The sequence below is a fragment of the Curtobacterium sp. MCLR17_051 genome (genome assembly GCF_003234395.1).
Classification (GTDB): domain Bacteria; phylum Actinomycetota; class Actinomycetes; order Actinomycetales; family Microbacteriaceae; genus Curtobacterium; species Curtobacterium flaccumfaciens.
The window spans coordinates 1-57424 of the sequence record NZ_QKTA01000003.1 but is presented as its reverse complement, the minus strand read 5'-3'; the positions used below and the strand labels follow the sequence as shown (position 1 = coordinate 57424).

Below are 57424 nucleotides of genomic sequence, written 5' to 3'. Positions count from 1 at the left end.
CTCGGCGCGAGCGAGCAGAACATCAGGGCGGTCTTCGAGGCCGCACGCGCCGCGGCTCCATGCGTGGTGTTCTTCGACGAGGTCGACGCGCTCGGCCAGCGACGGAGCCAGACCCGCAGCTCGCACGTGCGCGGGATGGTGAACCAGCTGCTCACCGAACTCGACGGCGTCGACGGCGGGAACGAGGGCGTGTTCGTGCTGGCTGCGACGAACCAGCCGTGGGACGTCGACCCCGCGCTCCGTCGTCCGGGTCGGCTGGACCGGACGGTGCTCGTCCTGCCGCCGGACGCCCCGGCACGCGAAGCGATCTTCCGCGGGCACCTCCGCGACCGACCGGTCGAGGGCATCGACCCCGCAGCGCTCGCCAAGCGGACCGAGGGCTTCTCCGGTGCGGACATCGCCAACGTGTGCGAGGTCGCCGCCGAGCACGCACTCATGGACAGCATCACGACGGGCACTGCACGGCTCATCGGGATGCCGGATCTGCTCGCCGCCCTGAGTGAGGTCCGGCCCTCGACGAGCGCCTGGCTCGAGACGGCGCGGAGCGTCGTCCTGTTCGGCGAGGACGACGGGACGTACGCCGACCTGCGGGCGTACCTCAAGAAGTCCAAGCGCTGAGAGACGGACGGGAGGCCCGGTGCCAGCTGGCACCGGGCCTCCCGTCCGTCAGGTGGTCGCGATCGCGAGCCGCGTCAGCGACCCAGGAACTTCTGCAGCGACGCGAGCTCTTCCTCGGTCGGTGCCTTGCCGCCCTTGGCGCCGCCGAGGCCGAGGCCGGACCCCTGCGGGGCCTGCTGCGGCGCAGCCGCCGCGCCGGCCGCGAGGGCTGCGCGCTTGGCGGGGTTGCCCACCTTCGACTTCTTCTTGCCGCCCTGCTGCTTCTTGCCGCCGTGCATGCCCGGGATCGGACCCATGCCCGGCATCTGCGGCACACCACCGCGGGCGACGGTCTTCATCATCTTGGCGGCCTGCTCGAAGCGGTTGACCAGCGCGTTGACCTCGGTGACCGTCGATCCGGCACCGCGCGCGATGCGCAGACGGCGCGAACCGTTCAGGAGCTTCGGGAGCTCGCGCTCCTGGGGCGTCATCGACTGGATGATCGCCTCGGTGCGGACGATCTCGCGCTCGTCGAAGTTGTCGAGCGCCTCGCGCATGCCCTTCGCTCCCGGGAGCATGCCGAGCATGCCCTTGATGGAGCCGGCCTTGCGGAGCTGCTGCATCTGCTGCAGGAAGTCGTTCAGCGTGAAGTTGTCGGTCGCGATCTTGTCCGCGACCTTGCGCGCCTCTTCCTCGTCGAAGGCGCCCTGCGCCTGCTCGATGAGGGACAGGATGTCGCCGAGGTCGAGGATGCGGCTCGCCATGCGGTCCGGGTGGAACGGCTCGAAGTCGTCGAGCGACTCACCCGTCGACGCGAACATGATCGGACGGCCGGTCACACTGGCCACCGACAGGGCGGCACCACCGCGGGCGTCACCGTCGAGCTTCGAGAGCACGACACCGGTGAAGTCGACGCCTTCCTGGAACGCACGGGCCGTGTTGACGGCGTCCTGACCGATCATCGCGTCGATGACGAACAGGACCTCGTCCGGGTCGACGGCCTTGCGGATGTTCGCGGCCTGCTTCATCAGCTCGGCATCGACACCGAGTCGACCGGCGGTGTCGACGATGACGGTGTCGTACTGCTGGTCGATCGCGGCCTTGATGGCGTTCTTGGCGACCTTGACCGGGTCGCCGACACCGTTGCCGGGCTCGGGCGCGAAGACGTGCACGCCGGCCTGTTCGCCGACGACCTGCAGCTGCTGCACGGCGTTCGGACGCTGGAGGTCCGCCGCGACGAGCATCGGGGTGTGGCCGTCCTTCTTGAGCCACTTGCCGAGCTTGCCCGCGAGGGTGGTCTTACCGGCACCCTGCAGACCCGCGAGCATGATGACCGTCGGCGGCTTCTTCGCGAACTCGAGCCGTCGCTGCTGCCCGCCCAGGATGCCGACGAGTTCCTCGTTGACGATCTGGACGACCTGCTGCGCCGGGTTGAGCGCGCGGTTGACCTCGTCGGAGAGGGCACGCTCGCGCACCGATGCGGTGAACGCCTTGACGACCTCGAGCGCGACGTCGGCGTCGAGGAGCGCCCGCCGGATCTCGCGGACGGTGCCGTCGACGTCGGACGGAGTCAGCCGACCCTTGCTCCGCAGATTGCGGAAGGTCTCGGTCAGCCGATCGGAGAGTGAACCGAATTGCGCCATGATCCGTCGATTCTACAAGGCTCCCGCCGACGGCACCGGCCCGTTCACCGCAGGAGGACACCCTCGGTCAGTCCGACCGGTGCGTCGAGCCCCACGTCGATGACCACCGGCGCGCTCGACGGACTCCGGTCGCCGGTCGGGAACCAGCGCCGGTCGGGCGACACCAGGATCACGAGACCGTCCACGTCACCGACCGCCGCGAAGGACTCCCCCGGCGGGTTGGCGTACGGCTCGAGACCGGCGCGTCGCAGGGCCTCGACAGCGCCGAGGACGTCGGGGACGGGGACGCCGACCTCGCTGACGGAGACGAGCGGGACGACGGCGCCGGTGCCGGTGCCGGAACCGTCGCCGGCGCGCCGGGTGCCCGACTCCAGGTCCCGCCGCTCGATGAGCTCGAGGAGCTGCTGGTCGGGCCCCTCGAAGTAGACCGACCGCGAGTTCCAGTTCGGCGGCCCCTCGAACTCGTCCTGGTCGTCCGTGCCGAGCACCGTCGTCAGTCCGGCGATCCAGGCCTTGGCCGCGTCGAACGTCCCCGTGGGGATGGTCATCGCCAGGTGCAGGGCTCCGGTCATCTCGGGCAGTTCGCGGAACACGAGGAGCGACGACCCCACCACGATGCGCACCGTGGCGTCGACGATCTCGACCGGACACCCCAGTCGTTCGTAGAACCGGGCGGTGTCGGCGAGCGATCGGGTGGCGAGCTGTACCTGTCGGATGTCCATGTCCTCATCGGACCATCTCAACCATTGTTGACGTCAAGCACCCGGTTGTTGGACGCCGTCCAGAAACTGTCGTACGCTCGCCGCATGCCGGAACTCGAGATCGTCCGCCACCACGGCCTGCTCGACTACGCGGACGGCCTCGCCCTGCAGCGGGACCTGCACGCCGACGTCGTCGCCGGCCGTTCCCCCGGGGCCCTCGTCCTCTGCGAGCACCGGTCCGTGTACACCGCCGGACGCCGCACCGAACCGTCCGACCTGCCGACGAACGGCGCCCCGGTCGTCGACACCGACCGTGGTGGACGCATCACCTGGCACGGGCCGGGGCAACTGGTCGCATATCCGATCGTCCGGCTCGCCGAATCCCTCGACGTCGTCGCCTGGGTGCGCGACCTGGAGCAGGTCGTCATCGACGCCGCGGCCGCAGTCGGGGTGCACGCCGAACGGGTCGCGGGTCGCAGCGGCGCCTGGGTGCCGGGCACGGACGGGTCCCCCGCCGCCAAGGTCGGCGCGATCGGCCTGCACGTCGCCGAGGGCGTGACGAGCCACGGCATCGCGATCAACTGCGACAACGCCCTCGACGCCTACGCCGCGATCGTCCCGTGCGGCATCGCGGACGCCGGGGTCACGACGCTGAGCGCCGCGGCGGCGCACGTGGGGCTCGCTCCCGTGACCGTCGACGACCTCGCACCCCTGGTCGCGCACGGCGTCCAACAGGCCGTCGACGGCATGCACAGCGGCCACCGGATCAGCACGACGACCCCCAGCACCAGCACCAGCACCAGCACCAGCACCGCGTCCGCCCGACAGGAGACTCTCGTATGACCCTCGCCCCCGAAGGCCGCCGCATGCTCCGGGTCGAGGCCCGGAACGCCGAGACCCCGATCGAGACGAAGCCCGCGTGGATCAAGACCCGTGCCACGCAGGGTCCGGAGTTCCGCGAGCTGTCGAGCCTGGTGCGCGACAAGCAGCTGCACACCGTCTGCCAGGAGGCCGGCTGCCCGAACATCTTCGAGTGCTGGGAAGACCGCGAGGCCACCTTCCTGATCGGCGGCTCGCAGTGCACCCGTCGCTGCGACTTCTGCCAGATCGACACCGGCAAGCCGGAACCGCTCGACCGCGACGAGCCCCGCCGGGTCGCGGACTCCGTGGCGGAGATGGGGCTGCGGTACGCGACCGTGACCGGCGTCGCCCGCGACGACCTGCCCGACGGCGGCTCCTGGCTCTACGCCGAGACCATCCGGGCGATCCACGAACACTCCCCCGGCACCGGCGTCGAGATCCTGGTGCCGGACTTCAACGGGCGACCGGACCAGCTCGGCCCGGTGTTCGACGCCCGCCCCGAGGTCTTCGCCCACAACGTCGAGACCGTCCCGCGGATCTTCAAGCGGATCCGGCCAGCGTTCACGTTCGAACGCTCCCTCGACGTCATCACCCAGGGCCGCGACGCCGGACTGGTCACGAAGTCGAACCTGATCCTCGGCATGGGCGAAGAGCGCATCGAGATCGAGGACGCCCTGCAGCGCCTGTTCGACGCGGGCACGGACATCATCACGCTGACGCAGTACCTCCGCCCGTCGCCCCGGCACCTGCCGGTCGCGCGCTGGGTCAAGCCGGAGGAGTTCGTCGAGCTCCGCCAGGTCGCCGAGCAGATGGGCTTCGCCGGAGTGCTCGCCGGACCGCTGGTCCGGTCGTCGTACCGGGCGGGCCGGCTGTGGGCACGGGCGACGGTGGCCCGCGGCGGCTCGGTTCCCGAGCACCTGGCCCACCTGCTCGACGCGACCCCTGGTCGCCAGGCCGTCTGACGCTCCGGACGACACCCGGACAGACGGGAGGCGCGGTGCCAGCTGGCACCGCGCCTCCTGTCCGTCAGGTGGTGATGACTACTTCGCGTCGGCCTCGACCGACTCCTTCGGCTGGCCGGTCGGGGTGAGCCCGCGCTCCTGGCGGCGCTTCGAGACCACCAGCGACGCGGTCGTGGCGACGGCGATCGTCAGCGCGATGAAGCCCAGCGAGAACCAGATCGGGATCTCCGGCGCCCACTCGATGTGCTCGCCACCGTTGATGAAGGGCAGCTCGTTGACGTGCATGGCGTGGAAGACGAGCTTCACACCGATGAACGCCAGGATGACGGCCAGACCCTGACCCAGGTAGATGAGGCGCTCGAGCAGCCCGGCGATCAGGAAGTACAGCTGCCGGAGGCCGAGCAGCGAGAACGCGTTCGCCGTGAACACGATGAAGGCGTCCTGCGTCAGCCCGAAGATCGCGGGGATCGAGTCGAGCGCGAACAGCACGTCGGTCAGGCCGATGGCGACCATGACGAGCAGCATCGGGGTGAACAGCCGCTTGCCGTCGACGCGGGTGGTCAGGCGGTCGCCGTCGTAGTGGTCCGAGGTCGGGATGATGCGCTTGAGGATCCGGATGAGCCGGGATTCGCCCTCGCTGCCGTGGTCGTTGCCGCTGCGGGCCTGCGACCAGGCGAGCCAGAACAGCAGCGCACCGAACAGGTAGAAAACCCACGAGAAGTTCTCGATGATCGTGACGCCGAGGGCGATGAAGACACCGCGGGCGACGAGCGCGATCGCGACGCCGACCAGCAGGACCTTCTGCTGGAACTCCTTCGGCACGGCGAAGCTCGACATGATGATGAGGAAGACGAAGAGGTTGTCGACCGACAACGCCTTCTCGGTCAGCCAGCCGGCGAAGTACTCGCCACCGGCCTGCCCGCCGCCGAACACCAGGATCCCGATGCCGAACAGGATCGCCAGCCCGATGTAGAAGGCCGACCAGAACGCGGATTCGCGGATGTGGGGCACGTGCGGCGTGCGGACGTGCGAGTAGAAGTCGAACACCAGCAGCGCGAGGATGCCGGCGATCGTGATGAGCCAGACGAAGAGTGGGACGTCCACGGTTTCCTTCAGGTAGGGCGCGCCGCTGATGTGTGGGTACGCCGAGGCCTGAAGGTCTCTTCCGTCGTCCCGCACCGGAACCGGTGCCGCACGACCGGCGCCCCGGGGCCGGATCGTTCCGGACCGTACTGACGGGGTCACCGAGAGGGAATACTCCCCTTCGTGGTCCCGAGCATACCGGGCACAGCGGACATGTGCCGCGCTCTAAGCTGGGAGCATGGCGAGTTCTTGGTCACTGTCCACACGGCTGCGCGGCCTCTTCCAGCGCAAGACGATCGACGAGACCACGTGGGAGGACCTCGAGACCGCCCTCATCGGCGCCGACTTCGGGCCCGACATCTCCGAGGAGATCATCGAGGACCTGCACGCCCGCGTCGACCGGTACGGCACGACCGACCCCGCCGACCTGCAGCGCATGCTCCGCGAGGTCCTGGAGGAACGGCTCTCGAAGCTCGACACCACCCTGAAGCTCAGCGCGCGGCCCGCCGTGGTGCTCGTCGTCGGGGTGAACGGCGTCGGCAAGACCACGACGATCGGCAAGTTCGCCAAGTTCCTGAAGACCTACGACCGCACGGTCCTCGTCGGCGCGGCGGACACGTTCCGCGCCGCGGCGGTCGAGCAGGTCGCCACCTGGGCCCAGCGCGCCGGGGTCGACGTCGTCCGTCCGTCGCAGCCCGGGCAGGACCCGGCATCGGTGGCGTACCAGACCGTCGAGAAGGCGATCCGCGACCAGACCGAGATCGTCGTCATCGACACGGCCGGGCGGCTGCACACCAAGGCCGGCCTGATGGACGAACTCACCAAGATCAAGCGCGTGGTCGAGAAGCAGACCGAGATCAGCGAGGTCCTGCTCGTCCTCGACGCGACGACGGGCCAGAACGGCCTCGCACAGGCTCAGGCCTTCATCGAGGGTGCCGGTGTGACCGGCCTCGTCATCACGAAGCTCGACGGCTCGGCCAAGGCCGGGTTCGTGCTGAGCGTGCAGGAGAAGACCGGCATCCCGATCAAGCTCATCGGGCAGGGCGAGGGCATCAACGACCTCACGGGCTTCACCCCGCACGTGTTCGTGCAGAACCTCGTCGGCTGAGCGAAGGCGGCCACGTCGGCTGAGCGAACGCGTCGGCACGCCGAGGAGTAGCGTCCCTGACGGTCCGGGCATCTGCTCGGTCTCGTTCCAGGGATAGGAGACCCTCATGCCCGCACTGCTGATCATCGCGATCATCGTCGGCCTCGTCCTGCTCTTCAGCGGCATCTTCGTCGGTGCGCTGAAGTTCCTGCTCTGGGTGGGCATCGTGCTCATCCTGCTGGCGGTCATCGGCTGGCTGCTCCGGACGATCCGCGGTCGCGCGTAGCGACCCGGCGTCCTGTCCGGACGCACCTGACGCAACAGGAGGCGCGGTGCCAGCTGGCACCGCGCCTCCCGTCTGTCGTGGTCGCGACCAGGGCGCCTAGGCGACCGCGTCCGCCGGCTCGCGCTTCTGCACCCGCTGGCCGACGACGGCCGAGACGCCGTCCTGCCGCATCGACACCCCGTAGAGGGCGTCGGCGATCTCCATCGTGCGCTTCTGATGCGTGATGACGATGAGCTGGGACGACTCGCGGAGCCGCTCGAACACGGTCAGCAGGCGGCCGAGGTTGGCGTCGTCGAGTGCCGCCTCGACCTCGTCCATGATGTAGAACGGCGACGGTCGCGCGGTGAAGATCGCGACGAGGAGCGCCACCGCCGCCAGGGACCGCTCGCCGCCGGACAGCAGGGTCAGGCGGTCGATCTTCTTGCCGGCGGGCTTCACCTGCACGTCGATCCCGGTGCCGAGCAGGTCGGTCGGGTCGGTCAGGTTGATCGACCCCGAGCCGCCCGGGAACAGGATCGGGAAGATGACGTCGAACGCTTCCTTCGTGTCGTTGAACGCGGACTCGAAGATCGTCTGCATCTTCGTGTCGAGCTCGTCGATGATCGTCAGCAGGTCCGTCCGGGTCTTCTGCAGGTCCTCGAGCTGCTCGGCGAGGAACGCGTGCCGCTGCTCGAGCGCCTGGAACTCCTCGAGCGCGAGCGGGTTCACCTTGCCGAGCTGCCCGAGGTCGCGCTCGGCGGCCTTGAGTCGGCGCTCCTGCTCGGCACGGATGTAGGGCACGGTCTCGACGTCGGCGGGGTCGACCTCGTCGGTGGTGTCGAACTCGGGCAGGGCGGGGCCGCCGGGCAGCGTGGACTCCGCGTCGACGAGGGCCAGGTCGTCGGTTTCGGGGCCCGCGTCTGCCGCAGCTTCCTCCGGTTCGGTCACGCCCGCGGCTTCGGCCGCGGCGGCCGCCGCGGCGCGCTCCGCCTCGCGGTGCTTCCGCGCGCGCACCCGCGGGTCCACGAGCACGTCGACGGGCACTGGGATGTGCGGCCCGTACTCTGCCACCAGCACGGCCTCGGTCAGCCCGAGCTCGCTCTGCGCCCGGTCGAGGACACCGGACACGTGCAGCTTCTTCTCGTAGATCTCCATCTCGAGCGAGTGCACGCCGTCGGTGATGGTCTGCAGGCGGTCGCGGAGTTCGCGCTCCTCGTTGCGGATCGTCTGCAGCTCGGTGTTGCGCTTCGACCGCTCGGCTTCCTCCGTCGCCAGCTGCACCCGCGCTTCGGCCAGCGAACGGTCGACCGCACCGAGCACCCCGGGCAGGTCGGCGAGCACGGCTTCCGCGGTCCGGATCTGGCCGCGTCGGATGACGGCGAGCCGGGCGGCCTCCTCGGCGGCGGCGCGCTCCGCCTCGAGCTGGCGTTCGAGCTGGTCGGCGCGGTTCCGTTCGGCGCGCACCCGCTCGCGCACGGTCTCGACCTGGATCCGCTGCTCGACCTCGGCGGCACGTGCGGCTTCGAGCGCGTCCTGCAGCGCGGGACGCTCGGACGCGTCGACCACGGGACGCTCCTGCTCGGTGAAGGCCCGGTGCGCCGACTCGGCCTCGGCCAGCACCGCCTCGGCGGTCTCGACGGCGCCGTCGGTCTCGGCCAGCGCGGCACGCAGCCGTTCGACCTCGGCCGCGGCGTTCTCCGCCTTCGCCCGCGTCGACGCACTCGTGCGGTCGTACTCGGCCTTCGCCCGCGTGTACGCGCGGGAAGCTGCGTCGGCCTCGTCCGCACGGCGGCGTGCGTCCTCGACGGCACTGCGTGCGGCCTGGAGGCCCGTGGCCGCGTCCTCGGCGTCGGTCGCGATCCCGTCGCGGCGCGTCACGGCGTCGTCGCGCTCCGCGACGAGCTCGATGCGCGAGGTCACGCGCTCCCCGCCGCCGGTCACGCGGACCGCACGGACGAGGTCGCCGGACCGCGTGACCACCGTGGCGTGCGGGGCGGCGGTGAGCACCGCCTCCAGGTCGAGGTCGTCGGTCTCCGCGACCAGCGTGTCGCGCAGGATCGACGCGAGTGCCGGCGGTCCCTGCACCAGGTCCGTGGCACGGCGGACGCCGGCCGGCAGGGTCTCGGGCAGGGCGGTGGTGACGGACGCGGCGTCCGCGACGACGACGTCGATCCGGCCGAGGTCAGCAGCGCGGGCGTGGTCGACGGCGTCGAGCGCTGCACCGCGATCGTCGGCGAGGACGGCGTCGGCGAGTCCCTCGAGCGCGGTGGCGATCGCGGCCTCGAACCCGGGCGAGACCGTCAGGCTGTCGGCCAGGCGACCGACGATGCCCGCGCGACCGGCGTCGATCAGGGCCTGCGAACCGTCGCGGACCTCGATCGACATGCCGAGTGCGGAGACCCGGGCGTCGAGGGCGTCCCGCTCGCGTTCGAGGGTGTGGAGGCGGTCGCGCTGCTCGTCGCGCGTGGTCTGGGCCCGTTCGAGCTCGGCGCGCGCCTGCTCCAGGGTCTGCGCCAGCGCGGACTCGTCGACGCCCTCGGACGGGTCGACACCGAGTTCGGCGAGGGCCGCCGCGGCACGCTCGGCACGCTCCCCGGCCTCGGCCAGAGCCCGTTCCCGCCGCTCGCGGTCGGCGACGGCGGAACCGCGCTTCGACCGGGCGACGTCGACGGCACTGGCGAGCCGCTGCGCCTCGAGGTCGTGCTGGGAGACCCGGGCTGCCTGGGCGGCGATGCGTTCGTCGAGGGCGTCCAGCGCGGCGCGGGCGTCCTGCACCGCGCGGGCGGTCGTCGCCGAGCCGCCCTGCATCTCGTCGGCGCGGGCGGCGAGGCGGTCGGCCTCGGCACGGACCCCGGCGACCTGCTCCTGGGTGACGGTCGGGCCCTGCTGCGGGGCGTCGGCCTGCTGCGCGAGGAACATCAGGCGCTGGTTCGCCAGGCTCGACAGGCCGCGGAGGCGCTCCTGCACGCTCTCGAGCCGGTGCACGACGGTGCGGGCACGGTCGACGTCGTCGCCGACCATGCTCTGCTCGACGTGCTGCTGGCGCACCCGGGTCTGGTCGAGCCGCTCGGTCAGGACGATGCGCTCGGACTTGCGGCCCGCCTCGACCTCCTGGTGGTCGTGCAGCTCGCGGCGCAGGCGCACCACGTCGTCGGCCAGGATGCGGGCCTTGGCGTCGCGGAAGACCGCGGCGACCGACTGGGCCTTGCGCGCGACCTCGGCCTGCCGCCCGAGGGGCTTCAGCTGCCGCCGGATCTCACCGGCCAGGTCGGACAGGCGGGTCAGGTTCGTCTGCATCGCGTCGAGCTTGCGGAGGGTCTTCTCCTTGCGGCGACGGTGCTTCAGGATCCCCGCGGCCTCCTCGATGAAGCCGCGGCGGTCCTCCGGGGTGGCGTGCAGCACCTTGTCGAGCTGCCCCTGCCCGACGATCACGTGCATCTCACGGCCGAGGCCGGTGTCGCTCAGCAGCTCCTGCACGTCGAGCAGCCGGCAGTTCTCGCCGTTGATGGCGTACTCGCTGCCACCGTTGCGGAACAGCGTGCGCGCGATCGTCACCTCGGAGTACTCGATCGGCAGCAGGCCGTCGCTGTTGTCGATGGTCAGCAGCACCTGGGCACGACCGAGCGGACCGCGGGTCGAGGTGCCGGCGAAGATGACGTCCTCCATCTTGCCGCCGCGCAGGGTCTTCGCCCCCTGCTCCCCCATCACCCAGGCCAGGGCGTCCACCACGTTCGACTTGCCGGAGCCGTTCGGGCCGACGATGCACGTCACGCCCGGCTCGAACGCGAACGTCGTCGGCTGCGCGAAGGACTTGAACCCCTTGATGGTCAGGCTCTTCAAGTACATGCGGTCTCCGGATGCTCTGGTTGGCGTCAGGCTAACGCGTGCGGGCGCGGGGACGGGGTTGGCACACGGGGCAGATGTGGCTCGACCGGTTCATGAAGGCCTCGCGCACGATCGTCGTGCCGCAGCGTGGGCACGGCTTCCCCTGCTGCCCGTAGACGTTCAGGCGCTGCGAGAAGTACCCGGACTGCCCGTTGACGTTGACGTACTGGGCGTCGAAGCTCGTGCCGCCGTCCTCGAGCGCCCGGCGCAGGATGGCGCGGACCTCGTCGAGCAGCCGACGCAGGTCGGCACGGGTGAGGCGGTCGGCGGCGCGGTCGTAGTGCAGCTTCGCGGCCCAGAGCGACTCGTCGGCGTAGATGTTGCCGATGCCGCTCACGACGCCCTGGTCGAGCAGCACCCGCTTGATGCCGCTCGAACGCTTCCGGGCCATCGCGGTGAACCGGTCGTCGTCGAACGCGGGGTCGAGCGGGTCACGGGCGATGTGCGACACCTGCCCGGGCACCCACCGACGCCACACGGCATCGGGGTCGATCGCGTCGACCTGCCCGCCGAACCCGGCCGGAGCACCGTCGATCGTCGGCACCATCGCGTCGATCGCCATCGAGCCGAACGTGCGCTGGTCGACGAACTCGAGTTCCACCGGGGGCTCCGCCGCACCCGAGCGGTCGGTGCCCGCGGGCTGCACGTCGATGAGGATCCGCCGGTGCTTGGCTGCCGGTCGACCACGGCCGAGCAGGATCTGCCCGCTCATGCCGAGGTGGGCGACGAGTGCCTCGGGGCGGTCCCCGTCGTGCTCGGGCTGCAGCGGCATCCAGAGGAACTTGCCCCGGCGGACGGCGGCGGCGATCGTGCGACCGGTCAGTCGGTCGGCGAAGTCCTCGGCAGGGCCGTCGTGCCGGGTGAGGGCACGGTCGTCGACCACGTCGACGTGCAGGACCCGCGAGCCGCTGACGGCGGGTTCGAGGCCGGCGCGGACGACCTCGACCTCGGGGAGTTCGGGCACGCGGTCAGGCCGCTCGGCCGGACAGCCGGGTCCAGGCGTCGAGCGCGGCGGCCATCTCGGCGGCCTTCTTGCTCGACCCGGTGCCGGTGGCGATGTCCTCGCCCTGCAGGACGACCGTCGCCATGAAGGTCTTGTCGTGGTCCGGGCCGGTCTCGGTGACGCGGTACGCCGGGTTGCCGAGCGAACGACTCGAGGCGAGCTCCTGCAGGCTCGTCTTCGGGTCCATCGCGGCGCCGAAGCGGTCCGGGTCGATCATGAGCGGTTCGACCAGGCGGAGCACGAGTTCGGTGGCCGGGTCGGGGCCGGCCGACAGGTACGTCGCGCCGATGACGGCTTCGACGGTGTCGGCCAGGATCGACGACTTGTCGCGCCCGCCGGTCTGTTCCTCGCCCTTGCCGAGGCGCAGGTAGCGGCCGAGCCCGATCATCCGGGCGATCTCGGCCAGCGCCACGGTCGACACCAGGCTCGCCCGTCGCTTGGCGAGGTCACCCTCGTCGAGGTCGGGGAACGACCGGTAGAGCTTCACGGTCACGGCCTGGCCGAGGATCGAGTCCCCGAGGAACTCGAGGCGCTCGTTGTGCTTGATGCCCCCGTGCTCGTAGGCGTAGGAGCGGTGCGTCAGGGCGAGCTGGAGCAGCTCGAGGTCGATGTCGGCCCCGAGGATGCCCTGCAGACGAACGACGTCCGGCCCCGCGGGGCGAGACCCCGCAGCGCCGGACGTTGTCGTCATGCGTTCGGTCCGATCAGACGTCGGCGACCTTGCGGCCCTTGTACTCCATGTACAGGGGCGTGCCGGCCGAGTCCTCGACGACCTTCGCGCGGTGCGGGAGGCTGTAGGTGACCTGACCGTTCTCGATCGTCTTCACGAGCTGGATCGGCGTGGCCTTCCACTGCGAACGACGGGCGTGCGTGTTCGCACGGGACTGCTTGCGCTTGGGAACGGCCATGGTGAATCTCTTTCGGTTGGTCGGTGGTCGGTACGGGGGCTGGCGGTGTCGGGACCTACTCGGTCTCGGCCCGCTCCTCGCCCTCGGTGGTCTTCGGTGCGGTGGTGTCACCGTCGGTGCTGTCGTCGAGCTCGATCGCGCTGAGCGCTGCCCAGCGGGGATCCAGCACCTGACGAGCGGGCTGCTCGCCGAGGTCGGCCAGACGCTCGCCCGTCACCGGGTCGAGTCCTGGGCAGTCCGGTCGGCAGACCGGCTGGAACGGCAGCGACAGCACCACCGCATCTCGAACGACCTGTTCGGTGTCCACGTGGTCATCGCGAACGAAGAAGTCGAAATCCTCCGAGGCATCATACGCGAACAGCTCGGCGAAATCGACCTCGATCGGTTCGCTGATGTCGATGAGGCAGCGCGAGCACTCCCCCGTGGCGTCGGCCGAAGCGTGTCCGGACACGAGGACGCCCTCGTGCAGGCCTTCGAGTTTGACGTCGATGTGCAGTTCGGCACCCTGTCGGACGCCGATCAGACCGGCCCCCATCGCGTCGGGCACCTCGATGTCGAGCGAGTGCTCGCGCATCTCACCCGGCCGGTGCGCGAGGTCGCGCACGCGCAGGGCGTAGGGGCTGTTCACGGGGGAAGACACGATCGACAAGCCTAGCGCGATCCAGGCCGAGAGTCGAGGTGGCGACAGGCGTGTCCGGACGCGGTGCCGCCCCGGGGACGCTCAGCGGGCCGCGAGCGCGTCGGCGACCGTCTTCGGCACGTAGGGCGTGACGTCACCGCCGAGGGACGACACCTGGCGGATCAGCGAGCTCGACACGTGCGCCCGCGACGCCTCGGGCAGCAGGAACACCGTCTCGACGTCGGCCAGGTGGCGGTTCATGATGGCCATCGGAGTCTCGTACGCGACGTCCTCGCCGGACCGCACGCCCTTCACCAGGACCTTCGCCCCGACCTGCCGGCAGTAGTCGACCAGCAGCCCGGACGTCCACTCGCCCACCGTGACCGTCGCAGGCGCGCCGACCTCGACCAGCGAGTCCTTGATGAGCCGCACCCGGTCGACGGCCTCGAACATCGCCGGCTTCTTGTCGGGGTTGTGCACCACGAGGACGTGCACCTCGTCGAAGAGCCCGGCCGCGCGGCCGATGACGTCGAGGTGCCCGAGGGTGACGGGGTCGAAGGAACCGGGGACCACCGCGATCTGCGCCATGGCAGCGACGATACCGCCCGCGACGCTGTGCCCCCGGGTCAGTTCTTGCCGAGGAACGCCGCGTCGGACTCGTCGAGACGCCGGGCGAGGGCGTCGCGGAGGGCCGGGGACCCCTCGAGCTCGGGATCGGGTTCGAGCACGCGCTCCGCTTCTTCCCGCGCGTCGACGATGAGGTCGGCGTGCTCGACCACCCGGAGCAGGTTGAGCGAGGACCGCCCACCGGACTGCCGTTCGCCCAGGACGTCGCCCTCGCGCCGGAGCTCGAGGTCGACCCGGGCGAGCTCGAACCCGTCGTCCGAGGCGGCCACGGCGTCGACGCGCTCGCGCGAGGTCGTCTCGAGCTCGGCGGAGGTGACCAGCAGGCAGACACCGGCCCACTGCCCACGGCCGATGCGGCCGCGGAGCTGGTGGAGCTGCGAGACACCGAACCGGTCAGCGTCGAGGACGGCCATCATCGCCGCGTTCGGGACGTCGACGCCGACCTCGATCACGGTCGTCGCCACGACCACGTCGAGGTCGCCGGCGGCGAAGGAGGTCATCACGCGGTCCTTCTCGTCGGCGGTCATCCGGCCGTGCAGGACCGCGATCGAGCGCCCTTCGAGCACGGGCATGGTGCGCATCCGTTCGGCGGTGGCGAGCACGGTCGCCGGGGCACGCTTCGGGGCGTCGTCCTCGCCCTCGACCGGCTCCGGCTCGCCGTCGTCCTCGGTGTGGGCGTCGTCGATGGCCGGGCAGACGACGAACGCCTGGCGACCCTTGGCCAGTTCTTCGGCCATGCGGGACCAGATCCGGGGTTCCCACCCGGGGTGCTCCGCCAGCGGGACCGTGAAGGTCTCGACGCCGGCGCGCCCCGACGGCATGCCCGTGATGGTCGAGACGTCGAGGTCGCCGAACACCGTCATGGCGACGGTGCGCGGGATCGGCGTGGCCGTGAGCACGAGCACGTGCGGCGGGGTCGTGCCCTTGGTGCGGAGGGCCTCGCGCTGCTCGACGCCGAAGCGGTGCTGCTCGTCGACCACCACGAGCCCCAGCTCGGCGAAGTCCACCCGGTCGCCCAGGAGCGCGTGGGTGCCGACGACCAGCCGTGAGCTGCCCGACGCGGCGGCGAGCAGGGCACGGCGCCGTTCGTCGGTGGACTGCGACCCGGTCAGGATCACCGGTCGGAGCTCGGCGGCCAGGTCCGGCCCGAGGAACTTCACGATGGAGCGCAGGTGCTGGGCCGCCAGCACCTCGGTCGGGGCGATGAGCGCGGACTGGCCGCCGGACTCGGCCACCGTGAGCATCGCCCGGATCGCCACGAGGGTCTTGCCCGAACCGACCTCGCCCTGGATCAGCCGGTGCATGGGCCAGGTGCGGGCGAGGTCCTGGTCGATGTCGGCACCGACGGCCCGCTGGTCGTCCGTCAACGTGAAGGGCAGGGTGGCGTCGAAGCGCTCGAGGATGCCACCGGGGGTGGCCACGCGCGGGGTCGCCGCGGTGCGACGGGCCGCGATCCGACGCTGCACCAGGGCGGTCTGCAGCACGAACGCCTCGCGGTAGCGCAGGGCGTCCTGCGCGCGCTTGAAGTCCGCGACCTTCTCGGGGCGGTGCAGCAGCTCGAGGGCACGGCGGAACGGCACGAGGTCGAGCCGGGACCGCGCGGACGCCGGCACCGGGTCGGGCAGGTCCGGCAGGGTGTCGAGGACGATCCCGATGGACTTCGCGATCTGCCACGAGGTGAGCGAGGCCGTCGCCGGGTAGATCGGGATCGGCTGGCGCGACCACCGGATCGCTTCGTCGGAGCCGGGCTCCGCCGTGGCGCGGGGGTCGTCGGGGTCGAACAGCTCGTAGTCCGGGTGGGCGAGCTGCCGGGCACCCCGGTAGTCGCTGACCTTGCCGGAGAAGATGCCCCGGGCGCCGGGGACGAGGTCCTTCGTGCGCCACCCCTGGTTGAAGAACGTGAGGGTGAGCAGGCCCTTGCCGTCGCCGATCTTCGCTTCGAGGATCGAGCCGCGGCGCGCGCGCATGGTGCGTTCACGGACGTCGACCACCTCGGCCACGATGGTGACCGGTTCGCCGATCGCGAGCGAGTCGAGGGCCGTCAGTGCACCACGCTCGGCGTAGCGGCGGGGCGCGTGCTCGAGGAACTCCCCCACCGTGCGGTAGCCGAAGGCCTTCTCGATCGCGGTCGCCGTCCGACCGCCGAGCACGTTCGCGAGCCGCGCGTCGAGCGGCGCCGGACCGAGGTCGGGCGCGGCCGGCGCAGCGGGGGTTCCGGAGGTGACCACGCTCCAACGGTACCGGGCACGACCGACCCCACCCGCGCCTCCCGAGCGGCCTGTGGAGAACACCGGACCGGACCCGTCGGGCCGCTACGGTGGCTGCATGACCCGCATCATCGCCGGCGCCGCCGGCTCCCTGACGCTCCGGGTGCCGAAGTCCGGCACCCGCCCGACGAGCGACCGCGTGCGCGAGGCGCTGTTCTCGTCGCTCGAGGCACGGGGGCTCGTCGAGGCCACGTCGGTGGCCGACCTGTACGCGGGAACGGGCGCGCTCGGGCTCGAGGCGGCGTCCCGCGGTGCGGCCGAGGTCGTCCTGGTCGACCGGGCGTCCGCCGCCGCGCAGGCCTGCCGGGCGAACGCGAAGGCCGTGCAGCAGCGGGTGCCGGGCGTCCGGATCGACGTGCAGCCGCAACCGGTGCTCGGGTACCTGCGCGGGACCGTCCGCACCTTCGACCTGGTGTTCATCGACCCGCCCTACGACGTCACGGAGCACGAGCTCGCCGAGGTGCTCGAGGCCCTGGCGCCGAAGCTGACGCCGGATGCCGTCGTCGTGGTCGAGCGGAGCAAGCGCTCCCCCGAGCCCACCTGGCCGGCGGGGCTCGCGCCGTTCAGCAAGCGCAGCTACGGCGAGACCGTCGCGTGGGAGGCCGTCGCCTCCGGCTGAGGCAGCCGGTCAGCCCGGTCAGCCGGCGGCACCGTCCCAGTCGGCGTAGGGGTCCCAGCCGGTCGTCGGCACCGGCGACCCGGCACGGACCAGGTCCGCGTCACCACGCTCCAGCACGGCACCGATGCGCCGGAAGCCCCCGGGCAGAGCCGCGCCTGCCGGGAACGTGGCGAGCAGTCCGTGGTCTTCGCCGCCGTGCAGCGCGACCTCGTCGAGGTCGGCGGCGGCATCGAGTTCGAGCGTCACCCGGCTGGCACGGGCGAGCCGACCGGCGTCGATCGCCAGGCCGTCGGACAGGTCGAGCATCGCGGTGGCGCCGGCCTCAGCCGCGAGCGGCCCGTCGGCGATCGGGGGCACCGGGCGGCGCTGGCGGCCGACGTCGGGGTCGTCGTCCGCACCGCTCGCGACCGTCGCGGCACGGTCCGGCTCACCCCGGCCGTCGACGCCCTCGCGGAACAGCCGGGACAGCCCACGGGCGGCACGTCCGAGCTCGCCGGACACCGCGAGCACGTCACCGACGCTCGCGCCCGACCGGAGCACGGGCGCGCGGCCCAGCAGGTCGCCGAAGGCGGTGACGGCCACCGTGAACGTCGCCGAGGTGGAGAGGTCTCCCCCGACGACCCCGCACCCCGGCGCGAGCGTGTCGACGGCGAGCCGGAAGCCGTCGGCGATGCCCTCGAGGACGGCCACGGGGGTGTCCTGCGGTGCGGCGAGGGCGATCACGAGGCCGCTCGGCACGGCACCCATCGCGGCGACGTCGGAGAGGTTCGTGGCGGCCGCCTTCCAGCCGATGTCCGTCGGCGACGACCACGCCCACCGGAAGTCCGGACCGTGCACCATCATGTCCGTCGTCACGACGAAGCGGCCGTCCGGAGCGGCGACGACGGCGCAGTCGTCACCGGGGCCGAGGATCGGCGTGCCCGCGGGCAGACGGCTCGTGATCCGGTCGAGGACGACGAGTTCGCCGAGCTCCCCCACCGTCGGTCCGGCCCAGGCGTCGTCCGTCGCATCCACACGAGAACGGTAGCCTGGACGGCGATGGACACCGCGCGCCGCACCCCTCGGACCCTCGCGATCGTGGGGGCCGTGATCACCCTCGCCGCCGGGCTGACCGGGTGCACGAACGCCGTGTCGATGTCCGCCGCCCCGTCGGCGAACGCAGCGGCATGCGCGGCCGTGCAGGTCCGACTGCCCGCGACCGTGGACTCGAAGTTCGACCTGCGGAACACGAACGCGCAGGCCACGGCGGCCTGGGGCGACCCCGAGGTGGCGATCTACCACTGCGGTGTCGCCGTCCCCACCGTGTCCGACCTGCCGTGCTTCTCGCAGGGCGGCGTCGACTGGATCCGCGACGACCGCGGCGACCAGGTCGTCTACACGACGTTCGGTCGGTCACCGGCCGTGCAGGTCGTGGTCGACTCGACGAAGACCACGTCATCGGTCGTGCAGGAGCTGTCCGACGCGGTGTCGTCACTGCCCAAGGACGGACACGAGTGCCTCGACCCCGCCGACGTGCAGGGCTGACCGAACCGGTCAGCGGACGGCGGCGCGACCCAGCTCGATCAGCTCCGTGATCAGCTCGCCGTAGGACACTCCCGACGCCGCCCAGCAGCGCGGGTACATCGACAGCGGGGTGAAGCCCGGCATCGTGTTGACCTCGTTCACGACGAAGCCGTCATCGGTCAGGAAGCAGTCGACACGGGCGAGCCCCGAACCACCGATGGCCTCGAACGCGCGGGCACCGATGGAGCGGATCTCGTCGGTCTCGTCGTCGGTCAGCGGTGCCGGGCAGAGCAGCGACTCGTCGCCGCCCAGGTACTTCGACGCGAAGTCGTAGAAGCCGTCCTCGGCCACCACGATCTCGCCCGGCAGGCTCGTGCGCGGCACACCGTCACGGCCCTCGAGCACGGCGACCTCGACCTCGCGGCCGATCACACGGGGCTCGACGATCACCTTGGAGTCGTGCTCGAACGCCAGGTCCACGGCGGCACCCAGCTGCGAGGGCTCGTCGACGCGCGAGACGCCCATGCTCGACCCGGCGCGGGCCGGCTTGACGAACAGCGGCCAGCCGTGGGCGGCGATCGTCTCGGCGACGTCCACGGGGTCGGCCGCCCACTGCCGGCGGAGCACCGTGGTCCACGGTGCGACGCGGAGCCCAGCGTGCTCGAGCACGGCCTTCGCGACGTGCTTGTCCATCGCCAGGGCGCTCGCGAGCACGCCGTCGCCGACGTACGGCAGCCCGGCGATCTCGAGCAGGCCCTGGATCGTGCCGTCCTCGCCGAAGGGACCGTGCAGGATCGGGAACACCACGTCGACCGGGATCGCGGTGACGGTGCCGTCGGGGTGGGACACGACGAGTTCGTTGGTGGCCGGCGAGGTCGGGAACGCGATCCGCGTGCCGTTGTCGGGAACGGTCGGCAGCGCGCCGTCGCGGATGGTCCACTGCGCCGGGTCGTCCGACTGCAGCGTGAAGGCACCGTCCTGGGTGATCCCGATCGGCACGAGGTCGTACTCGGCCCGGTCGACGACGTCCATGATGCCGCCGGCGGTCACGCAGCTGATCTCGTGCTCGCTCGAGCGACCGCCGAAGAGCACGGCGACGGTGGTCCTGGGCATGGGGGTTCCCTCGGGGATCGTGGGCACGGGAGTCCCTTCGTGACTCGGTGCGGGACCGGTCACTCGCCCTGCGGCTCGTCGGTCTCGGTGAGGTGCGGCGCGATGTTGCGCGGATCGAGCCTACCGGCGAGGACCTCGCCGACCTGGCTGACGATGGGCATGTCGACGCCGTTCGCCGCGGCCAGCTCGAGGATCGGGGCGACCGAGGCCAGCCCCTCCGCCGTCTGGTTCATCTGGCGGACGACCTCGTCGAACCGGTAGCCCTGGCCGAGCAACCGCCCGGCGGTGTTGTTCCGCGACAGCGGCGACTGGCACGTGGCGATGAGGTCGCCGAGGCCCGCGAGCCCGGACAGCGTGGACGACTGCGCGCCGAGCGACACCGCGAAGTCGGTCATCTCGGCGAGGCCGCGCGTGATGATCGAGGCCTTGGTGTTCTCGCCGTAGCCGACCCCGTCGACGATGCCGATCGCGACGGCGATGAGGTTCTTCAGCACGCCGCCGAACTCGGTGCCGATGACGTCGGTGTTGATGAACGACCGGAAGTACGGGTTCGTCGCGACGGCGGCGACGTCGGTGGCGGTCTCCAGCGACGACGACGACACCACGGCGGCGGTCGGCTGCCGACGGGCGATCTCGAGCGCCAGGTTCGGGCCGCTGGCCACGGCGATGCGGTCCTGGTCGATGCCGAGGCCCTGCAGCAGGACCTCGCTCATCCGCAGACCCGTGCTCTTCTCGACGCCCTTCATGAGGCTGACGACCGGCACGTCGGCGGGCAGCAGCTCGCGGATCGCGGCGAGGTTGGAGCGCAGGGTCTGCGAGGGCACCGAGACGTACACCTGCGAGGCGCCGTCGAGCACGCGCTCGAGCGACGTCGAGGCGGTCAGGGTGCGGGGCAGGTTGATGCCGGGCAGGTAGTCCGAGTTGCGCTTGGTCTCGGTGATCTCGCGGGCGACCTCGGGGCGTCGTGCCCACACCACGGTGGAGGCACCGCCCTCGGCCAGCACCTTCGCGAACGTGGTGCCCCAGCTGCCGGCACCGATCACGGCCACGCGGGGCTTGTCGGTCGACTGCATGACCACCCGGATCGCGGCGGTGTCGAAGGCCCCCGGAGCCGCGGCGGCGGGGTCGGGTCGGTCGTCGTGGGGTCGGAGGTCACTCAAACCGGCCGGTCTCCTTCTGGTTGTTCGCCGCCGGGTCCCAGCGGGTCGCGGGTGCCCGTTCGCCACGGAGCACCTCGAGCAGCGCGGTGATCTCGCGCATGACGAGTTCGGTGGCCTCGCCGAGCATCTGCTGGTCGATCTGCCGACCGCGGTACGCCGACAGGTCGACCGGGTCACCGATGATGACGTCGACGCGGGACGGCGGGAACAGCCGGAGCTTCTTGCCGTACCTGGCCATGATGTTCTGCGTGCCCCAGTGGGCCATCGGGATGAGCGGCACGTCGTTCTCGAGCGCGATCCGCACCGCACCCGTCTTGCCGCGCATCGGCCACAGGTCGGGGTCGCGGGTGAGCGTGCCCTCGGGGTAGACGATGATCGCACCGCCCTGCTCGACCAGGGACCGGCCGCCACCGAGGGGGTCGCTCAGGCGCGTCCGGCCGGAGCGCTCGACCGGGATCTGGCCCATGCCGGACATGAGCTTGCCGACCACGGGGACCTTGAACAGCGACGCCTTCGCGAGGAACCGCGGCGCCCGCTTCGAGATGTACACGGCGGTGCCCACGACCAGGGGGTCGATGTTCGTGAAGTGGTTCGGTGCGAGCACGAACGCGCCCTCGGCCGGCAGACGGTTCGGGCCGTGCCAGTGGTAGCGCGCCGAGAACCGGAACGTCGGGATGACGATCGAGGCGACGATCCGGAACGCGGTGTTCAGCTCACCGCGGCGCCACCGGCGCCCACGCACGGGGAGGCCGGTCGTGACCTGCGCGTCGGAGCCGCCACGGGCCTCCAGACCGTCGCCTTTTCCTTCTACCGGCACTGTGCCTACCCAGCGAAGTCGAAGTCGGCGCCGAGCTTGCGCAGCTTCGGGATGAAGTGCTCGTAGCCGCGGCTGATGATGCCGACGTTGGTGATGTGCGACTCGCCGTCGGCGGTCAGCGCCGCGATGAGGTGGCTGAACCCGCCGCGCAGGTCGGGGACGCGGACGTTCGCGGCGTGCAGCTTCGTCGGACCGGTGATGACGGCGGCCTGCTCGAACGGGCGGCGGGCGACACGGCGGTCGTGGCCCGGCAGCCCCTCCTTGTGCACGACGATGTCGGCACCCATCTCGTTCAGGGCGTCGGTGAAGCCGAAGCGGTTCTCGTAGACGGTCTCGTGCACGATGCTCTGGCCGTCGGCCTGGGTCAGCGCGACGATGAGCGGCTGCTGCCAGTCCGTCATGAAGCCGGGGTGCACGTCGGTCTCGATGACGACGGGCTTCAGGGTGTCCAGCTCGCGGTAGAACCGGATGCCGTCCTCCTGGATGTCGAACCCGCCGCCGACCTTGCGGAAGACGTTGAGGAACGTCATGAGCTCCTGCTGGTTCGCGCCCTCGACGAAGATGTCGCCGTTGGTGGCGAGCGCGGCGGAGGCCCAGCTCGCGGCCTCGTTGCGGTCGTTGATCGCGCGGTGCGTGTAGCCGCGGAGCGACTCGACGCCCTCGATGAAGATGACGCGGTTCGGCTCGACCGAGACGATGGCGCCCATCTTCTGCAGGATCGCGATGAGGTCCATGATCTCGGGCTCGATCGCGGCGTTCCGCAGCTCCGTGACGCCCTTGGCGAGGGTCGCCGAGAGCAGGACCTGCTCGGTGGCGCCGACGCTCGGGTACGGCAGCTCGATCGAGGCGCCCTTCAGGCCGTCCGGGGCCGTCAGGTGGATGCCGTTGACCTGCTTGTCGACGACCGCGCCCATGGCGCGGAGGGCGTCAAGGTGGAAGTCGATCGGGCGGTCACCGATGCGGCAGCCGCCGAGGTCGGGGATGAACGCCTCGCCGAGCTTGTGCAGCAGCGGACCGCAGAACAGGATCGGGATGCGGCTCGAACCGGCGTGCGCGTCGATCTCGGCGAAGTGCGCCGACTCGACCCGCGACGGGTCGAGGATGAGTTCGCCTCGTGCAGGATCGGTGATGCGCACGCCGTGCACCTCGAGCAGCCCGCGGACCACCTTGACGTCGGAGATGTCCGGCACGTCACGGAGGATCGACGGGGTGTCACCGAGCAGCGACGCCACCATGGCCTTGGTCGCGAGGTTCTTCGCCCCACGGACCTCGATGCGCCCCACGAGCGGCTTGCCCCCGCGGATGACGATCTCGTCCGACTTGAGGCCCACGCGCGCCCCTGCGGCCGCTGCGTCCTGTACGAGAGAGTTCACTACTTCACCGGCAATGTCTTCGGCCGCCAACTGGAGCGGCGGGATTCGAACTCCGTGATCGAGGTCTCGTCACGGAGGGTGAGCCCGATGTCGTCGAGCCCTTCCATCAACCGCCAACGAGTGTAAGCGTCGATCTCGAAGGGGACGTCCACATCCCCCAGCGACACGCGCTGCGTCTCGAGGTCGACCGTCGCTTCGATGCCCGGGTTCGCCTCGATGACGGCCCACAGCCGCTCGACCTCCGGTTCGGTCACGATCGCGGTGACCAGGCCCTGCTTGCCGGCGTTGCCCCGGAAGATGTCCGCGAACCGGGGCGAGATCACGACCGAGAAGCCGAAGTCACGGAGCGCCCAGACGGCGTGCTCGCGGGACGACCCGGTGCCGAAGTCGGGGCCGGCGATCAGGACGCGGGCGCCCTGGTAGCGCTCCTGGTTCAGGACGAAGTCGGGGTCCTGACGCCATCCGGAGAACAGGGCGTCCTCGAAGCCGGTCTTCGTCACGCGCTTCAGGTAGACCGCGGGGATGATCTGGTCGGTGTCGACGTTGGACCGCTTGAGCGGCGCGGCGATGCCGGTGACGGTGGTGATCTTGTCCATCAGAAGGTCCCCTCGGTGGCGGTGGCGGACGTCGCCGCCGCGATCTCGTCGTCGGTCTCCAGGTCCCACGGGCTGGACAGCGTGCCGCGCACCGCGGTGGCCGCGGCGACGAGCGGCGACACCAGGTGTGTGCGGCCGCCCTTGCCCTGGCGGCCCTCGAAGTTGCGGTTCGAGGTGCTCGCGCAGCGCTCCCCCGGAGCCAGCTGGTCCGGGTTCATGCCGAGGCACATCGAGCAGCCGGCGAACCGCCACTCGGCGCCGAACTCCTTCATGACGACGTCGAGCCCCTCAGCCTCGGCCTCGAGCCGGACGCGCGCGGAGCCCGGAACCACCATGACCCGAACACCCGGCGCCTTCTGCCGGCCCTTGATGATCGACGCGAAGGCCCGCAGGTCCTCGATGCGCGAGTTCGTGCAGGAGCCCATGAACACCGCGTCGACGGCGATGTCCTTCATCGGGGTACCGGCGGTGATGTCCATGTACTCCAGGGCGCGGCGTGCGGCGGCCTGGTCGTTGGGGTCGCTGTAGGCGGCCGGGTCCGGCACGCTCTCGGACAGCGAGACGCCCTGGCCGGGGTTCGTGCCCCAGGTGACGAAGGGCTCGAGCTCGTCCGCGTCGATGAACACCTCGGCGTCGAACACGGCGTCGTCGTCGGTGGCGAGGGTCTCCCAGTACGCGACGGCGTCGTCCCAGTCCTGGCCGGTGGGCGCGTGGTCGCGGCCCTGCACGTAGTCGTAGGTGGTCTGGTCGGGGGCGACCATGCCGGCGCGGGCACCGGCCTCGATCGACATGTTGCAGATCGTCATACGGCCCTCCATCGAGAGGGCGCGGATCGCGGAGCCGCGGTACTCGAGCACGTAGCCCTGGCCTCCGCCGGTGCCGATCTTCGCGATGACGGCCAGGATGATGTCCTTCGCCGTCACCCCCGGACGCAGCGTGCCCTCGACCGTGATCGCCATCGTCTTGAACGGCTTGAGCGGCAGGGTCTGCGTGGCGAGGACGTGCTCGACCTCGGACGTGCCGATGCCGAACGCCATCGCGCCGAAGGCCCCGTGGGTGCTGGTGTGCGAGTCGCCGCAGACCACGGTGATGCCGGGCATGGTCAGGCCGAGCTGCGGGCCGACCACGTGGACGATGCCCTGCTCCTTGTCGCCCAGGGAGTGCAGCCGGACGCCGAACTCCTCGCAGTTGCGACGGAGGGTCTCGATCTGGATCCGGCTCGTCGGGTCCGCGATCGGGCGGTCGATGGCGAGCGTCGGGGTGTTGTGGTCTTCGGTCGCGATCGTCAGGTCGAGGCGCCGCACCGGTCGCCCGGCCTGCCGCAGACCGTCGAACGCCTGCGGACTCGTCACCTCGTGCACGAGGTGGAGGTCGATGTAGAGGAGGTCGGGGTTGCCGTCCTCGCCCTTGACCACGACGTGGTCGTCCCACACCTTCTCGGCGAGCGTCTTTCCCATGAGCTCAGCCCTCCTCGTCCTCGTCGTTGCGCCGCGACCGCGGCGCGATCAGGCGACTCTACCATTGGTATACCAACGCGCGGCACCCCGCCCGCCACGGGTCCGTCACCCCGCCGTCGCACGCCCGTCACCCCGTGACGGCACGGCCTGGAGGCCCGTGGCGACTCCCCGACACCCGTCGCGGTGGGAAGATGGTGACGACATGACGACACCTGCGCACTCGACCCGGACCATCAACCTCGAGGGCGCGGCACGTGCCGCGATCGCCGGTGGCGCACCGCTCGCGCTGCTCATCGCCCTCGGCATGCCGGGGTACGCCGCCTTCGCCATGTTCGCCGGGTTCACCGCCATCTTCGGTGCGACCGAGCCCTACCGGCAGCGTGCCGTCACGACCGGCGTCGCGGGTGCGCTGCAGGCGCTCTGCATGTTCGCCGGCATCGGGGTCGGGCTCGTCGGGTCGCCGCTCTGGCTGCAGGCCGTGGGCCTCGTCGTCGTCCTGGTGGTCGCGGTCTGCACCCTCTCCACGCTCCGGGCGATCCCCGCGCAGCCGATCTTCCCGGTGTTCGCGTTCGTCGTGTCCGCACTCGTGCCGATGCGCCCGGCGGACGTCCCGCTCGTCACGACGATCATCGTCTGCTCGGTGGTCTGGGCTTGGCTCGTCGCGATGTCCGGTGCGGTGCTCCGTCGGGTGCTCCACCCGCACGCCCCGCACCGGTTCCGCCCGCTGGCCGACCGCAAGCACCGGTCGCTCGCGGTCCTGCGGACACCGGCGCTGTGGGAGACCGTCGCGCTCAACGTCGTCGGGTCACTCGTCGCCGGGGCCGTCGCGGAGTCGATCCCCGGGCTCGGGCACCCGTACTGGGCGGTCATCGCGGTGGTCTCGACCCTGCCGGCGATCCGCCAGCGGCACACCGTCGTCCGCGCCGGGCAGCGTGTGGTCGGCACGATCGGCGGCACCGTCATCGCGGTCGGCATCCTGCTGCTCGAGCCGTCGGCGTGGTGGATCGTCGTGCTGGCCGTCGTCGGGCAGTTCTTCGCCGAGATCTTCGTCGCCCGGAACTACGCCGTGTGCCTGCTGTTCCTCACCCCGCTCGCCCTGGCGGTGTCGTGGCTGAGCCTGCCCGAGGCGCCGCAGCTGCTGGCGCTCGACCGGATCGCGCAGACCGTGCTCGGTGCCGTGGTCAGCGTGGGGCTGCTGCTCGTCGGGCGTGCGATCGAGCGCCGGCGTGGCCGTGCCCTGGGTGCGACGAGCGCGATCCGGACCGTCTGACGCGCCTGGTCGAACCGGGCGTACCTGGTCGACCCGGGCGTACCTGGCCGAACCGGGCGTACCTGGTCGTTCCTTCCGACCAGGAATGCCCGATTCCGCCTGCCATCGCGCGTGACAGGGGAAGCAACGTGCGCGGACGGCGGACGCGACCACTGCGTCCTGCGAAAGCGACAGATCGCTGCGGGACAACCGCGGGGATCTGTCGCTTTCGCGAGCCCGCCCTCCCCACCAGCGCGTCAGTCGCGCGGCTGGATGTTCCAGGCGTCGATGACGGGGCGGCCGTGCTCGTAGCCGAGGATGCTGACCGAGGCGGTGCCGAGCTTCAGCACGGCGCCGTCCTGCGGCGCGAGCCGGATCCACGCGGCACCGAGCGCCCGCAGCACGTGGCCGTGGGCGATGAACACCGCATCGTGGCCCTCGGCGAGCACCGGACGGGCACGGTTCAGGATGCGCTCGACGCGGACCCGGACCTCGGCGGCGTTCTCACCGGGGGTGTCGCCAGCGGGGACCCCGTCGGTCCAGAGGTCCCACGGACCGTGGCGCAGCACCTTGATCTGCGGGGTGGTGAGGCCCTCGTACGCGCCGTAGTCCCACTCGTACAGGTCCTCGTCGAGCTCCGGCTCGACGCCGATCAGGTGCGCGGTGTCGCGGGCGCGCTGCAGCGGGCTCGACAGCGCCAGCGCGAACGACCGGTCCCCGAGGTACCGGCCCGCGCGCTTCGCCTGCTCGACACCGTTGTCGGTGAGCGGGATGTCGGTGCGGCCGGTGTGCTGCCCGCTCTTCGACCACTCCGTCTCTCCGTGACGGACGAGGACGAGTTCGCCGGGGCGTTCCGAGGTCATGAGTTCCTTCCGATCCAGAGGCCGAGCGCAGCTGCGCCGACCGAGACGACGAGCATCCCGAGGCCGTTCAGGACGGCGAGCCGGGTCTTGCCGGATCGGAGGAGCTGTACGGTCTCGACGCTCGCCGTCGAGAACGTCGTGTACCCACCCATCATGCCCGTCCCGAGCACAGCGACCGTCGAGGCGGGGATGGTGCCGGCCTGCCCGAGGCCCGTCAGGACCCCGAGCACGAGCGATCCGGACACGTTGATGAGCAGGGTCCCGACCGGGAACCCGGCGAACCGGGAACCGGCGACGCGGCCCTTGACGAGCCCGTCGAGCACGAAGCGCAGCGCGGCGCCGGCTCCCCCGCCGACGGCGACCAGGACCAGTTCGACCGGGCTCATCGGGCGTCCTCTCGGGGTTCGGGGCGCGTGCGGGGCCGGGTGGCCGCGGCGACCCACAGACCGAGGACGACCGCGACGAGTCCGAGCACGACCGACAGCAGCGCGTACCCGGTGCCCGCCGTCCAGCGCCCGAGGTCGAGCAACTGCGCGGTGTCGTCCGCCAGCGTGCTGTAGGTCGTGAAGCCGCCGAGGACGCCGGTGCCGACGAACAGCCGGACCGCGCGAGGACGACCGATGTCGGGGCCGCGGCGTGCGAGCGCGTCGAGCAGGAACCCGAGGCAGAACGCCCCGACGACGTTGATCCCGAGGATGGTCCAGCTGATCCCGTCGTGCGCGGGGAACGCCGTGGCGAGGAGTGCGCGGACGGCCGTCCCGATCGCGCCGCCGAGGGCGACCAGGGCGACGAGCCTCCAGCGCAGGTGCGGTGGGCGTTCGGCGTGCATCGTGCTCCCGTCGCGAGGCGATCGTTCCCCGGGTGACGGGGACGATCCAGGCTAGCCGAGACGACGAAACCCCCGCCGAGCCGGAGCTGGACGGGGGTTTGCGTGCTGGTGACCCCAGCGGGATTCGAACCCGCGTTACCGCCGTGAGAGGGCAGCGTACTAGGCCGCTATACGATGGGGCCGCGGCTGTTGTCGGACTCGGAGCATGTCACCTGTGGTGACCCCAGCGGGATTCGAACCCGCGTTACCGCCGTGAGAGGGCAGCGTACTAGGCCGCTATACGATGGGGCCGTTCCGACAACTCGACAAGTATTGCACAAGGCTCGCATCCGCACCAAAACGGGGCGTGTCGCCCGGGTGTGCCGCCATGTCGGAGCAGGCATACGGTGGATCGATGACGGCCGACCACGACGCGATCGCCCGGGCCAGACACGTGAGCGGCTGCCCGTCGGCCACGGTGCGGATCGGCCTGTCCGGGTGGCAGTACGACGGCTGGCGTGGGGACTTCTACCCCGACGGCCTCGCGAAGCGGCGGTGGCTCGAGCACGTGGCGTCGCGGTTCCCGACGGTGGAGCTGAACGGATCCTTCTACTCGCTGCAGCGCCCGGCGCGCTACCGGGCGTGGCGTGCGGCCTCGGGCGGGCAGCCGTTCCGGTTCGCGGTCAAGGGCGGCCGATACGTCACGCACATGCTGCGGCTCCGGAACGTCGAGACCGCGCTGGCGAACTTCTTCGCCTCGGGTCCGCTGGAGCTCGGGGACACCCTCGGGCCCGTGCTCTGGCAGCTGCCCGAGCGCCTGCTGCCGTCGCCGGAGGTGCTCGACGCGTTCCTCGGGCTGCTCCCCCGGACGCACGGTGCCGCCGCTGAGCTCGCACGCCACCACGACGACAAGGTCCCCGGCGAACCGGACGGTCTCGTGGTGCCCGAGGAACCGGCGTGGTCGATCCACCACGCGCTCGAGGTCCGGGCAGCCGGCTTCGACGACGAGCACCTCGACGTGCTCCGCCGGCACCGCGTCGCCCTGGTCGACTCGCACGCCGGCGACTTCCCCCGCTTCCGGGCGGACACCGGGGCACCACTCGCGTACCTCCGGTTGCACGGCGCGCCCCGGACCTACCACGACGGGTACTCGCCCCAGGCGCTCGGCGGGTGGGTGACGACGGTCCTCGAGCACGCCGAGGCCGGCCGGGACGTCTACGTGTACTTCGACAACGACGCCGAGCGGCACGCTCCGTGGGACGCCCTGACGCTCGACCGCCTGGTCGCGGCGCGACTGCGTCGGCGGGCGCCCGACCGGTGAGCAGCAGAAGCCGGGTGCGTGGACGCGACCCGTCGCGTTCTGCTCACTCGGTGACGGACAGGAGGCGCGTGGCGGCGCCGCCACGGGCCTCCAGGCCGCGCAGCGCAGCGCAGCCCTAGAGCGTCAGCGACTCCCCCGGATGCAGCACGACGAGCGACCCGGCGGGCTCGACGGCCTCGCGGAGCCGGCCCGTGTGCATGCCGAGGCCGACCTCGGACAGGGTGGCCTCGTGGATCGGGTACGCCCGGGACGGCGCGATCGCGGCGACGTAGTCCATCATCTCGGCGACCTTGAGCCACGGCGCCCCGACGGGTGCAGCGAGGACCTCGACCGGGACGCCCGGGTCCGTGTAGGAGTCGCCCGGGTGGAACAGCCGGCCGTTCACGAGCACGCCGGTGTTGTCGACGATCGGCACCGAGGAGTGGATCAGCTGGTGCCGCGTGCCGTGGAAGGTGAGCATGAACGGGCCGACCGTCCGGTGGTCACCGTCCGTGACGACGTCCACCGTGACACCCGCCTCGGCGAGCGCCGCGCGGACGCCCTCCGGTCCGATGACGACCGCACGGGGGTTGGCGTCGAGGATGCGCCGGACCTGCTCGGCGGTGACGTGGTCCGGGTGCTCGTGTGTGACGACGACGGCGACGACCCCGGTCGCGTCGACCGGTCGGGTGAAGTTCCCCGGGTCGAGGACCAGGCGGGCGTCCCCCTCGGTGATGACCTGGCAGGCGTGTTCGAGTTTGGTGACCTCCATGCGGGCGACCCTACGCGGGACCCTGCGGGCGGGGTCCCGTGGTCGCGCGGACGACCAGGTGCGCTGGGGCCGCCGCGATCGGGCCGGCGACACCGCCGTCGACCTCGGCGAGCACCGCCCGTGCAGCGGTGCGTCCCTGGGCCACCGGGTCCTGCGCGACCGTGGTGAGTCCGACGGTCGAGCCGTACTCGTGGCCGTCGATCCCCATCACGGACACGTCCTCCGGGACCGCGAGTCCGACTCGGCGTGCGGCGAGCAGGACACCGAGGGCCATCTCGTCCGAGGCGCAGAGCACCGCCGTCGGTCGCTCCGACGCCGGCTCGGCGAACAGCACGGCCCCGGCGGCGGTCCCGCCGGCGAACGAGAACCGGCCGTCGAGCGACCACCGTTCCGGCACGGCCTGTCCCGACGACCGCACGGCGTCGAGGAACCCGTCCCGTCGCAGGTGCGGCACGGCGACGTTCATGCCGGCCTCGTCCTGCCCGCCGACGTAGGCGATGCGCCGGTGGCCGAGGCCGTGCAGGTGCTCGACCGCGATCCGGGTGACCTCGCGGTCGTCGACGCCCACGTTCCGCAGGCCCGGTGCCGGGCCGCCGATGACGACCATGGGGTGCCGGCTGAGTTCGAGCTCGGCCCGTTCGGTGGCGTCGAGCACCAGGGAGAGCAGGACGAGGCCGTCGACGCGGTGCCGCAGCATCGAGCGCCGGAACGCCCGGTCACGGTCGCCGCCCGGGCCGCCGAGGTTGTAGAGGACCAGGTCGTACCCGGCCTGGCGGAGCTCCGCGTCGACACCGCCGAGCGCCTTCACGTAGAACCAGCGGTCGATGACGGGCACGACCACCCCGACGGCGCGCTGACGCCCGGTGGCGAGGCCGGCCGCCGCCGAGCTCGGGACGTACCCGAGTTCGTCGGCGACCCGCTGCACCTGCTCGATCGTGGTGTCGGCCACGTTCGACATGCCGCGGAGTGCCCGCGACACCGTGGACTTCGACAGCCCCGTGACGGTCGCGATCTCCTGGATCCCCATCGGTGCGACCCGGGAGGCCCGTCAGCCGTCCGTGCCGTGCGTCACGTCCGCCGGTGCGTCGGGTCCACCCCGTCGGGCCGCCACCGCGGGCACACCGCGGTCCGCCCGGCGTTGCGGGACCCGTGCGGGGCGCGCCGGCCGTCGTGCAGCCGGTGCGACCTCGTCCCAGCCGGCGTGCTGGTGCACCCGTCCGTCCGCGCCGGGTCGGGGTCGGCGACCGGTGGGGTCGGTGACCGACGTGTGCACCGGGGCGACCGCGGGCGCAGCACCGACGCCCCGGGGCACGGACGCACCCGTGCCGTCCTGCGGTGCGGTCCGGCGGAGGACGGCGACCCGCCACCGGTCCAGGGCGACGACGCCGAGCACGCACACGAGCAGGGTGAGCGCCCAGCCGAGCGCCGGTCGCCCGGTGAGCTCGCAGAACACCGTGACGCCGAGGAACAGGACGCCGAACATCCCGACGAAGCCGATCGACTCCTCGATGTGGGCGGTGGGACGGGTGGGTCCGCGCTGGGCCATGGTCGTCAGCCCTTCACGCCGCCGGCGGTGAGCCCCGCCACGATGCGCCGCTGGAAGATCAGCACGAGGATGACCAGCGGGATCGTGACGATCGTGCCGGCGGCCATCACCGCCGTGTAGGGCTCCTGGTGCGGCTGCGACCCGGCGAACGAGGCGATCGCCACGGTCACCGGCTGGGTCGCGTCGCTCGACAGCTGCGACGAGATGAGGTACTCGTTCCAGCTCGAGATGAACGCCAGGATCGCCGTGGTGAACACCGCGGGCGCCGCGAGCGGCAGGATGATCCGCCGGAACGCCTGCACCCGGGTGCACCCGTCGATGCGGGCTGCCTCTTCGAGGTCCCACGGCATCTCGCGGAAGAACGACGCGAGTGTGTACACGGTCAGCGGCAGCACGAACGAGATGCTCGGCAGGATGAGCGCCTGGTACGACCCCATCCACCCGATGTCGGTGAACAGCTGGAACAGCGGCGAGATGAGGGCGACGCCGGGGAACATCGACGCGGCCAGGATCGCGCCGGCGATGAGTGACTTGCCGCGGAACTCGAGCCGGGCGAGCGCGTACGCCGCCGTGGTGCCGACGAGCAGGGCGATGATCGTCACGACCCCACCGATGAGCAGGCTGTTCGCGAGCGCCCGACCGAGGTGGTTGCCGAGCGACGTGGAGAACGCCGTCGCGTAGTTGTCGAGCGTGACGTGCGTCGGCCACGGGGTGGCGTCGAACGTGAACCCGACGTCGCGGAAGCTCGTCACCACCATCCAGTAGAACGGCAGGAGGCACCACACGGCGATGACGATCGCCTGCACGGCTGTGCGGATGCGCGGCCCGGTGTCGCGGCGCACGCGCACCTCGGTGCGGTCGACGGCGCGGTCGCGTGCTGCGGCCGAGGACCGCGGGCGGTCTGCTGCGAGGGTCACTTGAGTTCACCCTTCTGCTGGGCGGCCTGCGTCTGCACGACGTTGGCGCCGAGGAACCGGACGAAGACGAACGCCACGATGAAGATCACCAGGAAGGTGATGGTCGACAGGGCCGACGCGGAGTTGAAGCCCTGCCGGATCTGTTCGACGACCAGGATCGACAGGGTCGTGGTGGCGTTGCCGGAACCACCGCCACCGCCGGTGAGGATCGCGGGCAGGTCGTACATGCGGAGCGCGTCAAGCACGCGGAACAGGATCGCGACCATCAGCGCGGGCTTGATCAGCGGCAGGGTGATGAGCACGAAGCGCTGGAAGGTCGAGGCGCCGTCCATCTTGCCGGCCTCGTAGACCTCCTCCGGGATGAGCTGCAGGCCCGCCAGGATGAGGAGCGCCATGAACGGCGTGGTCTTCCAGGTGTCGGCGATGATGACCGCCCACCGGGACGCCCACTCGCCGCTCGTCCACAGGATCTGCTGCCCGAGGACGTGGTTCAGGACGCCGTTCGCGTCGAAGATGAAGTACCAGAGCTTCGCGGTGACGGCGGTCGGGATCGCCCACGGCACCAGGATCGCGGCACGGACGAGCGCGCGGCCCTTGAAGTTGCGGTTCATGATGATCGCCATCCACACGCCGATGGCCGTCTCGAACGCCACGGTGACGACCGTGAAGAAGAACGTGTTGCCCATCGACACCCAGAACTGGGAGCCGAGGCTGCCGGGCGGGCAGGTGACGTTGCCGCACTGCTGGCCGAGCCAGTGCGCGTAGTTCGTGATGCCGGCGAAACCGCCTTCCACGAACAGCTGCGTGGCCTTGTCGAGGCCCTGGTCGAGCTGGAACGACTGGATGACCGCGCTGACCACGGGGTACCCGATGACGATCGCCAGGAGCACGGTCGTCGGGCCGATGAGGTACACGGCCCAGCGGCCGTGCTCGGCGTTGAGTCCGCCCTTGCGCCGTCGGCGCTTCGGTTCCGTGCCCGTCGGGTTGGGGATGGCTGCGGGGATCTCGGTTGCTGCTGACACGTGTCGGCCTCCTTGCCGGGGGTGTCGGAACGCAAGTAGGGGGCGGACGGGAGGCCCGTGGCGGACCCGCCACGGGCCTCCCGTCCATCAAGCGGCGTGCGCCGCTAGCTGCTGGTCGCCGACTTGAGGGCGTCCTGCATGTCCTTCATGGCTTCGTCGACCGACTTCGATCCCTTGAGCGCCGCGTAGGTGTTGTCCTGGATCGCCTTCGTGACCGCTGGGTAGAACGGCGTGACCGGGCGCGGCTCGGCCGACTCGATCGACTTCAGGAGCGTCGGCAGGTAGGGCAGCTGCTTCGTCAGCTCGGGGTCGGTGTACAGGTCACCGACGACCGGGGCGAGCGAGCCCTGGGTCGCGAAGAACTTCTGCGTCTCGTCCGAGGTCAGGAACTCGAGGAAGTCGTGCGCCGTGGCCTTGTGCTTCGAGTACACGCTGATCGCGGCGTTGTGTCCGCCGAGCGTGGAGGCACCGACGCCGTCGGCACCGGGGATCGGCGCGATGCCGAAGGTGTCCTTGACCTTCGACGAGCCGTCGGTCTTGGCGAGGCTGTACACGTACGGCCAGTTCCGCAGGAACAGGAGCTTGCCGGCTTCGAACGCGGTGCGGCCCTGCTCCTCCTGGTAGGTGATCGCCTCGGCCGGGATGTTCCCGTCCTCGAACGCGTCCACCAGGTTCTGCAGGCCGGCCTTCGCCTTGTCGGTGTCGACGTCGGGCGCACCGTCACTGCTGAGCACCGAACCGCCGGAGCCGTTGATCGCCTCGGAGGCGTTCACCGTCAGGCCCTCGTACTTCGCGAACTGCCCCGCGTAGCAGCCGATGCCGGCGTCCTTCGCGATCTTGCAGTCGTCCATCATCTCGTCCCACGTCGTCGGGGGCGTCTTGACGAGGTCCTTGCGGTAGTAGAGCAGCGCGCCGTCCGAGGTCTGCGGGGCGGCGTAGAGGGTGTCGTTGTAGGTCGCGGTCTTCACCGTCGACGGCAGGAGCTTCGAGGTGTCGATCTCCATGTCGCCGGTCAGCGGCGTCAGCCAGCTCTTCGCGGCGAACTCGGCGGTCCAGACGACGTCCACGTCGACGACGTCGTAGTTCTCGTCCTTCGCCTGGAAGTGCTGCACGAGGTCGTCGTGCTGCTGGTCGGCCTGGTCGGACTGTTCCTTGAAGGTGACCTTCTCGTCCGGGTGGGCCTTGTTCCACTTCGCGATGAGCGGGCGGACGACGTTCGAGTTGTCCTTGCCCTGCACGTAGGTGATGGGGCCGCGGCTGTCCTGGCCGCTCTTGGCGTCGTCCGATCCGGCGCCGGAGCTCCCGCTCGAGCAGCCGGTGAGCACGAGGCCGATGACGGCGACCCCGGCAACGGATGCGAACCGCACCCTGGAGCGTGTTGTCTTCACAGCGTTGTCTCCTCATTGAGATCACCAGGGGGCATCGATCGGGTTCGACGACACTGCCCTGGAGCAGGCGCCGCTGCCTGCTGGTGGAGGAAGCTACGCCCGGTCCGGCGGGAGCGCAACCGGTTGCATCGGTTCCGTGACCTGAGCGTGACCCATGAGGTTCCCGTGGCTTCCTGGGTGAGCGCTCACCCTCGTCCGGGGCACACGCACCGCACTGCGGAACCCCGCACGAACCCCGCCACTGCTGGTCCGGTCCGTTGTCCGGACGCCGCGGGCGGTCGTAGCGTCCCGAGCATGACCCTGCACTCCTCCGTCACCGTGCCCGGCCCCCGTCGGGTCGTCAGCGTCGACCTCGACGCTCCGCTGCCGCGCCTGGTCGCCGACGAGTCGGGTTCCTCCGCGCTCGTCGTCGGCTACCGCGACGGCTTCCCCGTCACCACGCTCGACGTGCTGCTCACCGCGGACCCGGCCGACGCCGCCCGCGCGATGGCGCCCCTGGTCGACGGCCTCGCACGGACCTCCGGTGCGACGGAGACCCCGATCCCCGACCTCGAGCTCCCGCTCATCTCGATCGTCGTGTCGACCATCGTCACCCGGGTCGAGGACATCCGGAAGCTGCTCGACTTCCTCGAGCACCTCGACTACCCGCGGTACGAGGTCATCCTCGTCGACAACCGCGTGAAGCTGCCCGAGGTCGACGCCCTGCCCGGACTGCTCGAGGGCCGCGACGTCCGGCTGGTCACCGAACGCCGTCCGGGCTGCTCCGCCGGTCGGAACGCCGGGGTCGCCGCAGCGCACGGCGAGATCATCGCGTTCACCGACGACGACGTCCGGGTGGACGCACAGTGGCTCCGGTCCATCGGCACGCGCTTCGTCCGCGAGCCCGAGGTCGCCGCGGTCACCGGGATGATCCTGCCCGTCGAGCTCGAGACCCCCGCGCAGATCTGGTACGAGGCGTACTACGGCGGCTTCAGCGGCGAGCGCACCTTCCAGCCCGTGACGATCGTGCCGGACGACGTCCCCGGGGTCATGCGGCACGCGCAGGCCCGGGCCGTCCGACCCGACGGCTCGGTGCAGAAGCACTTCGCCGTCTACGGCATCGGCGGCTACGGCGCCGGCGCGAACTGGGCGGTCCGACGGTCGGCGTTCGACGCCGTCGGCGGGTTCGACCCCGTGCTCGGTGCCGGTGTGCCCGCCCGCGGTGGCGAGGACCTGGCGATCTTCATCGACATCCTGTGGAGCGGTGGCCGGATCGGCTTCGAACCCCGTGCGGTCGTGCACCACCGGCACCGGCAGGACCTCGCCGGGCTGCACGGGCAGCTCCACTCGAACGGCGTCGGGTTCACGGCGCTGATGTGCGAGCTCATCGCGAAGGACCGCCGGCACGCGCTCGTGCTCGCGCGGCTGATGCCCCGCGCCGGCAAGATCAAGCTGAAGCAGCTGGTGTCACGGCTGGCCGGCCGGCGTGACGCCGCGGCCGAGAGCATCACCGAGGCCTCCACGACCCGGATCCCGCGCTCGCTGGCGTACCACGAGTTCCGCGGCTTCCCGGCGGGTCCGGCGGCGTACTTCCGCAGCCGTCGGTTCTGGCGCGAGGTCGAGGAGGGCCGCTTCCGCCCGTAGGCGGCGTGCAGGAGACGTCCGCACCGGACGGACGGGAGGCCCGTGGCAGCGTCGCCACGGGCCTCCCGTCCGTCCGGTGCGTGCCGTGCACGCGGTGTCTGCCGTGTGCACCGCACACGCGGAGCGCGGTCGCCCGCGCCGCGGTCACCCGCGCCGCGACCGCCCGACGACGTACCGCCACGGGCCACCGAGCGCCGCCACGAGCTCGACGCGCTTGAGGCCGGCCGTCGCCTCGCGGAACGCGTCGTCGACCGGCCACCCGCCCACGGCGTCCACCGCGGCGGACACCTGGTCGGCGTCGGCGCCGGTGCCCTGTCCGAGCGCGCCGAGCTGCCGCAGCGCCCCGACCGCCCGACGGAGCACGGCCAGTACGGTGCGCGGTCGCAGCATGAGCTTCGCGACCCACGCGCCGAGGCCGGTGCCGTAGCCGAGCGCCTGCGAGCGCAGCGCCGCACGGTCCGGCCGGTGCTTGTGCCAGACGACGGCCGAGGGCTCCACGGCGAGCGCGCCGCCGGAGAACAGCACCCGGGTGAACAGGTCGGGATCCTCGCCGGCGCGGGCCAGGGTGCCCGGGCCGAGTGCGACGTCGAACCCGCCCAGGGCGAGCGCGGCCGAGCGGCGGAGCGACATGTTGGCCCCGGTGCCGAACGCGCCGACGGAGAACGGGAACAGCGGCAGGTCGGCCGGCGGCGCCGACGTGCGGAACACCCGGCGGTCGGTGTTGCGCGCCCAGGTGACGCGCTCGTCGAAGTACCGCTGCGTGGGGGTCCGGAGTTCGCCGCTGGGCACGAGGCCGGTCACGCAGACGACGTCCGCGTCGCGGGCGTACGCGTCGGCGAGCGCTGCGAGCCAGTGCCGGTCGACGACCACGTCGTCGTCGACGAAGGCGACCACGGCCCCGGACGCGAGGGCGAGTCCGGCGTTCCGTGCGCGCGAGACGCCGGGCCGGGCCTCCAGGACGTACCGCAGCCGCGGGTCCGCGAGCGACGTGACCACGTCGCGGGTGGCGGTGGTGGCGGGCGCGTTGTCGACGACCAGGACCTCGAAGTCGTCGTGCTCGGACGCGAGCACCGAGCGCACGCAGCGGCGCAGGTCGTCCGGCCGGTCGCGGGTGCCGATGACGACGGAGATGCGCCCGACCGGCGTCCCCGCTGGGCCGGCCGGGAGGCCCGTGGTGCGCAGCGCGCGGAGGGCCGGTCCCAGCTCGGCCGGGTCCACGCCGCCGTCCGCGTCGACGCTGACGTCGACGAACCCGGCGATCTCGCGTCCGTCACGGACGAGCAGGCGGGCGCGGCGGAAGCCGGTGGCGCCGGCGAGTTCGACGGCGGACGCGGCGAGCGCCTCCTGTCGGTCGACGGCGCCGACCCAGGCCGCGCCGGCCCAGGCGGGCACGTCCGGGGACGGCATCGCGGGCGTGAGCGTGAGCACGCGGGTGGTGGTGGCCTGCTGGTCGGTCATGGTCCGATGCTCCGGTGGGTCTGCTGCGGGGTCAACGGCGGCCGCCCGCGGTTGCGGCGACGGTCGTCCGACTTGCGGTTTGCCGCCAGTGCACACCCCCGGACGGTAGGATCGTGAGGACGACTCGGCGGCAGCACGCCGGGCACGAGGAGGACGCATGTCGATGGGCCCCACCGACGAGCTCGGCACCGTGCTCCCCTCGGAACAGAGCGTCTTCGTGGTCGACGCCGTGACCTGCGTCTGCGGCCACGTGCAGGACGCCCACGAGCACTACCGTCCGGGCACGGACTGCGCCCTCTGCGACTGCCAGAAGTTCCGCAAGAAGCGCTGATCAGGCCCTCCAAGTACTGATCGATCGCGGGCGGTGCGGGAAACCGCCGCTTCCCCGCAGACGGGCACGGGTCGCCTTGTCGGCCCCGGAACGGCGCGGTTAGCGTCGCGTCCATGGCCATCTCCCCCGCGGTCCCCGCGTGCATCGTCCTCGCCCACGAGGACCCGGCACACGTGCGCCGACTCGTCGAGGCGCTCGACCCGTTCCCGGTGTTCCTGCACTGCGACGCGCGCACCCCCGAGACGGTGTTCCGCGCCATGACCGACGGGCTGCCGGACCGCGTCCGGCTGCTCCCCCGCATCCGGACCGGCTGGGCCCGATGGGAGAACGTCGCCGCCGAGGTGTCCGGCTACCGGGCCGCCCTCGCCGAGACCGATGCCTCGCACGTGGCCGTGCTGACCGGCAGCGACTACCCGCTCGCGAACCCCACCGAGATCACAGCCCTGCTCGAGGCCCACCGGGAGGAGTCGTTCATCTCGGTCAACCCGCTGCCGTTCGCACCGTGGGGCCGCGACGGCGGCATCTCCCGCATCCGGTTCCGGCACTGGGCGTGGCGGAAGCACATGCTCCGGCTGCCGGTCCCCCGCCGCGTGCCGGCGAACGTCTCCTTCGCCGGGGGCTCACAGCTCAAGGTCCTCGCCCGTCGGCACGCCGCCGCCGTCGTGGACACCGTCGACCAGCGCCCCGACCTGGTCCGGTTCTGGCAGCGCACCTGGGTCGCCGACGAGACCTTCGTGCCGTCGGTGCTCAACTCGCCGTCGCTGACGCCGGGGTTCGCCGACGAGCACGTCTCCCAGCCGCTCTGGTGGATCGGGTGGGACGGCACCGCGCGGAAGAGCCCGCCGTGGTTGACCGTCGCCGACGCGGGGCAGCTGCTCGAGCGTCGGACGGACGCGGACGTCGAGGTGCAGCACCTGTTCGCACGGAAGTTCTCGACCGACCGGAGCGGTGACCTGCTCGACGTCGTGGACGCGGCCTTCGGGCTGCGCCAGGGTGCGGGCGCAGCGACGGCGTCGGCGTCGGCGTCGGCGCGGCAGGATGCGGCAGCGGTGGTCGCACCGTGAGCTTCCCCCCGCAGACCCGCCGTGAGGCCCGCGCAGCGCGCGAGGCACCCGTCCCCGTCGCCGCCGTGCCCGAGTCGCTCGACACCGGTTCGGTCGCGGTGCGGAAGGGCGCCTCCGTCCTGTTCGGCCGCGGCCTGCTGTACGTCGTCGTCTGGTCGATGCAGCTCGTCGTCTCGTCGCTCATCTCCCCGGTGCTCGCACACCTCATGCCGCCGGCCGAGTTCGGCGTCCTCGCCTCGGCCATCGCCCTGTACCAGGCGCTCGTCGTGCTGGCCGTGCTCGGCATCGACCAGGCGTCGGTGCTGCAGCGCGCCGAGGACGGCGACGACCGCCGGGCGCGTGGCCTGCTCGCCGTCGGCATGGTCACCGCGATCGTCGTCACCGTCGCCGCGCTCACCACGATCCCGGTCTGGGCCGACGCCGCCGGCTTCGTCGGCAACCACCCGCTGCTCCTCGTCGCGGTGCTCTGGACCGGCCCGGCCGCCATCGTGCAGATCTCCCTCGCGCTGCTCGTCGCCCAGGACCGCATCCGGGTCTTCGCGGTCACGAGCCTGCTGTCCTCGATCGGCGGCTCGGTCATCGGCCTCGGGCTCCTCACCTGGGTGCAGGCCGACGCGACCACCTACGCGTGGGGCGGCGTCGTCGCCCAGGGCGTGGCGATGGTCATCGGCATCGCGGCGACCCGCCCGCGTCTCGCCGGCCTGTTCGACCGCAAGACCACGGCCCGGGCGTTCCGCCTCGGCGTGCCGATCGCCCTCGGCAACCTCTCGTACTTCGTGCTGAACGCCGGCGACCGGATCGTCGTCCAGCGGCTGCTCGGCCCGGACGAGGTGGCCCGCTACCAGATCGCCTACGTCGTCGGCTCGGCCGTCATCCTGCTCCTGACCTTCACCAACCAGGCCTGGGCGCCGCACTTCGCCGCCCTCCGCGACCCGGTCGCCCGCCGGCAGCTCGCGATGCACTCCCGCGACGAGCTGTACAAGATGCTCGGACCGGTCCTGCTCGCCGTGACCCTGGTGTCACCGGTCGCGCTGCCGATCCTCGCCCCGGCGTCGTACCGCGTGCAGGAGCTCTCCGTCGTCGTCTTCGTCGTCGCGATCACCGCGTTCCCCGTCGTCGCCAGCGGTGCGACCGGACGCCTGCTCCTGGTCGAACGCCGCGGTGTCGCAGTGGGGGTGATCGCCGCGATCGCCGGCGCCGTGAACATCGGCGCGAACCTCGTGCTCGTGCCCGTGCTCGGCATCGCCGGCGCGGGCCTCGCCACCGTCGTCGCCTACGCGATCCTGGCCGCCATGCAGTTGCTGGCCCTGCCCGATCGCCGTGAGTGGCGCGGACCGGGAGCCCGGATCGTCCTGACGACCCTCGCCGCGCTCGTCGTGGCCGCCGCGTCCCTGCTCCTGCCGCAGGACGTGCTCTGGAACTGGGTCCGCGTCGCCGGGGTGGTCGCCTGCCTCCCCTGGTTCCTCCGCCGACTGAAGACCGCAAAGGGTGGTGTCTCGTGAGACCGCGACAGACTGCATCCGACGGCACCCGCCGACTCCGCGTCGGCGTGCTGGTGACCGGACTCGCCATCACCGGCGGACTCGAACGCTGCGTGCTCGAGGACACCCGCGAGCTCGTCGCCGCCGGCCACGAGGTCGAGGTCTGGCACCGGAACGCCCAGTCCCCGCGCGCCGCCGAGGGCCCGCCGCCCTACGAAGCGATGGGCGTGCGCCTGGTGGAAGCAACCGACTACCGGTTCGGCATCACCACCGCGCTCCGCGACGCCTGGCGTTTCGCCCGCGAGGGGCTGCGGATCCGACGGTCGCACCTCGACGTCCTCTGGCTGAACCGCCCCGAGTACCTGCCGTTCGGCCGCGTCGCGTCGCTCGTCTCCGGAGTCCCGCTCGCGGTGCACCTGCACCACGCGCCGAACTACCGGCGGCTCGGACCGATCGCCGGCGGCCGCACCCGCTACTTCGCCGTCTCGCACGCGATGGCGCGTGCCTGGGCCGCGTCCGGCGTGCCGACGGACCGCATCACGATCGTGCCGAACGGCGTCGACACCGACGCGTTCCCGGCCGCCACCCCGGCGTCGGTGCACGACGCCCGCGCGGCACTCGGCATCGCCGAGGACACCCCGACGGTGCTCTACTACGGTCGGCTCACCCGGTCGAAGGGCGTGCTCGCCCTCCTGGAGGCGTGGGGTCGCGTCCGCACGACCGCTGCGGCACGCGTGCCGGTCACCACTCCCCCCGTGGCCGGTCACACGGCGCCCGCACCGCTCCTCGTGCTGGCCGGTGCCCTGTACCCGGAGGAAGCCGACGCCGTGCACGCCGCGATCGACGCGCTCCCCGCCGGTTCCGTGCTCGTGCTCCCCGAGCGGGACGACGTCGTCCCGCTCCTGCACGCCGCCGACGTCGTGGTGGCGCCGTCCATCGAGCCCGAGGGCTTCGGCCGGGTCGTGGTCGAGGCGATGTCCGCCGGCCGTCCCGTCGTCGCGGCCGCATCGGGCGGCACCGGAGAGATCCTGTCCGGTGACTGGGCGCGGTACACCGTCGACCCGGCCGACCCCGACGCACTGGCGGAGAAGCTGCTCGACACCCTCGACGACGCCGAGCTCGACCCGTCCCTCGCCGCCCGGTGCCGCGCGTGGGTGCGTGACCGCTACGGGCGCGAGCCGCACGTGCGCGCGCTGCTGCAGGCGCTGCTGGCACACGCCCGGCGCTGACCGGGCCGCGCCCGGCGTCGTCTGCGTGCACCGGGCGGCGGCGTCGGTCTGCGCCGGGCTCGGCGCTGTCAGCCGGCGGTCGGTTCCGTGGACGGCAGCGTGGCCCGGGGGCTCTCGCCGTCCGCGGGCACGTCGATCGTCATCCAGTCGACCAGCAACGACCCGGCGGCGTCCCGGGGCGGCAGGCCCTCGAGCGATCCCGTCTGCACGACCAGGTGCATGCGCTCCACGGGGATGTCCTGTGTGGTGCTCCCGACGACCTCGTCGTCGACCAGGAACGACATCCGCGACGGCGTCCACTCGATCGTGTACGTGTGCCAGTCGGCCAGCGACGCGTCGGTCTCGTGGTGGACGCACTTCTCGGCCGGGTCGACCAGGCAGTGCACGTTCAGCCAGGCGGGCGCACCGAGCGCGCCCTCGGGGAAGTCGATCTCGCCGTGCGCCCAGACGTTCTCGTCACTCCAGAGCAGCACCGCCACCCCGTAGCCGTCGACCTCGTCGCTCTTCATCCGGATGCTGTACCGGCCGGAGGTCTGTCCGCCCCATCGTCCGTCGACGAGCGGCACGACCCCGCCGGCGAGCGGGGTGCCCGCCTTCGTCGTGCGCAGGTGCATGTCGAGCATCCCGTCGTGGGCGCTCAGCGTGGACGCCTGGTACCGACCGGTCCCCGCGGTGTCCGCGAAGCCGTGGTAGACGGTGAACCGGTCGTCGTAGGCCGCCTCGAACCCGCCGGACGGGGCGGACTCGTCGAAGTCCTCGGAGAACACCCGCTTCCAGCCGTCCCCGTCGCCGGTCGGCATCGCGACCCCGCTGGGTCCGGGGCCGACGGACGTCGTGCCGGTGGTCGCCGCGGCGACGGCACCGACCGCGACCACCAGGGCGGCGGCCACGATCGCGACCCGTCGTCCCCGTGTCCGGAGCGGCGTGCGGTGACGGGAGGTGCCGAAGCCGTGCGCGGGTGGGGCACCGTGCGCGGCGGCCGACTGCTCGGCGACGGGGCGGGGGCCGTCATCGTCCGGGGTCATCCAGCTGTCCATGCGCGGACCTCCGAGAGACCGACGTTGATCGTGCTGTTCGACACCCCGGTGGTGGTGAACCGCACCCAGGTGACGTTGCGGGCGGTGAAGTCGACCGTCCGGGCGCTGCCGTCGTTCGGGAGCTCGCCCACGGCGACCTGGCTGCCGTCCGAGAACGTCAGCGTGCCGCTCGTGATCTGGTCGTCGCTGTTCGGACGGTCGTGCAGGACGATGCGCTGGAGCGCGACCGGGGTGACCCAGTCGAGCTGGATCCAGATGCCGGTCCGTCCCCAGGGCACGGCCCACTCGGCGGTGTGGTCGACCGGGTGGCCGGACACCACGCCGTCGACGGCCTTCGCGACGGTCTGGCCGTCGGCCGGGTTGTCGGCGATCGCCGTCGGGGTCGCCGAGCCGGTGACGTCCCGCAGGCCCGGAGTGGGCGTCGGGGTCGGCGTGGGGGTCGGCGTGGGCGTCGGCGTCGGCGTCGGCGTCGGCGTCGGCGTCGGCGTCGGCGTCGGCGTCGTACCGCCGCTGCTCGCCGGGGAGAACGCCCGGATCTCGGCGAGGCCCACGTTCTGCGTCCCGCCACTGACCGCCGTCACCGTGAACCGCACCCACGTGACACTGCGCGCCGCGAACGTGATCCGCTGCACCGCACCACCGTTGTGCAACGCCGGCACCGTCACACTCGAGCCGTCCGAGAACGTCAACGTCCCGCCCAGCACCTGGTCCACCGCGTTCGGCCGATCAGCGAGGTCGACCGCGTCCAACACCGTCGCCCCCGCCCACCCGAGCTGGATCCACGTCCCCGCACGACCAGACGGCGCAACCCACTCCGCCGTCGGCGCATCCGGGTACCCGCTCACCACACCATCGACCGCCTTCACGGCCGTCTGACCATCAGCCGGGTTCTCCGCACTCGCCGTCACCGACGCCGAACCCGTCACGTCCGTCCGGGTCGGGGTCGGCGGTGGCGTCGTCGTGTCGGCCGGGGCCAGCGCGCGGATCTCGGCGAGTCCGACGTTCTGCGTCCCGCCACTGACCGCCGTCACCGTGAACCGCACCCACGTGACACTGCGCGCCGCGAACGTGATCCGCTGCACCGCACCACCGTTGTGCAACGCCGGCACCGTCACACTCGAGCCGTCCGAGAACGTCAACGTCCCGCCCAGCACCTGGTCCACCGCGTTCGGCCGATCAGCGAGGTCGACCGCGTCCAACACCGTCGCCCCCGCCCACCCGAGCTGGATCCACGTCCCCGCACGACCAGACGGCGCAACCCACTCCGCCGTCGGCGCATCCGGGTACCCGCTCACCACACCATCGACCGCCTTCACGGCCGTCTGACCATCAGCCGGGTTCTCCGCACTCGCCGTCACCGACGCCGAACCCGTCACGTCCTTGTGTGCGGGGGTCGGGTCCGTGGGGTCGGTGGGGTCCGTCGGCACCGGCGAGCCGGCGGTGTACTGCCGGCTGAGCCACGAGGTCTCGGGTCGAGCCGAGCAGGCTTCGTACGAGGCGCAGGTCTCACTGTCGTGCGCGGCGTAGGTGAAGAACGCGTCGGCCTTCGCCTGGGTCTGCGCCGTCGTCAGGTTCGCCGGACGGTCGGCGATCGGGTACCCCATGTACCCGGTGAAGCCGTGCGCGCCGGTGTACTGCTGCTGCACCTGGTCGGTCAGGTACGCGACCGTGTGGTGGTCGCTGTGGTCCCCGTCGCCGTACTCGCCCTCGTGGTCGAGCGTGTGGATGTCCGTCGGTGCGAAGTCCTGCACGATCCCCTGCAGCGTCGCCCGGAGCTGCGCGAGCGTGTACGTGGCGCTGTGCGGGGCATCGGCGACGGTGTGCAGCGTGTCCATGTCGCCCGTGTACAGGCGCTGGAGGCTCTCGTAGCCGTTCGCCCAGAAGCCGTTGCCCTCGACGTTGCCGTCCGGCAGGTCCATGAAGACCAGGCTGATCCGCGGGTCGGCGGTCAGGGTCTCGGTGAGCAGGGTCCGTCCGGCGACCGTCGTGGAGCCGGTCGTCGACGCCGGGTCGACGCCCGCCATGCTCGCGTAGGCGGCCATCAGCCCGACCTGGCGTTCCTGCCAGTACCAGTCGGGTTTGCCGGCGTCGCCGGCCGTGACGATGACGGAGCGCACGCAGCGCCCCGCCTCGATGTCCTTCCGCAGGTCCGTGCCCTGGAAGAGCAGGTCGTCGTCGGGGTGGGCGACGACGTTGAGCACCCGCCCGGCGCTGCAGTCCGCAGCCGCAGCCGCGGCCGGCTGGACGGCGAGGTTCGGCGCGACCAGCACGGCGAGCACGGTGGCGAGCACGCCCGCGACGGACGCGACGGTGGCCCGTCGCGTCCGTCGCGGTCTGTCGGAGGTCGGTTCAGTCGGTCGCATGGCGCAGGCCCTCCGTCGTCAGCTCGTACATCGCGGTCGTCCCCGACGACCAGACCCGCTTCCAGTAGGGCGAGGACGCCATGGCGGCGGCGAGCTCCTGGTAGTCGGCGTCGCTCTGGTAGCCGTACCGCTCGTCGTAGGCGCCGAAGGGCTCCGCGACCAGGGCGTAGTAGCCGGTGGCCGACCAGTTCACGACGAGCTCCCGCGTCACGTTCGACAGGTCCGCCTCGGCGTCGTAGCCGCCGGTCGGGTCCGGGTACGGGCCGAGTGCTTCGCGGGACAGGTAGCCCACGTCGAAGTACCGCGCGCCGGTGTTGCTCGGGACGGCGTTGGCCGACCCGGTGAGCAGCATCACGGAGCCCGCGGGTGCCGTGCGGTCGTAGTACTGCGTCGCCGCGGACTGGCTCCGGGTCATGACGCGGTTCCAGTCGAGCGAGGTCTGCCCGAACGCACCGATCGCGACGAGCGCCGCCACCGCTGCTCCGGCGACCGCGAACCGCACCGCGGACGGACGCATCCCCCGCTGCAGGGCCGCCCCGACCGGGGCGAACCGACCGGCGGGCATCGGGAGCGCCGCCGCCAGGATCGCGATCCACGGCGTCGCGAAGAGCACGACGCGGAAGACGCCCTCCTGGCCGTAGTTCGTGGCGACGAGCAGCGAGATCGGGCTCGCGGCCGTGGCGAGGAGCGCCCAGTGCGTCCGGTCACGCCGCATCAGCACCGTCAGCACGGCGATGAGTCCGAGCACCACGAGCGCAGCTGCCGGGATGTCGAACGCCAGACGCGTGACGAGCGGCTTCGGCAGGACCGTCATGTCGTGCGCGGGCGGCTGCACGTTGTCGAGCACGCGTCCGACCGCCGCGAGCGACAGGAACCGCCCGAGGATGTCGCCGTTCAGCGCGGCGAAGACGACCGCCGGCACGAGCACGACGACGGGCAGCCACCAGGGTCGGAGCATCCGGAACACGATGAGCGTGACGAGTGCGGCGACCGTCAGGTACGGCGAGATCTGGTGCGTCACGGCGAGCACGATGCCGATGAGGGTGATCGCGACGATCCGCGAGAGCCCCACGCGCCGTGCCCGCGGCTTGGCGGCGACCGAGCCGTCGGCAGTGGTGACGGCGGCATCGCGCAGCGGTCCGGTGGCGAGCACGAGGATCACGATCGACATCAGGATGCCGGTCGACTGCGGCGAGAAGTACGTGGTGTTGAGCGAACCGGTCATCGCGGTCAGCAGCGCTGCGATCCACGGTCGACGGGCACCGGGCAACCAGTGCGCAGCCAGGACCCCGACGGCGATGGTCGTGCTGAACGCGAGCAGCACCGGCACCCAGGCGGCGATGAGGATCGTGTTGACGATGCCCCCGACGTCGGCGACCCAGGCGGCGCCCGCGAACAGGCCGGACCACGTCTGGAAGATGTCGGCCGACGGGTTGGTCCCACCGAACTGGCGGATGTACTCGACGACACCGATGTGCCGCGCGGCGGCCGTCACGGTGGGCACGCCGTACGTGATCGCCTGGGCGAGCTGCACGACACCGCCGAGCACGACGACGGGCACGGCGAGCCCGCGACCGCGCACCAGGGCGATGACCGCCGCGGCGACGACGAGCACGAGCCCGACGACCAGGCCCGGGCCGAGCGAGCCGAACAGGCCGGCGGGCACCGGGTCGCCCATGTGGGTGAGCGCGGCGATGACCACGACGACGAGCCCGCCGAGCGAGAGCGCCGTCACGGTGGCGGTCGTGCTCCACCGGGGCCGGGCGGTCGCACGGTGCACGAGTTCGGCGCGACGGAGCTCCGCCAGGTCACGCGGCACCGAGACGGCGAGCGCCGCCGCGGTGAGCACGACGACACCGACGAAGGGGACCGTCGGCACCCAGATGTGGAAGGTCGCCATGGTGTAGCCGATGCCGATCGTGCCGACGAGCGACCCGGTGACGGCGAGGACGGCGAACCGTGCGAGGGACATCGGACGGACGAGCAGCATCGGGGCGACCCCGAGCAGCGCGAACAGGAAGACCGCGACGGCGCTCGCCCGCAGCGTGGGCAACTCGACGACGCTGCCGACGGCGGCCAGCACGAGCGTCAGCACGACGATCGCAGCGGCGCCGAGTCGGGCCACCGGGCTCATCGCGCCGCCCGGGGTCGGTCGTACCGGCCCCGCGGTGTCGAGGCCGCGCTGCAGCTCGTGGCGACCGTGCGCCGTCCGGTCGATCGTCCCCGCGCCGCCCATGCGTTCGCGGAGCGCCAGGACCGGTGCGGTGAGCACGGATCGCCGCTCGACGCGACGCAACCGGCGCTTCGTCGCCGCGAACTTCGCGTCGACGGCGTCGACGGTGTCCGCGTCACGCGCGGCGCCCGTCCCGTGGCCGTTCGCCGGAGCAGCGTCGGCAGCGTCGTCGCCCTGCTCGAGACCGAGGCGTGCGAAGGCGCTGATGGCCTCCGGCGCCGCGTCCACCGAGGAGGTCAGCGTGTCGCGGTCGAGTGCGTTCTTGGTCATCCAGGCTCCGAGTCCGTGGCCGTGCGCGGCAGCGGCGGCGCGGAGCGACGCGACGTCGTCCGCCGATCGCTGCCACGCGATCGCGGCCGGTTCGACGGCGATCGCGGATCCGGCGAACAGCAGTCGTGTGAAGAGGTCGAGGTCGTCGCCACCGCCGACGCGGGTGCCGGGACCGAAGGCGGTGTCGAACCCGCCGATCCGGAGCGCGGTCGCGCGGTGCACGGCGAGGTTCGCGCCGGTGCCGTAGGCCGAGGCGGCGAAGGGGTGCAGCGGGAGGTCGTCGACCGGGTCGTCGAGCCGGAAGACCCGCCGGTGGACGGTCCGCCCACCGGGGGTGCGGTCGTCGTGCCAGCGCTGCGCCGGCGTCCGGAGCTCGGCACTCGGCACGAGCCCGGTGACGCAGGCCACGTCGGGGTCGGCCGCGAAGGCACGGGCGATGGCGGCGATCCAGTCGCCGTCCACGACGGCACCCTCGTCCACGAACGCGACGACGTCGCCGGTCGCGACGAGCAGGCCGGCGTTCCGCGCGGCGGCGAGGCCGCCCTCGGGCGCCGGGATGGTGGTGACGCGACGTCCGCCGATGTCGACCGTCGCCACGCCGTCGTCGTCGGCGCCGTGCGAGACGACGACGACGTCGAAGTCGGCGTGCCCGTTGGCGAGCACCGACCGCATGGTCGTGCCGGCGGCGCCGTCCGTGCAGAGCACCACGGTGACGGACGGCAGCACCAGACCTGCTGCCGGCCGACGCTCGGGTGCCGGCATGGGCCGGATCGCGCGCTGGAGCGCACGGACGTCGATGGTGCCGCCGATGCGGCGGCGTTCGGTGATCTCGGCCTCGACGAAGCCGAGGGGCTCGCCGTGGTCGCGGACGAGCAGGCGGGCACGCCCGTACCCGGCGGATCCCCGCAGGGCGATGACGTCCCGGTGGCTCGACGCGTGCACGTCGGCACGGTCGACCTCGCCGACCCAGAGCGCGCCGTCCCAGGTGGGGACGAGCGGCCCGGTCACGACCGGCGAGAGGACCATCGCCAGGGTCGCGCGGGTCACGGTGTGCCCACCGGCTGCGGGAGCGGTGCGGGTGCGGGCGGGGTCCGCACGACGACGGTGCCGAGGACCCGGCCGACTGCGTAGCCCGCGACCGTCGAGACGACGGAGAGCGCGATGGCGTACGCCCGCAGGCCTCCGCCACGACCGACGTGGCGCAGTTCGCGCAGCACGGCGCCCGGGATCACCCGGGTCAGGTAGGTCGACTCGCTGGCGAGCGAGTCGCCGGTGCCGACCCGACGGCTCAGCACGGCCTTCGAGATGCCCTCGTAGTAGCTGCGGCGGCGCAGGTAGCGCATCGTCACGCGGTCCGGGGAGACCCGGTGCGAGACGTTCGAGCGCGGTTCGTGCCGGATCCGCGCGCCGGGACGGGCCTGGGCGATGCGGATGCAGAGTTCGGTCTCCTCGCAGCCGAGCGGCTGGTTGCCGACGCGGCCGATGCCGGAGCGGAAACCGCCGGCGAGCAGGATCGCGTCGCGGCGGAACGCCATGCTCGATCCGATGACGTTGCGGACGTCGCCCGGGGTCTCGGGCAGCCCGCGGTACGAGCACCCGACGATCCAGAGCAGTTCGTCGGCGTACGGGCCGGGGCCGGTCGCGGTCGGCCAGGACGGCGTGGCACGACCGCCGACACCGACGACGTCGGGGTCCTCGAGCGCGGTGAGCATGTGCCCGAGCCAGTCGGGGTCCGCGGTGGCGTCGTCGTCCAGGAACGCGACGACGTCGGCGTCGGTCAGGGCGACACCGGTGTTCCGGGCCCCGGAGAGTCCGCGGTCCTCGGTGTTCGGGACGACCCGGAGTTCCGGCCAGCGCGCGGCGGCGCGGGCCAGGAGCTCGGGCTCGTGGTCGATGACGACCACGACCTCGGGGGCCTCGGGCTGGCGTTTGGCCGACTCGACGCTGTCCTGCAGGTCACCCCAGCGCTGCTGGGTGTAGGCGCAGATGACGACCGCGACGGTCGTCACGCGACGTCCTCCTCGAGGGCGACGACGGACGCGACGACGGCTGCCCCGGCGACGGCGGACGCGGCGACGGGGGTCGCGACGGACGCACCGACCGGCGCAGCGGCGACGGGCGTCGCAGCGACGGGAGCAGCAGCAACCGGCGCAGCAGCCGGCGCGGCGAGCTGCTCGGCCGGCGGCACGACGCTCATCGCCGCGCGACGGACCTCGGCACGGCCGATCGCGGCACGACGACGCTCGTGCATGATCGACTTCAGCACGCGGATGCCGTCGGTCACGGCGTTGAGGTTGCTCGAACCGTGCACGCGGAGCTTCTCGTGGCTCGGCACCTCGGTGATCGCGAGCTCGGCGGCCGACCAGCGGCAGGTCAGGACGGTCTCGATCTCGAACCCGTCGCCCCACAGCATCGAACCGTCGGCCGGCTTCGGCAGCTCGGACGACAGCAGACCGATCTCCGGCAGGACGTCCGCCCAGAAGGCGTTGTAGCCGTAGCAGAGGTCGCTGTAGCGGGTGCCGAGGATGATGTTGCAGAGCATGTTCAGGCCGCGGTTGCCCATGTTCCGGACGATCGTGATGTCGTCGCTGCCACCGCCGAGCGAGTACCGGGTGCCCTTCGCGACGTCGGCGCCGTCGACGAGTGCCTGGACGAACCGCGGGATCTCGTCGGGGTCCGCGGAGCAGTCGGCGTCGAACATGACGACGATGTCGCCGGTGACGGCCTCGAAGCCGCAGGCCAGGGCGTTGCCCTTGCCCTTGCGGGTCTGGTGCACGACGCGGATGTCGGGCATCACGCGCTGGGCGGCGGCGATGGTGTCGTCGACGGAGTTGCCGTCGACCAGGATCACCTCGTACACGGGCGGGAGCTTCGGGAGGATGATCTCGAGGTTGCGGGCCTCGTTCCGTGCCGGGATGACGACGGAGACCCTCGGGTCTGCAGGGCGAACGGTACGTGCGGGCATGGCGCGGTCCTGTCGGGTCAGGGTTGCTGTCGGGTGGTGGCTCGTCGCGACGAGCGGCGCGTCCTCGGATGACGCATCGACGACGGTGACCGTCGTCGGTCGAGCAGCGGGACGCGGGTACGACGCCGCCTGCTTGCCGCGGGTGAGTGGGTACTCTCCCCCGCGGTTCCAACCATCGCCGTGGCCAGCGGGAGGGTCAATGCGCGGTGCGGTCCCTTGCGGACACCCGGGTGCGGATACGGAAACCCGCAACGGTCGTGCAGGTTGGCGGTCCGGCGCGGCGGCCGGCGGGTGGTGGACGCAGGACGAGCGGACGGGAGGCGCGGTGCCAGCCGGCACCGCGCCTCCCGTCCGCTCGTGGGCCGGTCTCAGACCTGCGGCACGTCCGCCGTCTCGAAGGCGGCCCGCAGCGCGACCGCGAGCTCGGCGACGTGCGGTTCCCGCAGCAGCGACGTGTGCTCGCTCGCGATCCGCACCATCTCGGTGGGCCCGCGCAGCAGGGCGGACCACCCGGCGGCGTCGGGGTTGGCGTCGGCGAGGACGTAGGTGGCGCGCCCGTGGAACGGCGTCGGGTGGTGGCGCCTGGTGACGATCTCGGCCTGGTCGAAGAAGGCGTCGAAGTCCTTCTGCCCACCGTGCCGCAGCACGCCGGCGGTGTAAGCCCGGAGCCGCTTGGCGAACAGCGCCCCGTACGGCACACCCGCGGGCAGGACCCGCCTGACGGCGCGGTCGAGCCCCCGCTGCACGGCGCGGACGGCGGAGTTCGGCTGGTCGCGCGGCTCCATCCGGCCGAAGTGCAGGCGGGCCTGTTCGGACTTCGTGCGGGGCAGGTAGGTGTCGAGCAGGACGACGTGCTCCACCTGCTCGCCGCTCTCGGTCAGGAGCCGGGCGATCTCGAGCGCGACGAGTCCGCCGAGCGAGTGCCCGACGAGCAGGTACGGGCCGCGGGGCTGCACGATGCGCATCAGCGCGAGGAAGCGGCGGGCGCTCCGCTCGATGTTCCAGTCCGGCATCCCACGGCGCTCGAGGGCGTGCTGCTGGAACGCGTACAGGTCGTGCGCGGGCAGGTGCCGCGAGAGCGGCAGGAACGTCAGCGCCAGGGCACCGCCGCCGGCGAAGCAGAACACCGGCGGACGGCCGCCCTCGCGCGCCTCGGACACCTTCACGACGTCGGGGTGGCTCGGCAGCGCGCTCGTGCCGCTCCGCACCCGTCGGGCGAAGGCGCGGAGCGTCGGGTGCTCGAGCACGTCCGAGGAGCGCAGGTCGACCCCGAGCCGGTCCTGCACGACGGCGAGCATCTCCTCGGCGGACAGCGAGTCGCCGCCGAGGGCGGAGAAGTCCTCGTCCAGGTGCACGCCCCGCAGGCCGAGCACCTCGGCCCAGATCTGCCCCACGACGAGCTCCCACTGGTCGTACTCGCCCTCGACCATCTCGGTCTCGACGCTCGGTGCCCCGGGGAGTTCGGCCCGGTCGACCTTGCCGCGCTCGTTCCGCGGCAGCTCGGTCATCGGCACGATCGACGCCGGCACCATGTACTCGGGCAGCCGCTCACGGAGGGCCCGTCGGAGCGCACCCGGGGCGGGGGTGCGGTGCCCCGGGCGACCGACCACGTAGGCGACGAGCCGGGTGACGGAACCGGGGTCGACCTGTGCCGTCACGACCGCGTCGTGCACCTCGGGGACCGCGCGGAGCGCCGCCTCGACCTCACTCGGCTCGACCAGGTAGCCGCGGACCTTCACGGCGTCGTCGGACCGGCCGAGCAGCACGAGCCGGCCGTCGGGGTCGACGCGTGCCAGGTCGCCCTGCCGCCAGCTCGGGGTCCCGACGGGGATGCCGGCGACGGCCTCGGCCTCGCCGGTGTGTCCCGCCCGTTCGGCGGTCTTCTCCGGCGCACCCCAGTAGCCCGCGGTCAGGGCGTCGGAGACGACGACGAGCTCGCCGGTCTCCCCCGGGTCGGCAGGGCTGCCGTCCTCTCGGAGCACGAGGACCGTCTTGCCGGGCAACGGCCACCCGGCGGGCACGACGCCCTCGGGCACCGGCTCGCCCGGTGCCACCGGGCAGTACGCGACGCACGCGGTCTCGCTCGAGCCGAAGGCGTTCAGGAGCAGCGTGTCCGGGTCCAGGTGGGGTCGGGCCGCGGCGAGGTCGGCGCCGGTGACGGACTCGCCCGTGGTCATCAGGAAACGCAGCCCGCCGAGCACCGGCGCGGTCCCGGCGGCGGTCCCGTGCGACCCGGGGGCGTTCTGCGACCCGATGATCGAGCGCAGCAGGTGCGGGGTGCAGACGAGCACGTTCACGTCGTCGTCCCGGAACCGCCCGAGCAGCCGCTCGACACCGAGTTCACGCGGCTCGAGCAGCACGATGGTGCCGCCGCAGAGCAACGTGTCGAACGAGAACAGGAGCCCGGCGGCGAACGACAGCGGCAGGACGACACCGAGCCGGTCACCCGGGCCGAGGCCGAGCGCGACCGCGTCCTGCTCGGCGTCGGCGATCTGCTGCCGGTGCGTCAGGACGACGCCCTTCGGCATGCCGGTCGAGCCGGAGGTGAAGACGATGGCGAAGGGGTCCCGCCCGCCGGGGCGCACGCCGACGGTGTCCGCCGACGGGGCCGCGCCCGGTTCGCCCGCGTCCAGCAGTTCGCCGAGTGCGTGCACCCGGCCGTCCCGTTCCGCGACCACGTCGGCGGCCAGCGCTGCACGCTCGGTGTCTGCCACGACCTCGTCGACGCCGGCGAGCCGGGCCACGTGCGCCAGGCGTGCTGCGGGCAGGTGGTCGTCGAGCACCACCACGGTCCGTCCGGCACGCACCAGCGCGAGGATGCCGATCACGGCCTCGGTCGACTGCCCCGCCATCAGCCCGACCGGCTTCGATGCCCCGCCCGGGGTGTCGCCGACGCCGGCGCCGCTGTGGTCGTCGGGTCGGAGCGTCACAGCCAGGGCTGCGGCCAGCGCGCGCGAGGCCCGGTCCGCTTCGCCGTAGGTGTACGGACGGCCGTCCCCCGCGAGCGCGGCGGCGTCGCCCCGGAGCGCCACCACGCGGTCCCAGCGGTCCAGTACGGAGTGGTCGGCCGCCGCGGGCACGGCTGCGGGGTGGTTCCAGGGATCGACGGTCGTCAGCGGGTCGACGGAGGTCACGATGACACCTCGGGTGCTCAGCAGCGGACCGCCACGACTCCCGCGACGGTCCTCCGACCGTAGGTCCGCGTTCCCCCGGCCCGCGAGCAGGCTCCGGCCCGGTGCGGGGAACCGCAACCGGCCTGGAGGCGCGGCCTGCGCCCGCCACGGACGGTACGACTCCGGAACGACCGGTCCACCGCCGTGGGCGCCGTCCGCACGGCGGCTCGCCCGGCTCGGGGATCGTGCGGTTCCGCGCAACCTCCGGATCAGCCGTGGCGCGACCGTGGATGCGCCGTGCGTCGCCGATGAGGACGCTCGGAACGAGAAGGTCCCGGAAACGAGAACAGCCCCCGGGAAGTCCCGGGGGCTGTTCATCGAGTGCTGGGGTACCTGGACTCGAACCAAGAACGACGGTACCAGAAACCGCTGTGTTGCCAATTACACCATACCCCAAAAGGCCTGTCGGCCTTCTGGCCCGGTCACCCGGGGCACGATCAACTACTGTACAGCATCCCGGAGGTCCGCAAGACCACCCACCAGGTCTCGGTGCACGGCGGCGGCGGTCGCGGCTCCGTGTCCGGCGGCGACGATGAGCTGCTCCGGCCCGGGAGGCGTCACGTCTCCCACGGCGTAGAGCCCCGGGACGGACGTCCGGCCCACCCGGTCGACCACGAGGAGTCCCTGCGTGTCGCGCTGGAGCCCCTCGAGCGCTCCGGGCGTGTCGCCGTTCGCGGCCGTGTTCCCGCTCGTGGCGCTCGTACTCGTGGTGGCGCTGGTGCGCAGCCAGTCGAGGTCGGCGTGCCACACCGGTCGGACGAACCCACCGGTCCGAGGCTCGACGTGGCCGTCGGCGAGCCGGACGCCGGTCATCCCGGAGCGATCGCCCTCGAGGTCCTCGACGCCCCGCTCGTCCACGACGATCCCGGCGGCCGCCAGCCGAGCGCGGCCGGCGTCGTCGAGCGGCGCCACCCCGTTCGTGTAGACGATCAGGTCGTCGGTCCATGCGGCGATGAGCAGCGCCCGATCGACCACGTCGTCGGTCTCGCAGATGAACGCGAGCGGCTGCCCGGCCTTGTCGTACGCATCACACTCGACGCAGCTGTGCACCGCGGTGCCGTAGAACGCGCGGAGCATCGGCAGCGCCGGGAACTCCTCACGCAACCCCGTCGCCACGACGACCGTCCGGGCGCGGGCCTCGAGCTCGGTGCCGCGCCACGAGCCGTGCACCTGCCAGGTGTCCGTGTCGGGGTCCGGGGCCACCAGGTCGACGACGGACTGGACGACCGTCGCTTCCGGGTACCCCTCGACCTCGGTCCGCCCGAGCTTGCGGAGTTCGAGCGGCGAGATGCCGTCCCGCGTCAGGAACCCGTGCGACCGCAGCGTCGCGGCGTTCCGGGGGCGGTTCGCGTCGACGAGCAGCACGGTGCGCTTCGCCCGGACCAGGTTGAGCGCAGCGCTCAGCCCGGCCGGCCCGGCGCCGATGACCGCGACGTCGTGCACGACCTGGTCGGCGTGCTCCGTGCTGCTCACGGTCGGTCAGCGCGCCGCGAGGGCGCGGATCCGGGTCAGGGTGGACTCCTTGCCCAGGATCTCCATCGACTCGAACAGCGGCGGACTGATCCGGCGTCCGGACACCGCCACGCGCAGCGGGCCGAACGCGACGCGGGGCTTCAGACCGAGCTCGTCGATGAGGGCCGCACGGAGCGCACCCTCGATGGCCTCGGTGGTCCAGTCCTGGACGCCCTCGAGCGCGGCGGTGCTCGCGGTCAGGACCGTCGCCGTGTCGCCCTTGAGCGAGGCCAGGGCGTCGTCCTCGACCACCAGGTCGGCGTCGGAGGTGAACAGGAACCCGAGCATCGCCGGCGCCTCGCCGAGCAGCTGCATGCGCTCCTGCACGAGCGGGGCGGCCTTGGTCAGGACCTCGAGCTGCTCCGGGGTCGCCGGGTCGCTGATGAACTTCGACAGGTACGGCAGCAGACGCGACCGGAAGTCCTCGGGAGCGAGCAGACGGATGTGGTCCCCGTTGATCGCCTCGGCCTTCTTGTGGTCGAAACGGGCCGGGTTCGGGTTCACGTCGGTCACGTCGAACGCCGCGACCATCTCGTCGATCGAGAACACGTCGCGGTCGGGGCCGATCGACCAGCCGAGCAGCGCCAGGTAGTTGACGAGCCCCTCCGGGATCATGCCGGCGGCGCGGTGGTGGAACAGGTTCGACTCGGGGTCACGCTTCGAGAGCTTCTTGTTGCCCTCCCCCATCACGTACGGCAGGTGTCCGAACACGGGGATGGAGGGCGCGAGGCCGATCTCGTACAGCGCCTCGTACAGGGCGATCTGGCGCGGGGTCGACGACAGCAGGTCCTCGCCCCGGAGCACGTGCGTGATGCCCATCAGGGCGTCGTCGACCGGGTTGGTGAACGTGTACAGCGGCTTGCCGTTCGGGCGGACCACCACGAAGTCGGGGAACGTGCCCTGCTTGAAGGTGATCTCCCCGCGCACCAGGTCGTCGAAGCTCAGGTCACGGTCGGGGACACGCAGGCGGAGCGCCGGCTCGCGGCCCTCGTCGCGGAACGCCTGGCGCTCGGCATCGGTCAGGTCGCGCTCGTGGTTGTCGTAGCCCTGCTTGGGGTCACGACCCGCCGCCTTGTTGCGGGCTTCCATCTCGTCCGGCGTGACGAAGGACTCGTAGATGTGACCCGACTCCTTGAGCTTCGCGATCACGTCGTCGTAGATCGCGGTGCGCTCGGACTGCCGGTACGGTCCGTGCTCGCCGCCGGCGTCCACGCCCTCGTCCCAGTCGAGCCGCAGCCAGCGGAGCGCGTCGAGGATCTGCCCGTACGACTCCTCGCTGTCGCGGGCGGCATCGGTGTCCTCGATGCGGAACACGAGCTTGCCACCGGTGTGGCGAGCGTAGGCCCAGTTGAAGAGCGCGGTGCGGATGAGCCCCACGTGCGGGGTCCCCGTCGGGCTCGGGCAGAAGCGGACGCGGATGTCGGAGCCGGAGGCAGTGGTGAATGGCGCAGTCATGACCCGACAACCCTACCGCGGCGTCTGTCCCTCCCACCTGCCCTGTGGAGGGGCTGCAGAACGCAGAAAACCCCTGACCACGAATGGTCAGGGGTTCCCTGGTTCTTCTACGTTAAGTCCGGCGGCGTCCTACTCTCCCACAAGGTCCCCCTTGCAGTACCATCGGCGCTGAGAGGCTTAGCTTCCGGGTTCGGAATGTGACCGGGCGTTTCCCTCTCG

49 protein-coding genes, 3 tRNA genes and 1 rRNA gene (1 of these 53 cut by a window edge) are annotated in these 57424 nt (G+C 71.9%); 14 read left to right on the top strand and 39 right to left on the bottom strand.

The genetic code is table 11. The features are described 5' to 3' along the window. A protein-coding gene (locus tag DEJ06_RS04570) for a 26S protease regulatory subunit (protein ID WP_111038553.1) crosses the window boundary here: on the top strand, nucleotides 1–618 show its 3' end. The gene continues 630 nt to the left of window position 1, outside the view; only the last 618 of its 1248 coding nucleotides appear in the window; the start codon falls outside the window, past its left edge; its stop codon occupies nucleotides 616–618. Between the two features lie 74 nt (nucleotides 619–692). On the opposite strand, the gene ffh is transcribed toward DEJ06_RS04570, so the two are convergent. Both ffh and DEJ06_RS04560 read right to left on the bottom strand, forming a co-directional pair. After that, the gene (gene ffh, locus DEJ06_RS04565) at nucleotides 693–2240 is read right to left on the bottom strand and encodes a signal recognition particle protein (protein WP_111038552.1); all 1548 of its coding nucleotides are present in this window, start codon (nucleotides 2238–2240) and stop codon (nucleotides 693–695) included. Between the two features lie 44 nt (nucleotides 2241–2284). Beyond that, the gene (locus DEJ06_RS04560; RefSeq protein WP_111038551.1) at nucleotides 2285–2962 is read right to left on the bottom strand and encodes a VOC family protein; all 678 of its coding nucleotides are present in this window, start codon (nucleotides 2960–2962) and stop codon (nucleotides 2285–2287) included. Nucleotides 2963–3046: 84 nt separating this feature from the next. Here DEJ06_RS04560 and lipB point away from each other — a divergent pair, with 84 nt between their 5' ends. Further along, a complete protein-coding gene (gene lipB, locus DEJ06_RS04555; RefSeq protein WP_111038631.1) occupies nucleotides 3047–3784 on the top strand; it encodes a lipoyl(octanoyl) transferase LipB in 738 nt (245 codons plus the stop codon). Then, on the top strand, nucleotides 3781–4764 hold the full coding sequence (gene lipA, locus DEJ06_RS04550; protein ID WP_111029146.1) for a lipoyl synthase: 984 nt from the start codon (nucleotides 3781–3783) through the stop codon (nucleotides 4762–4764). The genes lipB and lipA overlap by 4 nt, the downstream gene beginning before the upstream one ends. A gap of 78 nt (nucleotides 4765–4842) precedes the next feature. On the opposite strand, the gene DEJ06_RS04545 is transcribed toward lipA, so the two are convergent. Then, a complete protein-coding gene (locus DEJ06_RS04545) occupies nucleotides 4843–5868 on the bottom strand; it encodes a TerC family protein (RefSeq protein ID WP_110859106.1) in 1026 nt (341 codons plus the stop codon). A gap of 217 nt (nucleotides 5869–6085) precedes the next feature. Between DEJ06_RS04545 and ftsY the strand changes: the two genes are divergently transcribed. Together ftsY and DEJ06_RS18190 are read left to right on the top strand one after the other, a co-directional pair. Then, the gene (gene ftsY / locus DEJ06_RS04540; protein ID WP_017888268.1) at nucleotides 6086–6955 is read left to right on the top strand and encodes a signal recognition particle-docking protein FtsY; all 870 of its coding nucleotides are present in this window, start codon (nucleotides 6086–6088) and stop codon (nucleotides 6953–6955) included. Between the two features lie 106 nt (nucleotides 6956–7061). Continuing rightward, nucleotides 7062–7220: a hypothetical protein gene (locus DEJ06_RS18190; protein WP_171907827.1), complete on the top strand. Its 159-nt coding sequence runs from the start codon at nucleotides 7062–7064 to the stop codon at nucleotides 7218–7220. A gap of 96 nt (nucleotides 7221–7316) precedes the next feature. On the opposite strand, the gene DEJ06_RS04535 is transcribed toward DEJ06_RS18190, so the two are convergent. The 7 genes from DEJ06_RS04535 to DEJ06_RS04505 all read right to left on the bottom strand — a co-directional run bounded on the left by DEJ06_RS04535 (nucleotide 7317) and on the right by DEJ06_RS04505 (nucleotide 16469). Beyond that, complete coding sequence (locus DEJ06_RS04535; protein WP_111038550.1) at nucleotides 7317–11045, bottom strand: AAA family ATPase; 3729 nt, start codon at nucleotides 11043–11045, stop codon at nucleotides 7317–7319. Between the two features lie 31 nt (nucleotides 11046–11076). Beyond that, complete coding sequence (gene mutM / locus DEJ06_RS04530; RefSeq protein WP_111038549.1) at nucleotides 11077–12048, bottom strand: bifunctional DNA-formamidopyrimidine glycosylase/DNA-(apurinic or apyrimidinic site) lyase; 972 nt, start codon at nucleotides 12046–12048, stop codon at nucleotides 11077–11079. Nucleotides 12049–12052: 4 nt separating this feature from the next. Continuing rightward, nucleotides 12053–12778 (bottom strand): ribonuclease III, encoded by a 726-nt coding sequence (gene rnc / locus DEJ06_RS04525; RefSeq protein ID WP_173034235.1) that lies wholly within the window; start codon nucleotides 12776–12778, stop codon nucleotides 12053–12055. A 13-nt stretch (nucleotides 12779–12791) separates the two neighbouring features. Next, nucleotides 12792–12995, bottom strand: coding sequence for a 50S ribosomal protein L32 (gene rpmF, locus DEJ06_RS04520; protein WP_017888273.1), 204 nt, complete (start codon nucleotides 12993–12995; stop codon nucleotides 12792–12794). Nucleotides 12996–13050: 55 nt separating this feature from the next. Then, nucleotides 13051–13623: a DUF177 domain-containing protein gene (locus DEJ06_RS04515; protein ID WP_071405664.1), complete on the bottom strand. Its 573-nt coding sequence runs from the start codon at nucleotides 13621–13623 to the stop codon at nucleotides 13051–13053. A gap of 93 nt (nucleotides 13624–13716) precedes the next feature. After that, nucleotides 13717–14202 (bottom strand): pantetheine-phosphate adenylyltransferase, encoded by a 486-nt coding sequence (gene coaD, locus DEJ06_RS04510; protein WP_111029143.1) that lies wholly within the window; start codon nucleotides 14200–14202, stop codon nucleotides 13717–13719. 38 nt (nucleotides 14203–14240) lie between these two features. Then, on the bottom strand, nucleotides 14241–16469 hold the full coding sequence (locus DEJ06_RS04505; protein ID WP_111038548.1) for an ATP-dependent DNA helicase RecG: 2229 nt from the start codon (nucleotides 16467–16469) through the stop codon (nucleotides 14241–14243). A 97-nt stretch (nucleotides 16470–16566) separates the two neighbouring features. On the opposite strand from DEJ06_RS04505, the gene DEJ06_RS04500 reads away from it, so the two are divergent. After that, nucleotides 16567–17127, top strand: a complete 561-nt coding sequence (locus DEJ06_RS04500) for an RsmD family RNA methyltransferase (protein WP_111038630.1) — start codon at nucleotides 16567–16569, stop codon at nucleotides 17125–17127. Nucleotides 17128–17145: 18 nt separating this feature from the next. Here the strand turns inward: DEJ06_RS04500 and thiL are convergent, their stop codons facing one another. After that, the gene (thiL, locus tag DEJ06_RS04495) at nucleotides 17146–18141 is read right to left on the bottom strand and encodes a thiamine-phosphate kinase (RefSeq protein WP_111038547.1); all 996 of its coding nucleotides are present in this window, start codon (nucleotides 18139–18141) and stop codon (nucleotides 17146–17148) included. A gap of 24 nt (nucleotides 18142–18165) precedes the next feature. On the opposite strand from thiL, the gene DEJ06_RS04490 reads away from it, so the two are divergent. Further along, nucleotides 18166–18651: a DUF3515 family protein gene (locus tag DEJ06_RS04490; RefSeq protein ID WP_111023961.1), complete on the top strand. Its 486-nt coding sequence runs from the start codon at nucleotides 18166–18168 to the stop codon at nucleotides 18649–18651. 9 nt (nucleotides 18652–18660) lie between these two features. Here DEJ06_RS04490 and DEJ06_RS04485 read toward each other — a convergent pair whose 3' ends face one another. The 6 genes from DEJ06_RS04485 to leuC form a co-directional block, all read right to left on the bottom strand. Continuing rightward, a complete protein-coding gene (locus DEJ06_RS04485; protein ID WP_111038546.1) occupies nucleotides 18661–19743 on the bottom strand; it encodes a D-alanine--D-alanine ligase family protein in 1083 nt (360 codons plus the stop codon). Nucleotides 19744–19802: 59 nt separating this feature from the next. Beyond that, nucleotides 19803–20816 carry an NAD(P)H-dependent glycerol-3-phosphate dehydrogenase gene (locus DEJ06_RS04480; RefSeq protein WP_031259730.1) on the bottom strand — a complete coding sequence of 338 codons (1014 nt, stop codon included), beginning with the start codon at nucleotides 20814–20816 and terminating at the stop codon, nucleotides 19803–19805. A 79-nt stretch (nucleotides 20817–20895) separates the two neighbouring features. Beyond that, the gene (locus DEJ06_RS04475; protein ID WP_071405671.1) at nucleotides 20896–21645 is read right to left on the bottom strand and encodes a 1-acyl-sn-glycerol-3-phosphate acyltransferase; all 750 of its coding nucleotides are present in this window, start codon (nucleotides 21643–21645) and stop codon (nucleotides 20896–20898) included. Nucleotides 21646–21725: 80 nt separating this feature from the next. After that, nucleotides 21726–23093 carry a UDP-N-acetylglucosamine 1-carboxyvinyltransferase gene (gene murA / locus DEJ06_RS04470; protein ID WP_111023958.1) on the bottom strand — a complete coding sequence of 456 codons (1368 nt, stop codon included), beginning with the start codon at nucleotides 23091–23093 and terminating at the stop codon, nucleotides 21726–21728. Further along, on the bottom strand, nucleotides 23093–23689 hold the full coding sequence (leuD, locus tag DEJ06_RS04465) for a 3-isopropylmalate dehydratase small subunit (RefSeq protein ID WP_111038544.1): 597 nt from the start codon (nucleotides 23687–23689) through the stop codon (nucleotides 23093–23095). The genes murA and leuD overlap by 1 nt, the downstream gene beginning before the upstream one ends. Next, the gene (leuC, locus tag DEJ06_RS04460; RefSeq protein WP_111029137.1) at nucleotides 23689–25146 is read right to left on the bottom strand and encodes a 3-isopropylmalate dehydratase large subunit; all 1458 of its coding nucleotides are present in this window, start codon (nucleotides 25144–25146) and stop codon (nucleotides 23689–23691) included. The genes leuD and leuC overlap by 1 nt, the downstream gene beginning before the upstream one ends. 202 nt (nucleotides 25147–25348) lie before the next feature. On the opposite strand from leuC, the gene DEJ06_RS04455 reads away from it, so the two are divergent. After that, nucleotides 25349–26416, top strand: coding sequence for an FUSC family protein (locus DEJ06_RS04455; protein WP_128780091.1), 1068 nt, complete (start codon nucleotides 25349–25351; stop codon nucleotides 26414–26416). 236 nt (nucleotides 26417–26652) lie between these two features. On the opposite strand, the gene DEJ06_RS04450 is transcribed toward DEJ06_RS04455, so the two are convergent. The 5 genes from DEJ06_RS04450 to DEJ06_RS04430 form a co-directional block, all read right to left on the bottom strand. Next, a complete protein-coding gene (locus DEJ06_RS04450; RefSeq protein ID WP_027465908.1) occupies nucleotides 26653–27258 on the bottom strand; it encodes a histidine phosphatase family protein in 606 nt (201 codons plus the stop codon). Continuing rightward, nucleotides 27255–27644: a fluoride efflux transporter CrcB gene (gene crcB / locus DEJ06_RS04445; RefSeq protein ID WP_111033413.1), complete on the bottom strand. Its 390-nt coding sequence runs from the start codon at nucleotides 27642–27644 to the stop codon at nucleotides 27255–27257. Before crcB ends, DEJ06_RS04450 begins: the two co-directional genes overlap by 4 nt. After that, nucleotides 27641–28087, bottom strand: coding sequence for a CrcB family protein (locus tag DEJ06_RS04440; protein ID WP_111038542.1), 447 nt, complete (start codon nucleotides 28085–28087; stop codon nucleotides 27641–27643). The genes crcB and DEJ06_RS04440 overlap by 4 nt, the downstream gene beginning before the upstream one ends. A 106-nt stretch (nucleotides 28088–28193) precedes the next feature. Continuing rightward, nucleotides 28194–28269 (bottom strand) — tRNA-Glu (locus DEJ06_RS04435). A gap of 33 nt (nucleotides 28270–28302) precedes the next feature. After that, nucleotides 28303–28378: transfer RNA gene (locus DEJ06_RS04430), tRNA-Glu, on the bottom strand. 256 nt (nucleotides 28379–28634) lie between these two features. On the opposite strand from DEJ06_RS04430, the gene DEJ06_RS04425 reads away from it, so the two are divergent. Beyond that, on the top strand, nucleotides 28635–29387 hold the full coding sequence (locus DEJ06_RS04425; RefSeq protein ID WP_375537728.1) for a DUF72 domain-containing protein: 753 nt from the start codon (nucleotides 28635–28637) through the stop codon (nucleotides 29385–29387). A gap of 115 nt (nucleotides 29388–29502) precedes the next feature. Here DEJ06_RS04425 and DEJ06_RS04420 read toward each other — a convergent pair whose 3' ends face one another. The 6 genes from DEJ06_RS04420 to DEJ06_RS04395 form a co-directional block, all read right to left on the bottom strand. Beyond that, entirely contained in the window at nucleotides 29503–30138 is a 636-nt protein-coding gene (locus DEJ06_RS04420) for an MBL fold metallo-hydrolase (protein WP_111038540.1), read from the bottom strand. Nucleotides 30139–30148: 10 nt separating this feature from the next. Next, complete coding sequence (locus tag DEJ06_RS04415) at nucleotides 30149–31165, bottom strand: LacI family DNA-binding transcriptional regulator (RefSeq protein WP_111038539.1); 1017 nt, start codon at nucleotides 31163–31165, stop codon at nucleotides 30149–30151. A gap of 21 nt (nucleotides 31166–31186) precedes the next feature. Next, complete coding sequence (locus tag DEJ06_RS04410; RefSeq protein WP_111033418.1) at nucleotides 31187–31684, bottom strand: hypothetical protein; 498 nt, start codon at nucleotides 31682–31684, stop codon at nucleotides 31187–31189. Between the two features lie 5 nt (nucleotides 31685–31689). Continuing rightward, the gene (locus DEJ06_RS04405; RefSeq protein ID WP_241660376.1) at nucleotides 31690–32532 is read right to left on the bottom strand and encodes a carbohydrate ABC transporter permease; all 843 of its coding nucleotides are present in this window, start codon (nucleotides 32530–32532) and stop codon (nucleotides 31690–31692) included. Between the two features lie 65 nt (nucleotides 32533–32597). Next, the gene (locus DEJ06_RS04400; protein ID WP_111038538.1) at nucleotides 32598–33623 is read right to left on the bottom strand and encodes a carbohydrate ABC transporter permease; all 1026 of its coding nucleotides are present in this window, start codon (nucleotides 33621–33623) and stop codon (nucleotides 32598–32600) included. Nucleotides 33624–33727: 104 nt separating this feature from the next. Then, nucleotides 33728–35011 (bottom strand): ABC transporter substrate-binding protein, encoded by a 1284-nt coding sequence (locus tag DEJ06_RS04395; protein ID WP_111038537.1) that lies wholly within the window; start codon nucleotides 35009–35011, stop codon nucleotides 33728–33730. Nucleotides 35012–35305: 294 nt separating this feature from the next. Here DEJ06_RS04395 and DEJ06_RS04390 point away from each other — a divergent pair, with 294 nt between their 5' ends. Continuing rightward, nucleotides 35306–36634: a glycosyltransferase gene (locus tag DEJ06_RS04390; RefSeq protein ID WP_071405684.1), complete on the top strand. Its 1329-nt coding sequence runs from the start codon at nucleotides 35306–35308 to the stop codon at nucleotides 36632–36634. Between the two features lie 144 nt (nucleotides 36635–36778). Here the strand turns inward: DEJ06_RS04390 and DEJ06_RS04385 are convergent, their stop codons facing one another. After that, complete coding sequence (locus DEJ06_RS04385; RefSeq protein ID WP_181436866.1) at nucleotides 36779–38092, bottom strand: glycosyltransferase family 2 protein; 1314 nt, start codon at nucleotides 38090–38092, stop codon at nucleotides 36779–36781. 157 nt (nucleotides 38093–38249) lie between these two features. Between DEJ06_RS04385 and DEJ06_RS18185 the strand changes: the two genes are divergently transcribed. From DEJ06_RS18185 to DEJ06_RS04370, 4 genes are all read left to right on the top strand, one after another. Further along, entirely contained in the window at nucleotides 38250–38423 is a 174-nt protein-coding gene (locus DEJ06_RS18185) for a hypothetical protein (protein ID WP_181436865.1), read from the top strand. Between the two features lie 113 nt (nucleotides 38424–38536). Next, nucleotides 38537–39487: a beta-1,6-N-acetylglucosaminyltransferase gene (locus DEJ06_RS04380; protein WP_111038535.1), complete on the top strand. Its 951-nt coding sequence runs from the start codon at nucleotides 38537–38539 to the stop codon at nucleotides 39485–39487. Further along, nucleotides 39484–40989: a lipopolysaccharide biosynthesis protein gene (locus DEJ06_RS04375; protein WP_111038534.1), complete on the top strand. Its 1506-nt coding sequence runs from the start codon at nucleotides 39484–39486 to the stop codon at nucleotides 40987–40989. Before DEJ06_RS04380 ends, DEJ06_RS04375 begins: the two co-directional genes overlap by 4 nt. Beyond that, nucleotides 40986–42197, top strand: coding sequence for a glycosyltransferase family 4 protein (locus DEJ06_RS04370; protein WP_181436864.1), 1212 nt, complete (start codon nucleotides 40986–40988; stop codon nucleotides 42195–42197). Before DEJ06_RS04375 ends, DEJ06_RS04370 begins: the two co-directional genes overlap by 4 nt. A 68-nt stretch (nucleotides 42198–42265) precedes the next feature. Here the strand turns inward: DEJ06_RS04370 and DEJ06_RS04365 are convergent, their stop codons facing one another. The 10 genes from DEJ06_RS04365 to rrf form a co-directional block, all read right to left on the bottom strand. After that, on the bottom strand, nucleotides 42266–43234 hold the full coding sequence (locus DEJ06_RS04365) for a glycoside hydrolase family 16 protein (RefSeq protein ID WP_111038532.1): 969 nt from the start codon (nucleotides 43232–43234) through the stop codon (nucleotides 42266–42268). Beyond that, nucleotides 43219–45525 carry a PIG-L family deacetylase gene (locus DEJ06_RS04360; protein WP_181437338.1) on the bottom strand — a complete coding sequence of 769 codons (2307 nt, stop codon included), beginning with the start codon at nucleotides 45523–45525 and terminating at the stop codon, nucleotides 43219–43221. Before DEJ06_RS04360 ends, DEJ06_RS04365 begins: the two co-directional genes overlap by 16 nt. A gap of 58 nt (nucleotides 45526–45583) precedes the next feature. After that, nucleotides 45584–49147, bottom strand: coding sequence for a glycosyltransferase (locus DEJ06_RS04355; protein WP_111038530.1), 3564 nt, complete (start codon nucleotides 49145–49147; stop codon nucleotides 45584–45586). Next, nucleotides 49144–50109, bottom strand: coding sequence for a glycosyltransferase family 2 protein (locus DEJ06_RS04350; protein ID WP_071405691.1), 966 nt, complete (start codon nucleotides 50107–50109; stop codon nucleotides 49144–49146). Before DEJ06_RS04350 ends, DEJ06_RS04355 begins: the two co-directional genes overlap by 4 nt. Then, nucleotides 50106–51065, bottom strand: coding sequence for a glycosyltransferase family 2 protein (locus tag DEJ06_RS04345; protein ID WP_258372512.1), 960 nt, complete (start codon nucleotides 51063–51065; stop codon nucleotides 50106–50108). The genes DEJ06_RS04350 and DEJ06_RS04345 overlap by 4 nt, the downstream gene beginning before the upstream one ends. A gap of 368 nt (nucleotides 51066–51433) precedes the next feature. Next, the gene (locus DEJ06_RS04340) at nucleotides 51434–54199 is read right to left on the bottom strand and encodes an AMP-binding protein (protein ID WP_181436863.1); all 2766 of its coding nucleotides are present in this window, start codon (nucleotides 54197–54199) and stop codon (nucleotides 51434–51436) included. A gap of 363 nt (nucleotides 54200–54562) precedes the next feature. Continuing rightward, nucleotides 54563–54634 (bottom strand) — tRNA-Gln (locus tag DEJ06_RS04335). Nucleotides 54635–54679: 45 nt separating this feature from the next. Further along, entirely contained in the window at nucleotides 54680–55711 is a 1032-nt protein-coding gene (locus DEJ06_RS04330; protein WP_111038528.1) for an NAD(P)/FAD-dependent oxidoreductase, read from the bottom strand. Between the two features lie 6 nt (nucleotides 55712–55717). Continuing rightward, complete coding sequence (gene gltX, locus DEJ06_RS04325) at nucleotides 55718–57205, bottom strand: glutamate--tRNA ligase (RefSeq protein WP_111038527.1); 1488 nt, start codon at nucleotides 57203–57205, stop codon at nucleotides 55718–55720. A 116-nt stretch (nucleotides 57206–57321) separates the two neighbouring features. Further along, nucleotides 57322–57424, bottom strand: a 5S ribosomal RNA gene (gene rrf, locus DEJ06_RS04320); the annotation flags it as partial.

Bases quoted from the DNA above. Each gene is read 5' to 3' on its own strand.
- DEJ06_RS04365 (WP_111038532.1), bottom strand. From the start codon at position 43,234: ATGGACAGCTGGATGACCCCGGACGATGACGGCCCCCGCCCCGTCGCC.
- coaD (WP_111029143.1), bottom strand. From the start codon at position 14,202: ATGGCGCAGATCGCGGTGGTCCCCGGTTCCTTCGACCCCGTCACCCTC.
- DEJ06_RS18185 (WP_181436865.1), top strand. From the start codon at position 38,250: ATGTCGATGGGCCCCACCGACGAGCTCGGCACCGTGCTCCCCTCGGAA.
- DEJ06_RS04420 (WP_111038540.1), bottom strand. From the start codon at position 30,138: ATGGAGGTCACCAAACTCGAACACGCCTGCCAGGTCATCACCGAGGGG.
- rnc (WP_173034235.1), bottom strand. From the start codon at position 12,778: ATGACGACAACGTCCGGCGCTGCGGGGTCTCGCCCCGCGGGGCCGGAC.
- leuC (WP_111029137.1), bottom strand. From the start codon at position 25,146: ATGGGAAAGACGCTCGCCGAGAAGGTGTGGGACGACCACGTCGTGGTC.
- DEJ06_RS04560 (WP_111038551.1), bottom strand. From the start codon at position 2,962: ATGGACATCCGACAGGTACAGCTCGCCACCCGATCGCTCGCCGACACC.
- gltX (WP_111038527.1), bottom strand. From the start codon at position 57,205: ATGACTGCGCCATTCACCACTGCCTCCGGCTCCGACATCCGCGTCCGC.
- DEJ06_RS04500 (WP_111038630.1), top strand. From the start codon at position 16,567: ATGACCCGCATCATCGCCGGCGCCGCCGGCTCCCTGACGCTCCGGGTG.
- DEJ06_RS04480 (WP_031259730.1), bottom strand. From the start codon at position 20,816: ATGCAGTCGACCGACAAGCCCCGCGTGGCCGTGATCGGTGCCGGCAGC.
- lipA (WP_111029146.1), top strand. From the start codon at position 3,781: ATGACCCTCGCCCCCGAAGGCCGCCGCATGCTCCGGGTCGAGGCCCGG.
- DEJ06_RS04410 (WP_111033418.1), bottom strand. From the start codon at position 31,684: ATGGCCCAGCGCGGACCCACCCGTCCCACCGCCCACATCGAGGAGTCG.
- DEJ06_RS04535 (WP_111038550.1), bottom strand. From the start codon at position 11,045: ATGTACTTGAAGAGCCTGACCATCAAGGGGTTCAAGTCCTTCGCGCAG.
- DEJ06_RS04345 (WP_258372512.1), bottom strand. From the start codon at position 51,065: ATGCCCGCACGTACCGTTCGCCCTGCAGACCCGAGGGTCTCCGTCGTC.
- rpmF (WP_017888273.1), bottom strand. From the start codon at position 12,995: ATGGCCGTTCCCAAGCGCAAGCAGTCCCGTGCGAACACGCACGCCCGT.
- DEJ06_RS04455 (WP_128780091.1), top strand. From the start codon at position 25,349: ATGACGACACCTGCGCACTCGACCCGGACCATCAACCTCGAGGGCGCG.
- DEJ06_RS04415 (WP_111038539.1), bottom strand. From the start codon at position 31,165: ATGGGGATCCAGGAGATCGCGACCGTCACGGGGCTGTCGAAGTCCACG.
- DEJ06_RS04440 (WP_111038542.1), bottom strand. From the start codon at position 28,087: ATGCACGCCGAACGCCCACCGCACCTGCGCTGGAGGCTCGTCGCCCTG.
- ftsY (WP_017888268.1), top strand. From the start codon at position 6,086: ATGGCGAGTTCTTGGTCACTGTCCACACGGCTGCGCGGCCTCTTCCAG.
- crcB (WP_111033413.1), bottom strand. From the start codon at position 27,644: ATGAGCCCGGTCGAACTGGTCCTGGTCGCCGTCGGCGGGGGAGCCGGC.
- leuD (WP_111038544.1), bottom strand. From the start codon at position 23,689: ATGGACAAGATCACCACCGTCACCGGCATCGCCGCGCCGCTCAAGCGG.
- DEJ06_RS04490 (WP_111023961.1), top strand. From the start codon at position 18,166: ATGGACACCGCGCGCCGCACCCCTCGGACCCTCGCGATCGTGGGGGCC.
- DEJ06_RS04485 (WP_111038546.1), bottom strand. From the start codon at position 19,743: ATGCCCAGGACCACCGTCGCCGTGCTCTTCGGCGGTCGCTCGAGCGAG.
- DEJ06_RS18190 (WP_171907827.1), top strand. From the start codon at position 7,062: ATGCCCGCACTGCTGATCATCGCGATCATCGTCGGCCTCGTCCTGCTC.
- DEJ06_RS04380 (WP_111038535.1), top strand. From the start codon at position 38,537: ATGGCCATCTCCCCCGCGGTCCCCGCGTGCATCGTCCTCGCCCACGAG.
- ffh (WP_111038552.1), bottom strand. From the start codon at position 2,240: ATGGCGCAATTCGGTTCACTCTCCGATCGGCTGACCGAGACCTTCCGC.
- DEJ06_RS04450 (WP_027465908.1), bottom strand. From the start codon at position 27,258: ATGACCTCGGAACGCCCCGGCGAACTCGTCCTCGTCCGTCACGGAGAG.
- DEJ06_RS04390 (WP_071405684.1), top strand. From the start codon at position 35,306: ATGACCCTGCACTCCTCCGTCACCGTGCCCGGCCCCCGTCGGGTCGTC.
- DEJ06_RS04385 (WP_181436866.1), bottom strand. From the start codon at position 38,092: ATGACCGACCAGCAGGCCACCACCACCCGCGTGCTCACGCTCACGCCC.
- lipB (WP_111038631.1), top strand. From the start codon at position 3,047: ATGCCGGAACTCGAGATCGTCCGCCACCACGGCCTGCTCGACTACGCG.